This is a genomic window from Chimaeribacter arupi (assembly GCF_002858805.1).
Taxonomy (GTDB): domain Bacteria; phylum Pseudomonadota; class Gammaproteobacteria; order Enterobacterales; family Enterobacteriaceae; genus Chimaeribacter; species Chimaeribacter arupi.
The window spans coordinates 1-54992 of record NZ_PJZI01000021.1; the positions used below are offsets into that span (position 1 = coordinate 1).

At 61.6% G+C, this 54992-nt stretch carries 55 protein-coding genes, 2 other RNA genes and 1 riboswitch (1 of these 58 running past the window's edge); of the genes, 33 read left to right on the forward strand and 24 right to left on the reverse strand.

From position 1 onward, the window contains the following. Positions 1-150: 150 nt before the first annotated feature. From CYR52_RS22670 to nadA, 3 genes are all read left to right on the forward strand, one after another. A non-coding RNA gene (locus CYR52_RS22670) (RtT sRNA) lies at positions 151-282 on the forward strand. 68 nt (positions 283-350) lie between these two features. Continuing rightward, positions 351-476: non-coding RNA, RtT sRNA (locus CYR52_RS13045), on the forward strand. A gap of 145 nt (positions 477-621) precedes the next feature. Beyond that, a complete protein-coding gene (gene nadA, locus CYR52_RS13050; protein WP_101828726.1) occupies positions 622-1683 on the forward strand; it encodes a quinolinate synthase NadA in 1062 nt (353 codons plus the stop codon). Positions 1684-1718: 35 nt separating this feature from the next. On the opposite strand, the gene zitB is transcribed toward nadA, so the two are convergent. Both zitB and CYR52_RS13060 read right to left on the reverse strand, forming a co-directional pair. After that, complete coding sequence (gene zitB / locus CYR52_RS13055; protein WP_101828727.1) at positions 1719-2666, reverse strand: CDF family zinc transporter ZitB; 948 nt, start codon at positions 2664-2666, stop codon at positions 1719-1721. 203 nt (positions 2667-2869) lie between these two features. Beyond that, positions 2870-3244 (reverse strand): protein YbgS, encoded by a 375-nt coding sequence (locus CYR52_RS13060; protein ID WP_072926188.1) that lies wholly within the window; start codon positions 3242-3244, stop codon positions 2870-2872. A gap of 369 nt (positions 3245-3613) precedes the next feature. On the opposite strand from CYR52_RS13060, the gene aroG reads away from it, so the two are divergent. Next, positions 3614-4666, forward strand: coding sequence for a 3-deoxy-7-phosphoheptulonate synthase AroG (gene aroG / locus CYR52_RS13065; RefSeq protein WP_072926186.1), 1053 nt, complete (start codon positions 3614-3616; stop codon positions 4664-4666). A 106-nt stretch (positions 4667-4772) separates the two neighbouring features. Here the strand turns inward: aroG and gpmA are convergent, their stop codons facing one another. The 7 genes from gpmA to modE form a co-directional block, all read right to left on the reverse strand. Next, the gene (gene gpmA / locus CYR52_RS13070; protein ID WP_072926185.1) at positions 4773-5525 is read right to left on the reverse strand and encodes a 2,3-diphosphoglycerate-dependent phosphoglycerate mutase; all 753 of its coding nucleotides are present in this window, start codon (positions 5523-5525) and stop codon (positions 4773-4775) included. A gap of 229 nt (positions 5526-5754) precedes the next feature. Next, a complete protein-coding gene (locus CYR52_RS13075) occupies positions 5755-6087 on the reverse strand; it encodes a PsiF family protein (RefSeq protein WP_101828728.1) in 333 nt (110 codons plus the stop codon). A gap of 155 nt (positions 6088-6242) precedes the next feature. Next, positions 6243-7280 (reverse strand): galactose-1-epimerase, encoded by a 1038-nt coding sequence (gene galM / locus CYR52_RS13080; protein ID WP_072926181.1) that lies wholly within the window; start codon positions 7278-7280, stop codon positions 6243-6245. Then, positions 7274-8422, reverse strand: coding sequence for a galactokinase (galK, locus tag CYR52_RS13085; RefSeq protein WP_101828729.1), 1149 nt, complete (start codon positions 8420-8422; stop codon positions 7274-7276). Before galK ends, galM begins: the two co-directional genes overlap by 7 nt. 4 nt (positions 8423-8426) lie before the next feature. Continuing rightward, positions 8427-9470: a galactose-1-phosphate uridylyltransferase gene (gene galT, locus CYR52_RS13090; protein ID WP_072926178.1), complete on the reverse strand. Its 1044-nt coding sequence runs from the start codon at positions 9468-9470 to the stop codon at positions 8427-8429. Between the two features lie 412 nt (positions 9471-9882). After that, positions 9883-11352, reverse strand: a complete 1470-nt coding sequence (gene modF / locus CYR52_RS13095; protein ID WP_101828730.1) for a molybdate ABC transporter ATP-binding protein ModF — start codon at positions 11350-11352, stop codon at positions 9883-9885. Positions 11353-11474: 122 nt separating this feature from the next. Beyond that, positions 11475-12266 (reverse strand): molybdenum-dependent transcriptional regulator, encoded by a 792-nt coding sequence (gene modE / locus CYR52_RS13100; RefSeq protein ID WP_101828731.1) that lies wholly within the window; start codon positions 12264-12266, stop codon positions 11475-11477. Between the two features lie 169 nt (positions 12267-12435). Between modE and CYR52_RS13105 the strand changes: the two genes are divergently transcribed. The 5 genes from CYR52_RS13105 (at position 12436) to CYR52_RS13125 (ending at position 16440) form a co-directional block, all read left to right on the forward strand. Then, positions 12436-12606, forward strand: a complete 171-nt coding sequence (locus CYR52_RS13105) for an AcrZ family multidrug efflux pump-associated protein (RefSeq protein ID WP_072926173.1) — start codon at positions 12436-12438, stop codon at positions 12604-12606. A 146-nt stretch (positions 12607-12752) separates the two neighbouring features. Then, positions 12753-13565: a molybdate ABC transporter substrate-binding protein gene (gene modA, locus CYR52_RS13110; RefSeq protein WP_072926172.1), complete on the forward strand. Its 813-nt coding sequence runs from the start codon at positions 12753-12755 to the stop codon at positions 13563-13565. Continuing rightward, a complete protein-coding gene (modB, locus tag CYR52_RS13115; protein WP_072926170.1) occupies positions 13565-14254 on the forward strand; it encodes a molybdate ABC transporter permease subunit in 690 nt (229 codons plus the stop codon). The genes modA and modB overlap by 1 nt, the downstream gene beginning before the upstream one ends. Then, entirely contained in the window at positions 14254-15312 is a 1059-nt protein-coding gene (gene modC, locus CYR52_RS13120) for a molybdenum ABC transporter ATP-binding protein ModC (RefSeq protein ID WP_101828732.1), read from the forward strand. The genes modB and modC overlap by 1 nt, the downstream gene beginning before the upstream one ends. Before the next feature lie 462 nt (positions 15313-15774). Then, entirely contained in the window at positions 15775-16440 is a 666-nt protein-coding gene (locus CYR52_RS13125; RefSeq protein ID WP_101828733.1) for a DsbA family protein, read from the forward strand. Between the two features lie 48 nt (positions 16441-16488). On the opposite strand, the gene CYR52_RS13130 is transcribed toward CYR52_RS13125, so the two are convergent. After that, on the reverse strand, positions 16489-17310 hold the full coding sequence (locus CYR52_RS13130) for a pyridoxal phosphatase (protein ID WP_101828734.1): 822 nt from the start codon (positions 17308-17310) through the stop codon (positions 16489-16491). A 192-nt stretch (positions 17311-17502) separates the two neighbouring features. On the opposite strand from CYR52_RS13130, the gene pgl reads away from it, so the two are divergent. Then, a complete protein-coding gene (gene pgl, locus CYR52_RS13135; protein ID WP_101828735.1) occupies positions 17503-18519 on the forward strand; it encodes a 6-phosphogluconolactonase in 1017 nt (338 codons plus the stop codon). 64 nt (positions 18520-18583) lie between these two features. Here pgl and CYR52_RS13140 read toward each other — a convergent pair whose 3' ends face one another. The 4 genes from CYR52_RS13140 to bioA form a co-directional block, all read right to left on the reverse strand. Continuing rightward, on the reverse strand, positions 18584-19066 hold the full coding sequence (locus CYR52_RS13140; RefSeq protein ID WP_072926161.1) for a kinase inhibitor: 483 nt from the start codon (positions 19064-19066) through the stop codon (positions 18584-18586). A gap of 65 nt (positions 19067-19131) precedes the next feature. Then, positions 19132-19812 (reverse strand): type 1 glutamine amidotransferase domain-containing protein, encoded by a 681-nt coding sequence (locus tag CYR52_RS13145; RefSeq protein ID WP_072926159.1) that lies wholly within the window; start codon positions 19810-19812, stop codon positions 19132-19134. A 30-nt stretch (positions 19813-19842) separates the two neighbouring features. Further along, the gene (locus tag CYR52_RS13150) at positions 19843-20883 is read right to left on the reverse strand and encodes an NADP-dependent oxidoreductase (protein ID WP_072926157.1); all 1041 of its coding nucleotides are present in this window, start codon (positions 20881-20883) and stop codon (positions 19843-19845) included. A gap of 171 nt (positions 20884-21054) precedes the next feature. After that, on the reverse strand, positions 21055-22323 hold the full coding sequence (gene bioA, locus CYR52_RS13155; RefSeq protein WP_101828736.1) for an adenosylmethionine--8-amino-7-oxononanoate transaminase: 1269 nt from the start codon (positions 22321-22323) through the stop codon (positions 21055-21057). A 135-nt stretch (positions 22324-22458) separates the two neighbouring features. On the opposite strand from bioA, the gene bioB reads away from it, so the two are divergent. From bioB to bioD, 4 genes are read left to right on the forward strand one after another with little or no spacing between them, the layout of a single operon-like run. Further along, positions 22459-23499, forward strand: a complete 1041-nt coding sequence (bioB, locus tag CYR52_RS13160; RefSeq protein ID WP_072926153.1) for a biotin synthase BioB — start codon at positions 22459-22461, stop codon at positions 23497-23499. A 5-nt stretch (positions 23500-23504) separates the two neighbouring features. Further along, positions 23505-24656, forward strand: a complete 1152-nt coding sequence (gene bioF, locus CYR52_RS13165; protein WP_101828762.1) for an 8-amino-7-oxononanoate synthase — start codon at positions 23505-23507, stop codon at positions 24654-24656. Then, the gene (gene bioC / locus CYR52_RS13170) at positions 24640-25416 is read left to right on the forward strand and encodes a malonyl-ACP O-methyltransferase BioC (protein ID WP_241522416.1); all 777 of its coding nucleotides are present in this window, start codon (positions 24640-24642) and stop codon (positions 25414-25416) included. Before bioF ends, bioC begins: the two co-directional genes overlap by 17 nt. After that, positions 25409-26095 (forward strand): dethiobiotin synthase, encoded by a 687-nt coding sequence (gene bioD / locus CYR52_RS13175; protein WP_072926150.1) that lies wholly within the window; start codon positions 25409-25411, stop codon positions 26093-26095. Before bioC ends, bioD begins: the two co-directional genes overlap by 8 nt. On the opposite strand, the gene CYR52_RS13180 is transcribed toward bioD, so the two are convergent. Then, positions 26076-26783: an ATP-binding cassette domain-containing protein gene (locus CYR52_RS13180; protein ID WP_072926149.1), complete on the reverse strand. Its 708-nt coding sequence runs from the start codon at positions 26781-26783 to the stop codon at positions 26076-26078. The genes bioD and CYR52_RS13180 overlap by 20 nt on opposite strands. 1204 nt (positions 26784-27987) lie before the next feature. On the opposite strand from CYR52_RS13180, the gene uvrB reads away from it, so the two are divergent. Both uvrB and CYR52_RS13190 read left to right on the forward strand, forming a co-directional pair. Beyond that, entirely contained in the window at positions 27988-29994 is a 2007-nt protein-coding gene (gene uvrB, locus CYR52_RS13185; protein WP_072926147.1) for an excinuclease ABC subunit UvrB, read from the forward strand. A 63-nt stretch (positions 29995-30057) separates the two neighbouring features. Further along, complete coding sequence (locus tag CYR52_RS13190; protein WP_072926145.1) at positions 30058-30309, forward strand: VF530 family protein; 252 nt, start codon at positions 30058-30060, stop codon at positions 30307-30309. A gap of 50 nt (positions 30310-30359) precedes the next feature. On the opposite strand, the gene yvcK is transcribed toward CYR52_RS13190, so the two are convergent. Next, a complete protein-coding gene (gene yvcK / locus CYR52_RS13195; RefSeq protein WP_072926144.1) occupies positions 30360-31268 on the reverse strand; it encodes a uridine diphosphate-N-acetylglucosamine-binding protein YvcK in 909 nt (302 codons plus the stop codon). Positions 31269-31500: 232 nt separating this feature from the next. Beyond that, positions 31501-31646, forward strand: a riboswitch (molybdenum cofactor riboswitch). On the opposite strand from yvcK, the gene moaA reads away from it, so the two are divergent. The 6 genes from moaA (at position 31637) to CYR52_RS13225 (ending at position 35196) form a co-directional block, all read left to right on the forward strand. Next, positions 31637-32623, forward strand: a complete 987-nt coding sequence (moaA, locus tag CYR52_RS13200) for a GTP 3',8-cyclase MoaA (protein WP_072926871.1) — start codon at positions 31637-31639, stop codon at positions 32621-32623. It overlaps the preceding riboswitch by 10 nt. 24 nt (positions 32624-32647) lie before the next feature. Further along, positions 32648-33193, forward strand: a complete 546-nt coding sequence (gene moaB, locus CYR52_RS13205) for a molybdenum cofactor biosynthesis protein B (protein ID WP_101828738.1) — start codon at positions 32648-32650, stop codon at positions 33191-33193. 9 nt (positions 33194-33202) lie between these two features. Further along, positions 33203-33682 (forward strand): cyclic pyranopterin monophosphate synthase MoaC, encoded by a 480-nt coding sequence (moaC, locus tag CYR52_RS13210; protein ID WP_072926140.1) that lies wholly within the window; start codon positions 33203-33205, stop codon positions 33680-33682. Beyond that, positions 33679-33924: a molybdopterin synthase sulfur carrier subunit gene (moaD, locus tag CYR52_RS13215; RefSeq protein ID WP_072926138.1), complete on the forward strand. Its 246-nt coding sequence runs from the start codon at positions 33679-33681 to the stop codon at positions 33922-33924. The genes moaC and moaD overlap by 4 nt, the downstream gene beginning before the upstream one ends. A 1-nt stretch (position 33925) precedes the next feature. Further along, complete coding sequence (moaE, locus tag CYR52_RS13220) at positions 33926-34381, forward strand: molybdopterin synthase catalytic subunit MoaE (protein WP_101828739.1); 456 nt, start codon at positions 33926-33928, stop codon at positions 34379-34381. A gap of 104 nt (positions 34382-34485) precedes the next feature. After that, positions 34486-35196, forward strand: a complete 711-nt coding sequence (locus CYR52_RS13225; RefSeq protein WP_101828740.1) for a Bax inhibitor-1/YccA family protein — start codon at positions 34486-34488, stop codon at positions 35194-35196. 53 nt (positions 35197-35249) lie between these two features. Here the strand turns inward: CYR52_RS13225 and CYR52_RS13230 are convergent, their stop codons facing one another. Beyond that, positions 35250-36443 (reverse strand): multidrug efflux MFS transporter, encoded by a 1194-nt coding sequence (locus tag CYR52_RS13230; RefSeq protein WP_072926134.1) that lies wholly within the window; start codon positions 36441-36443, stop codon positions 35250-35252. 339 nt (positions 36444-36782) lie between these two features. Here CYR52_RS13230 and rhlE point away from each other — a divergent pair, with 339 nt between their 5' ends. Next, complete coding sequence (rhlE, locus tag CYR52_RS13235; protein WP_072926132.1) at positions 36783-38150, forward strand: ATP-dependent RNA helicase RhlE; 1368 nt, start codon at positions 36783-36785, stop codon at positions 38148-38150. Positions 38151-38296: 146 nt separating this feature from the next. Next, positions 38297-39229, forward strand: coding sequence for a tRNA dihydrouridine(16) synthase DusC (dusC, locus tag CYR52_RS13240; protein WP_101828741.1), 933 nt, complete (start codon positions 38297-38299; stop codon positions 39227-39229). Here the strand turns inward: dusC and CYR52_RS13245 are convergent. From CYR52_RS13245 to CYR52_RS13255, 3 genes are all read right to left on the reverse strand, one after another. Further along, positions 39201-40076, reverse strand: coding sequence for an RHS repeat protein (locus CYR52_RS13245; protein ID WP_072926129.1), 876 nt, complete (start codon positions 40074-40076; stop codon positions 39201-39203). The genes dusC and CYR52_RS13245 overlap by 29 nt on opposite strands. 76 nt (positions 40077-40152) lie before the next feature. Next, complete coding sequence (gene adhP, locus CYR52_RS13250; protein WP_072926127.1) at positions 40153-41181, reverse strand: alcohol dehydrogenase AdhP; 1029 nt, start codon at positions 41179-41181, stop codon at positions 40153-40155. A 214-nt stretch (positions 41182-41395) separates the two neighbouring features. Continuing rightward, positions 41396-42334, reverse strand: coding sequence for a LysR family transcriptional regulator (locus tag CYR52_RS13255; protein WP_101828742.1), 939 nt, complete (start codon positions 42332-42334; stop codon positions 41396-41398). 127 nt (positions 42335-42461) lie between these two features. Between CYR52_RS13255 and CYR52_RS13260 the strand changes: the two genes are divergently transcribed. After that, the gene (locus tag CYR52_RS13260; protein WP_072926124.1) at positions 42462-43061 is read left to right on the forward strand and encodes an NADPH-dependent F420 reductase; all 600 of its coding nucleotides are present in this window, start codon (positions 42462-42464) and stop codon (positions 43059-43061) included. A 184-nt stretch (positions 43062-43245) separates the two neighbouring features. Continuing rightward, complete coding sequence (pbpG, locus tag CYR52_RS13265; protein ID WP_072926122.1) at positions 43246-44184, forward strand: D-alanyl-D-alanine endopeptidase; 939 nt, start codon at positions 43246-43248, stop codon at positions 44182-44184. A 58-nt stretch (positions 44185-44242) separates the two neighbouring features. Here pbpG and CYR52_RS23160 read toward each other — a convergent pair whose 3' ends face one another. Next, a complete protein-coding gene (locus CYR52_RS23160) occupies positions 44243-44326 on the reverse strand; it encodes a small membrane protein YohP (protein WP_455423860.1) in 84 nt (27 codons plus the stop codon). A gap of 290 nt (positions 44327-44616) precedes the next feature. On the opposite strand from CYR52_RS23160, the gene CYR52_RS13270 reads away from it, so the two are divergent. The 3 genes from CYR52_RS13270 to CYR52_RS13280 all read left to right on the forward strand — a co-directional run bounded on the left by CYR52_RS13270 (position 44617) and on the right by CYR52_RS13280 (position 46201). After that, a complete protein-coding gene (locus tag CYR52_RS13270; protein ID WP_072926121.1) occupies positions 44617-44922 on the forward strand; it encodes a PTS sugar transporter subunit IIB in 306 nt (101 codons plus the stop codon). A gap of 204 nt (positions 44923-45126) precedes the next feature. Continuing rightward, on the forward strand, positions 45127-45717 hold the full coding sequence (locus tag CYR52_RS13275; protein ID WP_072926119.1) for a Yip1 family protein: 591 nt from the start codon (positions 45127-45129) through the stop codon (positions 45715-45717). A gap of 202 nt (positions 45718-45919) precedes the next feature. Further along, on the forward strand, positions 45920-46201 hold the full coding sequence (locus CYR52_RS13280) for a hypothetical protein (protein WP_072926117.1): 282 nt from the start codon (positions 45920-45922) through the stop codon (positions 46199-46201). A gap of 3 nt (positions 46202-46204) precedes the next feature. Here the strand turns inward: CYR52_RS13280 and dld are convergent, their stop codons facing one another. Together dld and CYR52_RS13290 are read right to left on the reverse strand one after the other, a co-directional pair. Next, a complete protein-coding gene (dld, locus tag CYR52_RS13285; RefSeq protein WP_101828743.1) occupies positions 46205-47911 on the reverse strand; it encodes a D-lactate dehydrogenase in 1707 nt (568 codons plus the stop codon). Between the two features lie 143 nt (positions 47912-48054). After that, complete coding sequence (locus CYR52_RS13290; protein WP_101828744.1) at positions 48055-49428, reverse strand: NAD-dependent succinate-semialdehyde dehydrogenase; 1374 nt, start codon at positions 49426-49428, stop codon at positions 48055-48057. A gap of 295 nt (positions 49429-49723) precedes the next feature. Between CYR52_RS13290 and CYR52_RS13295 the strand changes: the two genes are divergently transcribed. Next, positions 49724-50065: a DHCW motif cupin fold protein gene (locus tag CYR52_RS13295; protein WP_072926869.1), complete on the forward strand. Its 342-nt coding sequence runs from the start codon at positions 49724-49726 to the stop codon at positions 50063-50065. Positions 50066-50192: 127 nt separating this feature from the next. After that, positions 50193-51290: a D-alanine--D-alanine ligase gene (ddlA, locus tag CYR52_RS13300; protein ID WP_072926112.1), complete on the forward strand. Its 1098-nt coding sequence runs from the start codon at positions 50193-50195 to the stop codon at positions 51288-51290. Here ddlA and CYR52_RS13305 read toward each other — a convergent pair. Then, entirely contained in the window at positions 51287-52102 is an 816-nt protein-coding gene (locus tag CYR52_RS13305; protein WP_101828745.1) for a helix-turn-helix transcriptional regulator, read from the reverse strand. The two genes, ddlA and CYR52_RS13305, sit on opposite strands and share 4 nt — an antisense overlap. Before the next feature lie 270 nt (positions 52103-52372). Between CYR52_RS13305 and CYR52_RS13310 the strand changes: the two genes are divergently transcribed. Both CYR52_RS13310 and CYR52_RS13315 read left to right on the forward strand, forming a co-directional pair. Continuing rightward, positions 52373-53785 (forward strand): MFS transporter, encoded by a 1413-nt coding sequence (locus CYR52_RS13310; protein WP_101828746.1) that lies wholly within the window; start codon positions 52373-52375, stop codon positions 53783-53785. A 10-nt stretch (positions 53786-53795) separates the two neighbouring features. Continuing rightward, a protein-coding gene (locus tag CYR52_RS13315; RefSeq protein ID WP_101828747.1) for a glycoside hydrolase family 127 protein crosses the window boundary here: on the forward strand, positions 53796-54992 show its 5' portion. Its footprint extends 774 nt past the window's final position; only the first 1197 of its 1971 coding nucleotides appear in the window; the start codon lies at positions 53796-53798; the stop codon falls past the right edge of the window.

Consider the following 54992-nt stretch of genomic DNA (forward strand, 5'->3'; position numbering starts at 1 on the left):
GTTAGCTCAGTTGGTAGAGCAGTTGACTTTTAATCAATTGGTCGCAGGTTCGAATCCTGCACGACCCACCATCATTTCAAAGCATCTCGATTCTGTAATCTCCATCATCAAAAAAATCATTCAAAAAAATCTCCACCTCTGACAAATCGTTAGCTCAGTGGGTAGAGCAGTTGACTTTTAATCAATGGGTCGCAGGTTCGAGCCGAGCGAAGCGAGACGACAACGCGCAGCGTTGCCCGAAGGGCGAGGCCAGAGGCCGGGTCAATCCTGCACGACCCACCATCATCTCTCAGCACTTCAATCCTGTAAGAACAACCATCGAATTAGATTCACCATTAAATCCCTGGCAAATCGTTAGCTAGAGCAGTTGGCTTTTAATCATTGGGTCGCAGGTTCGAGCCGAGCGAAGCGAGACGACAACGCGCAGCGTTGCCCGAAGGGCGAGTCAAACCCGTATTTCCCCATTTTTACCCTTTCAAAATCACTCCCCTAAACAATTTCACCATCGTTGATGCGATTCCCAGCGACATCAGGCTTTTTATCCGCTATTTTGTTTAGCATATAAAACGCAAGCACGCAGGCGACGGTTCGCCATAGTGCGGCCTGACCTGAGAGAGTGACATGAGCGACGTGCTGGATTTACATGTGGATGTTTACCCGTTTCCGCCCAAGCCTGCCCCGTTGACCGCGGCGCAAAAGCAAGCGTATCGCGAAAAGATCAAGGCGCAGCTGAAACAGCAAAATGCCGTGCTGGTGGCGCACTATTACACCGACCCGGAAATCCAGGCCCTGGCGGAAGAGAGCGGCGGTTGCATTGCCGATTCGCTGGAGATGGCGCGTTTCGGCAGCCAGCATCCGGCCACGACGTTACTGGTTGCGGGTGTCCGGTTTATGGGGGAAACGGCTAAAATCCTTAACCCGGAAAAACGGGTGTTGATGCCGACGCTACAGGCAGAGTGCTCGCTGGACCTCGGCTGCCCCGATGACGCCTTTGCCGCCTTTTGCGATCAGCATCCCGACCGCACCGTGGTGGTCTACGCCAATACCTCTGCCGCCGTTAAAGCGCGGGCCGACTGGGTGGTGACGTCCAGCATCGCGGTAGAACTGATTGAGCACCTCGACAGCCTGGGGCAGAAGATCCTCTGGGCGCCTGACCGGCATCTGGGCAATTACGTCCGCAAGCAGACCGGGGCTGATGTGCTCTGCTGGCAGGGCGCCTGCATCGTGCATGATGAGTTTAAAACCCAGGCCCTGAGCCGGATGAAAGCGCTGCACCCTGATGCGGCGATTCTGGTGCACCCGGAATCCCCGCAGGCCGTGGTGGCAATGGCGGATGCCGTCGGCTCTACCAGCCAGCTGATTCAGGCCGCCCAGCGGCTGCCGCAGCAAAAGCTGATTGTCGCGACCGATCGCGGCATCTTCTACAAAATGCAGCAGGCCTGCCCGGAGAAAGAGTTGTTCGAAGCGCCGACCGCCGGGGAAGGCGCGAGCTGCCGCAGCTGTGCACATTGCCCATGGATGGCGATGAACGGCCTGCAGGCGCTCTCTGCCGCGCTGGAGCAGGGTGGGGCGCAGCATGAGATCCAGGTTGCCCCGGCGTTGCGTGAGCAGGCGCTGAAGCCGCTGAACCGGATGCTGGCTTTTGCCGCCGGGCTGAAAAAACCGCTGAAAAGCCCGGCGTAAGCGCCAAAAAAAGCCACCTTGCGGTGGCTTTTTTGTCAGTGATGGTGGTGATGCGCATGCGCCTGTGCGGCGGGTGCCTCGTTAATCAGGCAGTCCGGCGTGTCGCAATGCTGGTACTCCATCTGAATCGTGGCATGGCCAATGTTGTAGTGGTCCAGCAGGTAGTGCTGAATGCTGTGCAGCAGCGCATCATGGTGATGGGGCGGGATCACCTGCACATGCAGGGTCATCAGCCGTTGTTCACCAATCTGCCAGACGTGCACGTGGTGCACATTGCGCACTTCAGGAATATTGCCGCAGAGATCTTTTTGCAGTGCCGCGATATCGATCTCATGCGGCGTGCCTTCCAGCAGCTCATGGAAACTCTCTTTCAGCAGCCCCCAGGCGCTGCGCAACACCAGGCAGGAGACCAGCACCGACAGGATAGGGTCGATCGGCGTCCAGCCGGTGTAGAGAATGATCAGCGCCCCCACAATCGCCCCCACTGACCCCAGCAGATCCCCCAGCACATGCAGCGCCGCGGCCCGCACGTTGATATTGGCTTCCTCTTCGCCGCGGTGCAGCAGCCAGAATGACACCAGGTTGGCGATAAGCCCGGCCACCGCAATGACCATCATGGTGCCGCCCAGCACCGGCTGTGGCGTCAGAAAACGTTGGATCGCTTCCCAGAGGATCAGCAGCACAATCACCAGCAGGGCGGCAGCATTGACAAAGGCCGCCATCGTGGTGAGCCGCAGGTAACCGAAGGTGTGGCGCGCATTGGGTTTGCGCTGGGCGAAACGCACCGCCAGCAGCGCCATCAGCAGCGCCGCAGAGTCGGTCAGCATATGGCCGGCATCCGCCAGCAGGGCCAGTGAGCCGGAGAGCAGCCCGCCGATCACTTCCGCGACCATAAACCCGGCTGTCACCAGAAACGCCCACAGCAGGCGCTTGCTGTTGCCCGTCTCCGGGCCGGCATGAGAGTGATGATGAGAATGCGGCATACAGATTCCTATAATAAATGACGGGCTGACCTCACCGCCAACGAATGTCATGTTATAACAAAACAAAGAATATCAGAGGGTTACATAGGAAGTTAGCATAACCTAAGCGGGGCAGGTTGCAAGGGGGGAAAGAAGGGCGGTGGAAAAAAGAAAACAGGGGGCATGGCCCCCCGCAGGATACGTCACCGGCACGGTACAGCCGGTTATTTGGAGGTGGCGTCAGCCTCAGGGGACCCTGGGGTCTGGTCCGGGCAACGGCCATCTTTACAAATGGTGTCTTTATGCGCTTCATTGGCATCGGTGCTGCCGGTCGCGGTGCTGGTATCGCCGCTGCCCTGATCACCGCTGCTTTTATCGATGCTGGTATTGCCGCTGGTGTCAGTGGAGCCGGTATTAATCTGGCTGTTGTCCACGTTGGACGGCGGCAGGTTCTCTTTGGCACCTGGGCCGTCAGACTGGTTGGACATGCCGTTATTCGACGAGGAAGAGCCGCTGTCAGAAGAAGAACCAGCAGCCAGCGCTGCGCCACTACCGAAAGCCATGGTTGCGGTCAGAAAAATCACTGCGAGCTTTTTCATAACGTTTTCTCCATTTTATGATGCTGTGAGTCTGATTAAGTGAAACATCGAAGGCAGACCGCCGGGCCATCATTGGCCCTTGCACTGCGTTTTCACCATCCTGAAACACTACCGATCTGAAACACTGTGGACAGTGAGCTTTCGGCTAACGTCTTAGCCGGGCGCGCCGGGAAAACCGGGGTTGCAAGCCGGTGGCCTGCGGGGATTGCTTTGTTACATGCATACTTTAAGCCTAGATTATAATTTTCAGTTATCAATCAGACATTCGGAAAATGAGGGTGTTAAATTATGTTTACAGCCGCAGGCAGAGACGATAAATTTATCCGGATATGCCGCGTGCGCACCTCTTGAATACCGAATGGATCAGCTATGAATTATCAAAACGACGATTTACGCATTAAAGAAATTAATGAACTCCTGCCGCCGGTTGCCCTGTTAGAGAAATTTCCCGCCACTGACAAAGCGGCTGAAACGGTGTCACACGCACGCAGCGCTATCCATAAGATCCTGAAAGGTAATGACGATCGTCTGCTGGTGGTGATTGGCCCCTGCTCCATCCATGACCCGGAGGCGGCTAAAGAGTATGCCGGCCGTTTGCTGGCGTTGCGTGAAGAGTTAAAGGATTCGCTGGAAATCGTCATGCGCGTCTATTTTGAAAAACCGCGTACCACCGTGGGCTGGAAAGGGCTGATCAATGACCCGCAGATGGACGGCAGTTTTCAGATTAATGACGGCCTGCGTCTGGCACGTAAATTGTTGCTGGAGATTAACGACACCGGCCTGCCGGCAGCCGGTGAGTTCCTGGATATGATCACCCCGCAATACCTGGCAGACCTGATGAGCTGGGGGGCCATCGGCGCGCGCACCACGGAATCCCAGGTGCACCGCGAGCTGGCGTCCGGCCTCTCCTGCCCGGTGGGCTTCAAAAACGGTACCGACGGCACGATCAAAGTGGCGATTGATGCCATCAACGCCGCCGGGGCGCCGCACTGCTTCCTGTCGGTCACCAAATGGGGCCACTCCGCGATCGTTAACACCAGCGGTAATGCCGACTGCCACATCATCCTGCGCGGCGGCAAAGAGCCGAACTACAGCGCGGCACACGTCAGTGAGGTGAAAGCCGGGCTGGAGAAAGCGGGCCTGCCGCCACGCATCATGATCGACTTCAGCCACGCCAACAGCAGCAAGCAGTTCAAAAAGCAGCTGGACGTGGCGACCGATGTCAGCGGGCAGATTGCCGGGGGTGACGCAAGCATCATGGGCGTGATGATTGAGAGCCATCTGGTGGAAGGCAACCAGAGCCTGGAGAGCGGCGAACCGCTGGTCTATGGCCAGAGCGTGACGGATGCCTGCATTGGCTGGGACGACACCGACGCCGTGCTGCGCCAGTTGGCTGCCGCCGTTCAGGCGCGCCGCGGCTAAACCGCAGGCATAAAAAAACGGAGCCGAAAGGCTCCGTTTTTGTTTCTGCGTGACTGCTTTTATTTCTGCATGATTGCGGCAGAAAAATGCCTTTCGCGTCAGAAAATTATTTCGCTTTACCCTGGTTGGCCACGGCCGCGGCTTTTGCTGCGATCTCGTCAGCATTGCCCAGGTAGTAGTGTTTGATCGGCTTGAAGTTTTCGTCGAACTCATACACCAGCGGCACGCCGGTCGGGATGTTCAGCTCGAGGATTTCCTCTTCGCTCATGTTGTCCAGGTATTTCACCAGCGCACGCAGGGAGTTACCGTGGGCAGCGATGATCACACGCTCACCGCTTTCGAGGCGCGGTTTGATCTCGTCAGTCCAGTAAGGGATAACGCGATCGATGGTCAGCGCCAGGCTTTCGGTGGTCGGCAGTTCATCAGCACGCAGTTTCGCGTAGCGCGGGTCGTGGCCAGGGAAACGCTCGTCATCTTTGGTCAGTTCCGGCGGGGTCACGGCAAAGCCGCGGCGCCACTGTTTAACCTGCTCGTCGCCATATTTCTGCGCGGTTTCTGCTTTATCCAGGCCCTGCAACGCCCCATAGTGGCGCTCGTTTAGTTTCCAGGATTTCTCCACCGGCAGCCACGGCTGGTCCAGCTCATCCAGGATGTTCCACAGGGTGTGGATGGCACGTTTCAGTACCGAGGTGTAAGCAAAATCAAAATGGAAGCCTTCCTGTTTCAGCAACTGACCTGCCTGCTTGGCTTCGGTGCGGCCTTTTTCAGAAAGATCGACATCTTTCCAGCCTGTGAAGCGGTTCTCTTTGTTCCACTCACTTTCACCATGTCTCACCAGCACCAGCTTCGTTACAGCCATAGCTAAACTCCTTAATTTCCTGATTTTTAATGATAACAATTATCATTATATTGCCTGACCATCACGCCGACAATCGGATTGTGCCGCGGTCGCCCGCGTCTTTTTCCACCAACCCATTGGCGGGGACAATCTGTTGACCTACACCATAACGAAATTTAGGGCACAAAGAAAATGAAACGCGGGGTGGGGCGCGGCCGGCAGGGGCGCGTCCCGGCATTTTCAGCGGTTATCAATGCCTGGACAGGCACTGACTCATAAAGGTTTTGCGTGCATCGCCGGTGATATCCTGCTTGTCGGCGTCCTGGTTACAGGCCTGCATTTTTAACTGGTGCGGGGTGAGTTCTTTCGCTGGGTTGACCTGCGCAGGCAGGCATTGGCTCATGAATTTTTTCCGGTCTTCCCCTTTGAGCGATTGCATGGTGGCCTGCTGCTCGCAGTCGGTCATTTTTTGCTGCTCAGGGTCGCGCAGCACCGAAGAGGGCACGGCGGACGAGTGGCCGGCAGCCAGCGCATTGCCGGCAAACAGCAGGGCAAAGGCACAGCCATAGAACGCAATACGCATAAACACTCCTTGAGCGGTAAACGGGACACTGCTTTAAGCGTAGAGGGCAGAACGGGAGCAAGGCGGGATTTCAGCGGGGAGTGTGCCGGTTCTCACATTTTGTTGCTGAAAAGACACGAAAAAAAACGGGAGCAACGCTCCCGTCAGAACAGGCATTACTGCGCGAAGAACTGGTACACCGTGGTCGCGCGGTACGTTTTGCCGGGGGCGAGCCAGCAGTCAGGCTGCGGCCACTCCGGGTGGGCCGGGCTGTCAGGCAGGAATTCACTCTCCAGCGCCACACCGGCGTACGCGGCATAGCTGCCGCCGCTGCGGTTCGGCACGCCGCTCAGGTAGTTACCGCTGTAGAGCTGTAACGCCGGGGCGGTGGTGAAGACACTCAGCCTGACCTTGTCGTCCGACGACCAGAGGTGCGCGGCCGGGCAATCCAGCGCGCCGCTGGAACGGCGCAGCAGGTAGGCGTGGTCATACCCTTTCACCCGCTGCTGGTCACGGTCTTTCAGGAAATCCTGTGCCAGGGTTTTAGGCTGGCGGAAGTCCATACCGGTATTGTCCACGTCGGTCAGGCCGGCACTCGGGATGCCTTCGCTGTCGACCGGCAGGAAACGGTCAGCAAAGAGCTGCAACCGGTGGCGGCGCACATCCGTGCCTTCGCCGTCCAGGTTGAAGTAGGCGTGGTTGGTCAGGTTCACCGGGCAGGGCTGGTCCACGGTGGCGGCGTACTCAATCTCCAGCCGGTTATCGTCGGTCAGCCGGTACGTCACGGTGGCGGTGAGGTTGCCGGGGAAGCCCTGGTCGCCGTCCGGCGACTGGATCTGGTAACGCAGCTGTTTCTCATCCGCCTCCAGGCAGAGCCAGCGACGGGCATGGAAGCCTTCCGGGCCGCCGTGCAGCTGGTGTGCGCCCTGGTTGGCGGCAAGCGGGAAGGTTTTGCCGTCATGCTGCAACTGCGCATTGGCGATGCGGTTGGCGTAACGCCCCACGGTCGCGCCCAGATAGGCCTCCTGCACCGGGTAGCGATCGGTGGATGCACAGCCCAGCAGCAGTTCGCGTTCCGTACCGTCTGCCAGCGGCAGCACGGCGGAGAGCCAGGTCGCGCCCCAGTCCATAAAGGTCATGGTCATCCCCTGGGCATTGCGCAGGGTATGCAGGCGGAACGGCTGGCCGTCCGGTGCCGGGGTCTGGTTCAGCATACGCTTGCCCCCTGCATCGCACGGCAGACGTAGAAGGTCTCTTTCAGCCCGGTTTTGGCCTGATACTCACGTGCTACCGTGGCTTTGACGTCGTCCACCAGCTCGCTCGGCATCAGCGCCACCACACAGCCGCCGAAGCCGCCGCCGGTCATACGCACACCGCCGCGCTCGCCAATCACCCCTTTCACCATCTCGACCAGCGCGTCGATAGGCGGCACGGTGATCTCGAAATCGTCACGCATAGACGCATGGGATTCCGCCATCAGCTGGCCCATTTTCTTCAGGTCGCCGGCGGCCAGCGCATCTGCTGCGGCCAGCGTGCGGTTGTTCTCGGTGATCACGTGGCGTGCGCGCCGTGATACCACCGGGTCAAGCTCGTCGGCAATCGGGAAGAAGATGTCCGGGTTAACGTCACGCAGGGCTTTGACGCCGAAGAAGCGCGCGGCCACTTCGCACTGTTCGCGGCGGGTGTTGTATTCGCTGCCTACCAGCCCGCGTTTGACGTTGGAGTTGATGATCACCACCGAGACGTTGTCCGGCATCGGCACGGCGCGGGTCTCCAGCGAGCGGCAGTCGATCAGCAGCGCGTGATCCTGCTTGCCGAGCGCGGAGATCAGTTGGTCCATGATGCCGCAGTTGCAGCCGACGAACTGGTTTTCCGCCTCCTGGCCGTTCAGCGCCAGGGCCACGCCATCCAGCGGCAGGTTATACAGCGCCTGCATCGCCTGGCCGACCGCCACTTCCAGTGAGGCGGAGGAGCTCAGGCCCGCGCCCTGCGGCACATTGCCGCTGATCACCAGGTCAGCCCCGCCAAAACCGGGGCTGCGCTGATGCAGGTGTTTCACCACCCCGCGCACATAGTTGGCCCACGGCAGGTCGTCACTGCTGAGGATCGGTGCGTCGAGGGAGAACTGGTCCTGCTGGTTGTCATAATCCACCGCCACCACGCGGATCTGGTGATCGTCACGTTTGGCGCAGCTGATCACCGTTTCATAGTCGATGGCGCACGGCAGCACGAAGCCGTCGTTATAGTCGGTATGCTCACCGATCAGGTTGACGCGGCCGGGGGCCTTGACGGTCAGCGCCGCCGGGTAACCGAACGTCTGCTCGAAAATCTGTTGGGTTGTGGTGTTAAGGCTCATGGAATCACTCCGCGTCACGGTAATGGATGTCACTGACGGCACGCAGACGCTCAGCGGCCTGTTCAGCGGTCAGGTCACGCTGGGTTTCTGCCAGCATCTCGTACCCGACCATAAATTTGCGCACTGATGCAGAGCGCAACAGCGGCGGATAGAAGTGGGCGTGCAGCTGCCAGTGCGCGTGGTCGCCGTCGGTAAACGGCGCGCCGTGCCAGCCCATCGAGTAGGGGAAGGAGCACTGGAACAGGTTGTCATAACGGCTGGTGAGTTTTTTCAGCGCCAGCGCCAGATCGCGCCGCTGGTCGTCCGTGAGGTCAGTCAGGCGCAGCACGGCGGCTTTCGGCAACAGCAGGGTTTCGAACGGCCACGCCGCCCAGTAGGGCACCACCGCCAGCCAGTGTTGTGTCTCAACCACCGTGCGGCTGCCGTCGGCCAGCTCACGCTGCACATAATCCACCAGCATCGGGGAGCCGTACTGTTGCAGGTAATCACGCTGCAACCGGTCTTCGCGCTCCGCCTCATTCGGCAGGAAGCTGTTGGCCCACACCTGGCCGTGCGGGTGCGGGTTGGAACAGCCCATCGCCGCGCCTTTGTTCTCAAACACCTGCACCCACGGGTAGGTTTTGCCCAGCTCAGCACTCTGTTCCTGCCAGGTTTTCACCACCGCCTCCAGCGCCTCCAGCGAAAGCTGCGGCAGGGTTTTGCTGTGGTCAGGCGAGAAGCAGATCACCCGGCTGGTGCCGCGTGCGCCCTGGCAGCGCATCAGCGGGTCTTCACTCTCCGGCGCGGCCGGGGTGTCCGGCATCAGCGCGGCAAAGTCATTGGTGAACACATAGGTGTCCGGGTAATCCGGGTTCACATCGCCGGTGACGCGGGTGTTGCCGGGGCAGAGGAAACAATCGGGATCATGGCTCGGTAACGTTTCCAGCGCCGGGGATTCCTGCTGGCCTTGCCACGGGCGTTTGGCACGGTGTGGGGAGACCAGGATCCATTGATCGGTCAGCGGGTTGTAACGGCGATGCGGATGATCAACCGGGTTAAAAATCGACATAACGTAAACCTTCCTTAATCCGAACGGCCCTGAGGGTCGCCATCAGGGCATCTGGCCCAGGGGCATAACAGGGAACAGCAACAGGGAGCACCGCCTGCCGGCGCACGAGCTGTAATCGCTTCCACTTCCAGCCATCACGGCTCGCGCTTTTCTGTCGCAAAATCTGCTGAAAGATAGCATGGGCGCGCGCAGGAAAAGGTGATCCAGGCTTTAAAAATGGAATCGCTTACACCGGAAAGCCTAGCATAAGCCCCGGTGAAAAAGCAGCAGGTGTTTGGCTGAAAAAGCGTGGGGCGGGCATCAGGCGTTAAGCGACGTGATGGGCGGAACAGCATGGCTGCCGTGAAGTGTAATCGCTTCCACTTGGCGGGCAGCCTGAACAGGGCAACGGGGCAGGCATGCCCCTTATGCGTCAGAGTGGCTCAATCGGGTAGCGGTAGCTGCCGCCGTCCGGCACAAAACTGAGCCGGTGGGTAATGCACTGCGGCGCGTCTTCCGCGTGGTGTGACACAAACAGCAGTTGCGTATCCCCTTCGCCAATCAGCACATCGATCCAGCGGCGTACCAGCTGGCGGTTCAGCGGGTCCAGCCCCTGTAACGGCTCGTCGAGGATCAGCAGTGCCGGGTGTTTCACCAGCGCGCGGGCAATCAGCGCCAGCCGCTGTTGCCCCCAGGAGAGGCTGTGGAACGGCGCCTCGGCCGCTGCGCCGTCCAGGCCGAGCAGCGCCAGCCATTGCTGGGTCAGCTGTTGCTGGCGGTCGGACGCCGCCTGATAGATGCCGATGGAGTCAAAGAAGCCGGAGAGGATCACCGTACGCACGCTGGCGCTGACGCGATACTCCAGATGCAGGCTGCTGCTGACGTAGCCGATATGCTTTTTGATGTCCCAGATGGTTTCCCCGCTGCCGCGCCGGCGGCCGAACAGCGTTAAGTCGTTGCTGTAGCCCTGCGGGTGGTCGCCGGTGACGAGGCTCAGCAGCGTGGATTTGCCCGCCCCGTTCGGCCCGACAATCTGCCAGTGCTCGCCGGGGTTCACCTGCCAGTCGAGGCCGTTGAGGATCGGGCGGTCGTTATAGGACACCACGCCGTGGCGCAGCACAATCCGCGGCTGATCCGGCGGCAGGGTGGGGCGGCGCTGCGGCTCCTCGGTCTCCGGCAGGGCCAGCCCCGCCAGCTGCTCACTGTGCGCCAGTTGCGCCACCAGCGCCTGAGACATCACCTCTGCGCGGGGGCCGGTGGTGGTGAGGTGGCAGTCGGCCAATACCCCGACCTGCGCGATAAACGCCGGGATCTCATCAAAGCGGTTCAGCACCAGCACCAGCGTAATGCCCTGTTGCGACAGCGTACCGAGCAGCGCAGCCAGCTGGCCGCGTGACGTCACATCCAGCCCGTCAAACGGCTCGTCAAGGATCAGCAGGTCCGGGGCGGCCATCAGGGCCTGGCACAGCAACGTTTTGCGTGTTTCGCCGGTAGAGAGGTATTTGAAGCGGCGGCCCAGCAGCGGCGTAATGCCGAATTGTGCCGCCAGCGCCGCACAGCGCGCCGGGTCGCGGTGGTTTTCCTGAATGATGTCGGCGGTGGTGCGGCCGGTGTCATCCTCATCGGCGCTCAGCAGGTCAGTGTTGTTACGCTGCCACTCTTCGCTCACCAGCTTTTGCAGCTGTTCGAAGGAGAGGCGGGCAACCCGGGTGAAGTCGCTGTGGCGGGAGCCGGCCAGTTGCACCAGCTCCCCGGCCAGCGCGCGGGCCAGCGCCGATTTGCCGCTGCCGTTGGCCCCGACAAACGCCCAGCTCTCCCCGGCGTTCAGGCGCAGATCCGGCAGGTGAAGGGTGCGGGTATCGCTCAGGCGGAACAGGCCTTGCGTAATCTGCAATGACGACATGGTGGTATCCCTTTTTGTGCAACCAGTTTGGGTTAGGGATAAGCGGCTGTCCGGGTGAAGTCAATTGACAAATCTGCAAACTGTTAACGCTGAAAATGCAACTATCTGATAAATAAAAGCAATCAGCACAGCGTGGCAATAATCACCTGATCCGGTTGCACCTGCGCGGCCACCGCCAGGCCCGGTGCCAGCGCCAGCGCGGCAACCTGCACGTTCGGCACCGTGGCGCACAGCGTCTCCTCACCGGCAAAGGTCAGCAGCACTTCGCTGTTCTCCTGGCCGGGATTGAGGCTGCTGACCACGCACGCAAACTGGTTGCTGCCGGCCGGGGCGGGCGCCCCGGCTGCCGCCAGCGTTACCCACGGCGCTTTGATCAGCGCCAGCACCTCTTTGCCCGGCTGCAACTGCAACCGGTCGGCGCTCTGCTCCGTCAAGGCCGCCAGCAACCGGGTCTGCCCGTCCGCCAGCAGCAACTGCACCTGTTGCTGCACATGCTGGTGGCCGCGATCGACCACGGTGGCGAAAAACTGGTTACGGGCGCTGGTCTGCAACGAGACACGCGCCACCGCCGCCAGCAGGCTGTCGAGCGGCAGGGCGTCATCGTTGAGCACATCAAACGCTTTTTGCTGAATCTGGGTCAGCAGGTCATAGAGTTGGATCAGCCGCCGGCCGTAACGCGTCAGCGTGGCCCCGCCGCCGCCTTTGCCGCCGGTGGCGCGCTCCACCAGCGTTTGTTCGCCCAGCTGGTTCATCTCATTGATCGCATCCCAGGCGCTCTTGTAGCTGATGCCCGCCAGTTTCGCCCCCTGGCTGATGGAGCCGGTGGCCTGCACCTGCTTCAGCAGGGCGATGCGGCGCGGGTCGGCAAACAGGTGTTGGTCAAGTTTCAGGGTCAGCAAAATGTCAGCGTGCATGTCGTCATCCAGCAGCGGAAGAGGAAAAAAGGATTGTCGCTGATTGAAGGCAGTGAGGCAAACCGCGGCGGTTGGTGAATTGCTAACGCCCCGGCGCGCAATCATTGCTATTATCGGTGCATGACGCGCGCGGCATGTGCCGCATAACGCACAGCTAAGTGAGGCGAAAATGTTGGAATTGTTAGAGAGTCTGGTATTTGCCATCGTGATGGTGCCGGTGGTGATGGCGATTATCCTCGGCCTGATTTATGGCCTGGGGTCGGTGTTCAACGTCTTCTCGAAGATCGGGCATCCTAAAGAGAGCCGCAACGGCAACACACAGGCCGGCGCCCGCCACTAACGCCCCGTATGACCCCGCCCGGCCCTTGTGCCGGGCTTTTTTATGCCGCCCATCAAGTTCTGTTTTTTGCGGCCGATAAACCGAATGACAAGGTTTGTCACGACGTTATATCCTTTGCTATATAACGTAACCCGGAGACTGTCCTGATGCCCTTGCTGACCAAAAAAAGCCTGCTTACCCTGACACTGCTCTCTGCCCTGACTTCCCAGGCGCAGGCGGCGGAGAAAATCACCGTGTTTGCTGCCGCGTCGCTGACCAACGCGTTGCAGGATATCGCGCTGGATTACCAGAAAACCCACCCGGTGGAGATCGTCTCCTCGTACGCCTCCTCGTCAGTGCTGGCGCGGCAGATTGAGCAGGGCGCCCCGGCGGATCTCTTTATCTCAGCTGACCAGCAATGGATGGATTACGCGGCGGCGAAACAGCAGATCATCCCCTCAAGCCGTTACACCCTGCTGGGCAATGATCTGGTGCTGATTGCCCCGGCGAAAGCCGGTGCCGCGAAGGTCACGCTGAATAAGCAGACCAACTGGACATCACTGCTGGCGGGGGAACGGCTGGCCGTGGGTGACCCGGACCACGTCCCGGCGGGGATATATGCCAAAGAGGCGTTGCAGTCGCTCGGGGCCTGGGCGGCGCTGGAGCCGAAACTGGCGCGTGCCAATAATGTGCGCGCGGCGATGGCGCTGGTGGAGCGCGGCGAAGCGCCTTACGGCATCGTCTACGGTTCTGACGCGGTGGTCAGTGATAAAGTAAAGGTCGCGGGCACCTTCCCGGCCGACAGCCACAAGCCGGTGGAATACCCGATGGCAATGGTGAAAGATCACCAGACAGCCGCGGTCAGCGCCTTCTATGATTATCTGAAAGGGCCGCAGGCGGCGGCAGTCTTCACACATTATGGTTTCACCCCAACACAAGGCGGGCTTGCGCCCACCCAGAACGGATCGACTTCACACTGATGATCATAAGCGCGTATGAGTGGCAGGCGGTGCTGCTGAGTTTACAGGTGGCGGGCGTGGCGGTGCTGTGCAGCCTGCCGTTCGGCATCCTGATGGCCTGGGTGCTGGTGCGCTGCCGTTTTCCCGGCAAAGCCCTGCTCGACAGCCTGATCCACCTGCCGCTGGTACTGCCGCCGGTGGTCATCGGCTATTTGCTGCTGATTGGCCTGGGGCGACGCGGGCTGATTGGCGGCTGGCTGTATGACACCTTCGGCATCAGCTTCAGTTTCAGCTGGCGCGGCGCGGCGCTGGCCTCGGCGGTGGTCGCGTTCCCGCTGATGGTGCGCGCCATCCGGCTGGCGCTGGAAGCCATCGACCTGCGCCTGGAGCAGGCGGCGCGCACGCTGGGCGCGTCACCCTGGCGGGTCTTTTTCACCCTGACCTTGCCGCTGTCGCTGCCGGGCATCATTGTCGGCGCGGTGCTGGCCTTCGCCCGTTCGCTGGGTGAGTTCGGCGCGACCATCACCTTCGTCTCCAATATTCCGGGGGAGACCCGCACCCTGCCGCTGGCGATGTACACCCTGATTGAAACGCCGGGCGCAGAAGCGGCGGCGGCGCGGCTTTGTGTGATTGCGATTGTGCTGTCACTGGGCGCGCTGCTGCTCTCGGAGTGGCTGGCGCGCTGGAGCCAACGGCGGTTGGGGGCCTGATGCTGGAACTCGATATAACGCAACAGCTCGGCGATCTGGCGTTGTCGGTGCAGGCCACGCTGCCTGCGCAGGGGATCACCGCCATCTTTGGCCTTTCCGGCGCGGGCAAAACCTCGCTGATCAATGTGATTGGCGGCCTGACGCGGCCCGATAGCGGCCACATCCGGCTTAACGGCCGCGTGCTGGTGGACACCGCCGCCAACCAGTGGCTGCCGCCGGAAAAACGCCGCATCGGTTACGTGTTCCAGGATGCGCGGCTGTTCCCGCACTACCGGGTTCGCGGCAACCTGACCTACGGTATGCCGCCCGCCCAGCGCGGGCAGTTCGACACGGTGGTGGCGCTGCTCGGTATTGAGCCGCTGCTGGATCGGCACCCGAATACCCTGTCCGGCGGTGAAAAGCAGCGGGTGGCGATTGGCCGGGCGCTGCTGACCGGGCCGGAGATGCTGCTGATGGATGAGCCGCTGGCTTCCCTGGATCTGCCGCGAAAACGTGAGCTGATGCCCTATCTGGAGCGGCTGGTGCGGGACGTCAAATTGCCGGTGCTCTACGTCACCCACAGCATGGATGAACTGCTGCGGCTGGCGCAGAACGTGCTGATGCTCGATCAGGGGCAGGTGCGCGCCGTCGGGCCGCTGGAGGAGGTGTGGGCCAGCAGCGCGCTGCGGCCGTGGCTGCCGAAAGAGGAGCAGAGCAGCGTGCTGCCGGTCACGGTGCTGGAGCACCACCCGCGTTACGCGATGAGCGCCCTGAGCCTCGGCGACCAGCACCTGTGGGTCAACCGGGTTGAGGCGGCGGCAGAGTCGCCGCTGCGCATCCGCATCCAAGCCGCTGATGTCTCGCTGGCGCTGCAACCGCCCACCGGCAGCAGCATCCGCAATATCCTGCGCGCCAAAGTGCTGGAGTGCCTGGAGGTCAGCGATCAGGTTGAAGTCAAACTGGCGGTGGGCGATCAGGTGCTCTGGGCGCGCATCTCCCCCTGGGCGCGGGACGAGTTGCTGATTAAGCCCGGTATGTGGCTCTACGCGCAGATCAAAAGCGTGTCGATTTCTGGTTAGGGCATCGGCGGGGGGCTGACGTCGCCCACCGGCTGCCCCCGTTTCTTGCCGTGATTCCCCGCCTGTTGCCCTGTCGCGCAGCAGGGCAGGAATAGGGGGTTATTTTCTTTATTATCAAAAATAACGCCCCAATAAATAAAGCGCGTGAGGGTGATAAACCCTGGCGGTCAATTAATACCTGCCTATTATATATTTCCAATGACCAATAAAATACGTGAATGAATTAAAGATTATAATAATAATGTTTAGCGATATTAATTTTACACTATTAGGAATAGTGCTGTATGCTCAGCGCCCGATATGACCTGGGGTGCGCCGGGTTATTATTTCCGGCGGCGGCTGTCTGTTCAGGTTTATATTTATGGCTGTTTTACCGCGACAGCCAGCCCCATTAATTTTTATACGTTGTTGATACCCGCAGGGCCGGCGATGGCCGGGCCTGCTCCCGGATGAGAGTAAGCAATGATAAACAAAAAGAATATTCTTTATTTTCTGGCGTATACCCTGCTGGTGATCGGCATTTCTTCTTGGTGTACCACGATGTGGATTGAGAAATTCGTGCTGAGTGGCGGCCAACAGGAAATGCTGGTTGATAAGGGGGAAGAGGGGGCGGCTAACTCACCGGTACGTGACGAGAATGCCATTATTGAAGTCTTCTCTTATGCCTGCCACTTTTGCCAGCAGTCATCAAATGACGTGCAAGCCCTTGAAGCGAACATGCCTGCAGGTAAAAAAGTGGTCTATTTACATATTAATGATGGGTCAGGCAACTGGCTTTCCGGTTCAGCCCGTGTTTTCGCCACACTTAATGTCATGGGTATTGAAAAACAACACCGGGCGGCACTCTATGATGCGGTGATTAATCAGCAATTAAATACCTCTGATATACAGCAATTTAATGCATGGTTAACCAAAAACGGGATTAATGTTGAAACCTATCGCCAGGCCGAAGCCTCAGCGGAGGTGGCCGACGCGCTCGATTATATGAAAGCAGTCACCGCCTATTATAAAATCAATGGCACCCCCGCCTTTATTATCGGAAAACGGTGGGTGGCTTACCAGGACAGCGAATTTGGTGAGTTTTCTAAAAAAATGATTGGGCTGCTCGCCTCGCAAGATAAACCATAAGGCGGCCACAGGTGGAAATGCTCCCCGCCCATCAGGGCGGGGAAACGGTTACTGCAAAATCTCTTTGGTGATCACGTCCGCAATGCCCGGCTCCTCATTGGTGCCAATCACGCGGGCGGCGCGCTCTTTGATGTAGTCATCCGCGTTGCCCATCGCCACGCCCAGCCCGGCGGTTTCCAGCATCGAGAGATCGTTATAGTTATCACCAAACGCCAGCACATCCTTCATGGTCATGCCCTGCGCCTCCACCCACTCCTGCAGGCGTTTGCCTTTGCTGTTGCCGCCTTTGGCGACGTCCACCTGGTCGTGCCATGACCATTCACACGCCAGCCCCAGCCGCTCCTCAACCTCCACGGTAAAGGCTTTCAGCGCTTTCAGGTCAGGGTGGGTGGTGGCAAATTTCCAAATAGCCTCTGCTTCCTGTGCTGCCTCACGCAGGCTGTTGACCTGCAAAATGGTGGGGCGCTGCGCTTCCGGCAGGGTCTCCGCCCATGCCAGTGAACGCAGCACATGATCGGTCGGGCGCTCATACAGCATCGCATTGTCCACATACAACATGCCGTGAATCTTAGAGTGATCCAGCATGGTGATCACCTCCTGCGCCAGCTCTTCCTGTAGTGGGTCAGACGCCAGCACCTTTTTGTTCTGGTAGTCATACAGGTAGGTGCCGTTACAGCAGATGGCCGGGGTATCGAGCTTCAGCGCCTGGTAGAACGGGTGGATGGCGACATGGTGGCGGCCGGTCACTACCAGCACCTTCACGCCCTGTTCACGGGCGGCCTGAATGGCCTTCAAAGATTCCGGGAGGATACGTTTTTGACGGTCAAGCAGTGTGCCGTCGAGATCGAGCGCAATTACGCGATAGGTCATAGCGGGTCTCTTTATCGAAAGTGAATAAAAGTCAGCCTGTTCAGAAGATAGTACACGCGAACGCCGGATGGGGAAAACGCACACGGCACTTTGCGGCAGCGGGCTGAATGGTTATGGTAGAGGATTACCGACCCCGTACATTGACTTACGCCACCCATGCTGCTGTTTTCGGCAGCTGTAAAAGGAGAGACCATGAAGCAAGTCGTCTATGTCGCCAGCCCGGACAGCCAGCAGATCCACGCCTGGCAACTCGCCGGTGACGGCACGCTCACCCTGCTGCAAACCGTTGACGTACCCGGCCAGGTACAGCCGATGGTATTGCGCCCGGACAACCGTTTCCTGTACGTCGGCGTGCGCCCGGCGTTCGGCGTGGTGAGCTACCGTATCGCCGATGACGGTAAACTGGAGCAGGCCGGTATGGCCCCGCTGCCGGGCGGCCCCACCCATCTGGAGACGGATTTGCAGGGGCGCTTCCTGTTTGCTGCCTCCTACAGCGGCAACTGCGTCAGCATCAGCCCGATAGGCCATGACGGCGTGGTGCAGGCCGCCAGCCAGACGCTGGAAAACCTGCAGGCCCCGCACTCCGCCAACATCTCACCGGACAACCAGTTGCTGCTGATCCCTTGCCTGAAAGAGGACCGCATCCGCCTGTTCGATCTGGCGCAGGACGGCACCGCCACCCCGCACCAGCCGGAAGCGCTTTCCGCAGCGGAAGGGGCCGGGCCGCGCCACATGGCGTTCCACCCGAACCACCGCGTGGTGTACTGCGTAAACGAGCTGAACAGCAGCGTTGACGTCTACCAGCAGGACGGGCAGGGCGGTTACCGCCAGGTGCAGTCCCTCAACGCGATGCCGGACGATTTTGCCGACACCCGCTGGGCGGCGGACATCCACATCACGCCGGACGGCCGTTTCCTCTACACCACTGACCGCACCGCCAGCCTGCTGAGCGTGTTCCAGGTGTCGGAAGACGGCAGCGTGCTGACGCTGGCAGGCCACCACCCGACGGAAACCCAGCCGCGCGGCTTCAACATTGACCACAGCGGCCAGTACGTGATCACCGCCGGGCAGAAATCCGCCGGCATTGAAGTGGCGAAAATCGATCAGGCGACCGGCGCGCTGAGCACGCTGGCCCGTTACGACGTCGGCCAGGGCCCGATGTGGGTCACCATCCTGGATCTCGACAAACAATATTCGTCGATTGAGTAAGGCCTCTTTGCCGCATAAAAAAGCCGGCCCCCAGGGGCCGGCTTTTTACATGGGTGCAGGCACCTCAGTTAAACGTGACCGTTAAACTCGCCTTGCCGAGGCTGTGGTGGTGCAGGTTGAAGCCGAGCATCGCGCCGCTGGTGTTCTCGTCCACCTCCAGGTGGTCAACGTCCAGCGCGTGCACGGTGAACTGGTAGCGGTGGGTTTCGGTTTTCGGCGGCGCAGCGCCGCCGTAGCCGGCTTTGCCGAAGTCGGTGCGGGTCTGCGCCGCGCCTTCAGGCAGGCCGCCTTTGCCGGAACCGGCCCCGGTCGCCAGTTCACGCACGTCGGCCGGGATGTTGGCGACGCCCCAGTGCCACCAGCCGGAGCCGGTCGGGGCATCCGGATCGTAGACCGTAATGGCGAAACTTTTGGTGCCTTCCGGCACGCCGTCCCAGGCCAGGTGCGGGGAGAGGTTCTCACCGCTGTAGCCCATGCCGTTAAAGACCTGCTGCTGCGGCATTTTGTCGCCGTCTTTCAGATCGTTACTGCGTAATGTAAATGCCATATCGTCCCCTGAATCAAGGTGGTAAAAAGCGGCAACCGGTGCCGCCCCAGGCAGGGATCTCTACCCTATACGTCCAGCTTTTTCAATAACATCTGTGCAGTGGCCGCCGAGGAGCCGGGGTTCTGGCCGGTCACCAGATGGCCATCGTCGATCACGTAGCTTTTCCAGTCCGCCTCTTTGCTGTACTCACCGCCCATGCGTTTCAGCTCATCTTCCACCAGGTACGGCACGATTTTGGTCAGGCCCACCGCGTCCTCTTCACTGTTGCTGAAGCCGGTGACGCGCTTGTCCTGCACCAGCGGGGTGCCGTCCGGTTTTTCGGCGTTACGCAGCACAATCGGCGCATGGCAGACTGCCGCCACCGGTTTCCCGGCCGCGTAGAGGGTGTTGATGATCATGATCGATTTACGGTCATCCACCAGATCCCACAGCGGGCCGTGGCCGCCGGGGTAGAACACGGCGTCATACTCATTGGCATTGACAGCGTCCAGAGTCAGGGTATTCGCCAGCACCTGCTGCGCGCTGTCATCCTTGCGGAAGCGCTCAGTGTGTGCGGTCTGGGCGTCCGGCTCATCGCTTTTCGGGTCGAGCGGCGGCTGGCCGCCTTTGGGCGACGCCACGGTGACCTCTGCGCCCGCATCGATAAATTCATAATAGGGTGCGGCGAACTCCTCCAGCCAGAAGCCGGTTTTTTTGCCGGTATCACCCAACTGGTCGTGCGACGTCATAACCATCAGAATTTTCATTTTTCCTCCTCACGTAAGGTGGCGGCAGGTTTACGCATCATCCCCGACGCGCACCACCACTTTGCCGAAGTTTTTGCCTTCCAGCAGGCCAATCAGCGCCTGCGGGGCGTTCTCCAGCCCGTCCGTGATATCTTCACGGAAATTAATTTTGCCCGCGTTGAACCACTCGCCCATCTGCGCGGCGAACTCCGGGTAACGGTGGCCGTAATCATCAAAAATGATGAAGCCTTGCATCCGCAGGCGTTTGCGCAGGATAAGCCCCGTCAGTTGCGGCAGGCGGTCCGGGCCGTCCGGCAGGCCGGTGGCGTTATAGTGGGCTACCACGCCGCACACCGGGATGCGCGCCTTGCTGTTGAGCAGCGGCATCACCGCGTCAAAGACCTTGCCGCCGACATTCTCATAATAGACGTCAATGCCGTCCGGGCAGGCGGCCGCCAGTTGCGCCTCAAAATCGTCGGCCCGGTGGTCGATGCAGGCGTCAAAACCGAACTGTTCCAGGGCGTAACGGCACTTCTCTTCGCCGCCGGCGATGCCGATGGCACGGCAGCCTTTGAGTTTGGCGATCTGCCCGACCATTGAGCCGACCGGCCCGGTGGCCGCGGCCACCACCACGGTTTCGCCCGGCTGCGGGTTGCCGATGTCCAGCAGCCCCATGTAGGCGGTGAAGCCCGGCATCCCGAGCACGCCCAGCGCCAGCGACGGATGATCCGCGATGTGGTCAGCCAGCTTCTGCACCTTGTCGCCCGGCATTACGCTGTAATCCTGCCAGCCGGTGGTGCCGAGCACCCAGTCGCCCTCCTGGAAATCCGGGTGGCGCGACGTGACCACCTTCGAGACGGCGCCGCCGGTCATCACCTCACCGATTTCCACCGGCGCGGCGTAAGACGGGGCATCGCTCATGCGGCCGCGCATATACGGGTCAAGCGAGAGGTAGACCGTGCGCAGCAGCAGCTCACCCTCTGCCGCCTCGGGGATCGGGTGCTGTTCCAGACGGAAATTATCGGCGGTGGGCGCGCCATGCGGGCGTGATGCCAGTACCAGTTGACGGTTTACGCTGTTGCTTTGACTCATCACTCACTCCTGTTCACGGAAAAAGGAACACCATCCCTAAGTATAGGCATGAGTTCTTAGGATTTTATGCGGTGACCAGGGCACAGGGTGGGGAAACGCGCCGGAAGCAGCGCGGGGCGGGGTAGAACGCAGGGCAAAAAAAGGGGAAGCGCAGTGGCTTCCCTCAGGCCGTCAGGCCAGTGCGGAGGCGATGGCGCGGGTCAGGCGCGTCAGCTGTTCCGGGGTGATGATGTAAGGCGGCATCAGGTAAATCAGCTTGCCGAACGGCCGGATCCAGACGCCCTGTTCCACAAAGTGGCGTTGCAGCCGCGCCATGTCGACCGGCGTATGCAGCTCCACCACGCCGATTGCCCCCAGCACCCGCACCGCGGCGACCGCCGGGTGCCCGGCCAGCGGCGTCAGTTCCGCCCTGAGCTGGGTTTCAATCGCCGCGACCTGCGCCTGCCAGCGGTTCTCCGCCAGCAGTGCCAGGCTCGCCCCGGCCACCGCGCAGGCCAGTGGGTTGCCCATAAACGTCGGGCCATGCATAAAGCAGCCCGCCGCGCCGTTGCTGATGGTCTCCGCCACCTGGCGGGTGGTCAGTGTGGCCGAGAGCGTCATATAGCCGCCGGTCAGCGCCTTGCCGAGGCAGAGGATATCCGGCGTGATCCCGGCATGTTCGCAGGCAAACAGTTTGCCGGTGCGGCCAAAGCCGGTGGCGATCTCATCGGCAATCAGCAGGATGCCGTGCTGGTCACACAATGCCCGCACCGCCTTCAGGTAGTCAGGGTGGTAGATGCGCATCCCGCCTGCGCCTTGCACCACCGGCTCCAGGATCACGGCGGCGATCTCCGTGGCGTGCTGCGTCAGCAACTGCTCAAACGGCGCGATGTCCGCGGCGTCCCACGCCTCCTCAAACCCACACTGCGGCGCGTCGGCGAACAGGTGATGCGGCAGGTAGCCCTGATACAAACTGTGCATCGAGTTTTCCGGGTCGCACACCGCCATCGCGCCGAAGGTGTCACCGTGGTAACCGCGTTTCAGCGTCAGCACCCGCTGGCGCCGTTCGCCGCGTGCCTGCCAGTATTGCATCGCCATCTTCAGCGCCACTTCCACTGCCACGGAACCGGAGTCCGCCAGGAACACGCACTCCAGCGCCGCCGGCGTCATCGCCACCAGCTGGCGGCAGAGCGCCACGGCGGCCGGGTGGGTAATGCCGCCGAACATCACATGGGCCATCTGGCCTAGCTGCGCCGTGGCCGCCGCGTTCAGGGCCGGGTGGTTGTAGCCGTGGATGGCCGCCCACCAGGAGGACATGCCGTCCACCAGCGTCCGGCCATCGGCCAGCGTCAGTTCCACACCCTGCGCGGACACCACCGGGTAGCAGGGCAGCGGGGTCGTCATGGAGGTGTAAGGGTGCCAGATATGGCGTTGGTCAAAAGCAAGATCGTCGTGCGTCATCAAACAGTTCCGGCTGAAGCGGTAAACCACAAAGTCTACATAAGGTTTACCGTAAACTAAAGTGATCTGTTTTTGGTTGACAGCATGATGCCGTTATTTACACTGTGCCCACAACACCGATAAGGAGATGCCGCCGTGGCACAACGTATTCACTGGACGCCGGAAACCACCCAGGCGCTGTTTGAGAAGCCTTTTTTAGAGCTGATGTTTGAAGCGCAACAGATCCACCGCCAGCATTTTGACCCGCGTCAGGTGCAGGTCAGCACCTTGTTGTCGATCAAAACCGGTGCCTGCCCGGAAGACTGCAAATACTGCCCGCAAAGTTCGCGCTACAAAACCGGGCTGGAAGCAGAGCGGCTGATGCAGGTTGACCAGGTACTGGAGTCGGCACGCCAGGCGAAAGCGGCCGGCTCGACCCGCTTCTGCATGGGCGCGGCGTGGAAAAACCCGCATGACCGCGACATGCCCTACCTGGAGCAGATGGTGCAGGGCGTGAAGGCGATGGGCATGGAAACCTGCATGACCCTCGGCACCCTGAACAGCGAACAGGCGCAGCGGCTGGCGCACGCGGGGCTGGACTTCTACAACCATAACCTCGACACCTCGCCGGAGTTTTACGGCAGTATCATCACCACCCGCAGCTACCAGGAGCGGCTGGACACGCTGGAAGAAGTGCGCGGCGCGGGCATCAAAGTCTGTTCCGGCGGTATCGTCGGGCTGGGTGAAAGCGTGCGCGACCGCGCCGGGCTGCTGATGCAGCTGGCCAACCTGCCGACCCCGCCGGAGAGCGTGCCGATCAACATGCTGGTGAAGGTCAAGGGCACGCCGCTGGCGGACAATGACGATGTCGACCCGTTTGACTTTATCCGCACCATCGCGGTGGCGCGCATCATGATGCCGACCTCCTACGTGCGGCTGTCGGCCGGGCGTGAGCAGATGAGCGAACAGACGCAGGCGATGTGCTTTATGGCCGGGGCCAACTCCATCTTCTACGGCTGCAAACTGCTGACCACGCCGAACCCGGCGGAAGACAAAGATCTCATCCTGTTCCGCAAACTGGGGCTGAACCCGCAGGCCACCGGCGTGGAGCACGGCGACAACCAGCAGCAACAGGCGCTGGCGGCGCAACTGCTCACCGCTGACAACGACCAGTTCTACAATGCGGCAGCCCGCTGAGCATGATGGGCTGGCAACAACGCATCACGGCCGCGCTGGCTGAACAGCACGCGGCCGCAGCCTATCGCCGCCGTGTGCCGAACCGGGGCGGCAACGGCCGCTGCCTGGTGCAGGGCGGGCAGGCTTACCTCAACTTTTCCGGCAATGATTATTTGGGCCTCAGCCACCATCCGGCGGTGATCGCCGCCTGGCAACAGGGCGCGGCGGACTACGGCGTCGGTTCCGGCGGTTCCGGCCATGTCACCGGCTACAGCGAGGTGCACCAGCGCTTTGAGCAGCGGCTGGCTGAGTGGCAGGGCTACCCGCGTGCGCTGCTGTTTATCTCCGGCTTTGCTGCCAATCAGGCGGTGCTGGCGGCGCTGTTGCAGGCCGACGACCGGGTGCTGGCGGACAAACTCAGCCACGCCTCGTTGCTGGAGGCGTCGTTGCAGGCACCGTCCGGGCTGCGCCGTTTTGCCCATAATGACGCCGCCGCCCTGGCGCGCCTGCTGGAGAAGCCGGTCCCCGGCAACACGCTGGTGGTGACCGAAGGGGTCTTCAGCATGGACGGCGACGCCGCGCCGCTGAAGGCGCTGGCGGCAGAGGCAGCGGCGCACAATGCCTGGCTGCTGGTGGACGACGCCCACGGCATCGGCGTGGTCGGGGAGCAGGGCGCAGGCAGTTGCCGGCAGCAAAACGTGCGGCCGGAACTGCTGGTGCTGACGTTCGGCAAGGCGTTCGGCGTCAGCGGGGCGGCGGTATTGTGCGATGACGCCACCGCCGAATTCCTGCTGCAACGGGCGCGCCACCTGATCTACAGCACCGCGATGCCTGCGGCGCAGGTCTGCGCGCTGGATGCGGCGCTGACGGCGCTGATTGACGGCGATGCGCGGCGTGAGCAGTTGCATCAGCATATCCGCCGCTTCCGCGACGGCGTGGCGGGGCTGCCGTTACAGCTGGCTGATTCGGCGACCGCCATCCAGCCGCTGATCGTCGGTGACAACCAGGCGGCGCTGGATCTGGCGGCGCGGCTGCGTGAGCGCGGCATCTGGGTGAGCGCCATCCGCCCGCCCACCGTGCCGCCCGGCAGCGCCCGTTTACGCCTGACCCTGACCGCCGCTCACCGGCCGGATGATATCGAGACCCTTCTGGAGGCACTGCATGCTGTCTGTGGCTGACCACCCCACAACCGTGGATAAACGCGCCGTGGCGGCGGCCTTCAGCCGCGCGGCGCACCATTATGATGAGGCTGCCGCGTTGCAGCGCCGGGTCGGCGAACGGCTGATGGCGCTGGCGGCCGTGCCGGCCGGGGCCACGGTGCTGGATGCCGGGTGCGGCACCGGCCATTTCAGCCGCCGCTGGCGCGACGCCGGGCACCCGGTGGTGGCGCTGGATCTGGCGGAAGGCATGGTGCAGCAGGCGCAGGCACTGGCCTCGGCGGATCGCTACCTGACCGGTGACATCGAGGCGCTGCCGCTGCCGGACGCCGCCGTGGATGCGGTGTTCAGCAGCCTGGTGGTGCAGTGGTGCGACGCGCTGCCCCAGGTGCTGGCGGAGCTGACCCGTGTCACCCGCCCCGGCGGGGTGATCATGTTCTCCACACTGGCGGCCGGATCGCTGTCGGAGCTGTCGGAAGCCTGGCAGCAGATCGACGGGCACGGCCATGTAAACCGTTTCCTGACCAAAGAGCAGATCGCCGCGGCCTGTGCGCCCTACCGGCATGAGCTGGGCTTCGGCCATGAGCGGGAGCGGTTTGCCGATGTGCGGGCGCTGATGCGTTCGCTGAAAGGCATCGGCGCGACCCACCTGCATCAGGGGCGGGCGCCGGGGCTGACCGGCCGCCGCAGGCTGGACAGGCTGGAACAGGTGTTCCCGCGCCGGGATGGGCAATGCCCGCTGAGTTACCACGTGGCTTATGGAGTGATTTACCGTGATTAAACGCTATTTTGTCACCGGCACCGACACCGAGGTCGGCAAAACCGTGGCCAGCAGCGCCTTGTTGCAGGCTGCGGCGCGCGCCGGTTACCAGACCGCCGGTTACAAGCCGGTGGCGTCCGGCAGTGAGGAAACCGCCGACGGCCTGCGCAACAGTGACGCGCTGGCGTTGCAGCAGCACAGCACGCTGGCCCTGCGTTATGAGGAGGTGAACCCGTACACCTTTGCGGAACCGACCTCGCCGCACATCGTCAGCCGGGACGAAGGGCGGCCGATTGACCCCATCGTGCTCTCTGCCGGGTTACGCGCCCTCGGGGCGCGGGCGGACTGGGTGCTGGTGGAAGGGGCGGGCGGCTGGTTCACCCCGCTGGGGGAGGCGTTCAGCTTTGCCGACTGGGTGGTACAGGAGCAATTGCCGGTGATTCTGGTGGTGGGGGTGAAGCTCGGCTGCATCAACCATGCGCTGCTCACCGCCGCCGCGGTACAGGCGGCCGGGCTGCCGCTGGCGGGCTGGGTCGCCAATGATGTGCAACCGCCGGGGCGGCGGCACGGTGAGTACCTCGCCACGCTGCAACGGCTGCTGCCCGCGCCGATGCTGGGCGAAATCCCTTATCTGGACGATCTCAGCCAGCCGCTCGGCGCGTACCTCGATCTGGCCCGCATCACATCAGATAATGGCTGATTAGCCGGTCATCCAGCTGATCCAGCGTGCCTTCCGCCACGTTGCGCCCGCGGTCCAGCAGGCAGAAGCGGTCAGCAACGCGGCGGATAAACGCTAACTGGTGCTCCACCAGCAGCACCGTGATGCCGAGGTCGCGGTTCAGGCGGTGGATCAGGTTGCCCATCTCCGCCACCCTGTCCGGCGGGCTGCCGTCGGTCGGCTCATCCAGGATCAACAGTTCCGGCTCCGGCACCAGCGCCCGCGCAATCGCCAGCTGTTGTTGCTGGAACGGGCTTAACTCCCCGGCGCGGCGGCTGCCCATATCATGCAGCGCCGGGAACAGCTCAAACACCTGCGCCGGGATCCGGCGGTGCGGGTGCTGCGCCGCCATCATCGCCACATGCAGATTCTCCTCCACGCTCAACTGTGAAAAAATGGGCCGCCCTTGCGGCACATAGCTGATGCCGAGCGCCGCGCGGTTCTCCACCGGCTGTTGCAGCAGGTTTTGCGGCGGCCGGTCGCCGGTCTGCCAGGTCATTGAGCCGCTCCTGACCGGCAGGTGCCCCATGATGCAGTTCACCAGCGTTGTTTTGCCGACCCCCGCCCGCCCCAGCAAACAGGTGCATTCGCCGCGCGGCAACTCCAGATTAACGTCCCATAAGGTGTGGGTCGGTCCATAGAACTGGTTGACTGCTTTTACGCTTAACATCAGGCACTCTCCCGATACGCGATGGTTCATGGTGTGGTTGCCCCGGCCGACGAGCCGCCGGGGCAGTGCAGAGACAGCACCTGCGGCGTGCACGATGCCCGTTAACGCAGCGGGCGGGCGGGCCAGGCTGCGGCAGGACAAGGCCCGCTGATTGACGCCATCGCCAGCAGATTCTGCGGCCGGTATGCGGGATGGCACCCAGGCAAAAGCGCAGGTAAACGGTGTTACGGCAGTGATTAATCATGAAAAATGTTGGCCGGCCGGGACAAAACAAGTCGCCTGCGCACGCTTTCAGTGAAATCCCGCCGCGCCCTGAAACAGGGAAAAACTGCCCGCGCCGTTACCATTAAGCAATCCGCAGGCCAACTTATCATGGGCAGGGAAAAAGAATAACGTTACACGGTTGTTAACGGTTTGCGACTAAAAAAACATCCCCTGACCGGTAAGCGCAGTTAACCATTAGCATGCCGGGGGAGGCGGGTCTGCACCTTGCCGGTGCCTGCGGGGTGATGCTGGTGCACTCTTAACCGGTGCCGCAGTGCCTGGCCTCACCGCCTGAGCTAAAAACGGCGTTCTGCGGTTTGGCAAGAGGGCGCATTAGTCTTTATCAGCATAAATAGCCAGGCAAACCGGGATAAAATTAACTAAAAAAAGCCCATTAATCCTCATCGGGCCGGTAAAGCGCCTTTTTTGCCAACTCCCGCCGCACATGGCGCTGTGTGAGTTATCCACTATTCCTGTGGATAACCTTGTGCATGAGCGTGCGAAAAGTGGCTGTAAGCAAGGCGGGGCGCGGCTTGCGCCCAGATTGGCGCGAAAGCCCGCTTTTTACAAAAGTGCTTTTTTATCAGTAAATTAGTAAAAAACAAGTCAGAAAAAAAAGGGGGTGATGATTTTGTTGCGAGGTTGTCTCATTTTTCTCACCAGGTTAATTTGCGACGCGTTCTGGGGATAAAAGTCAACCTGTGATAAAAATATCATTTTTTGGTCATATAATGCCGGGCTGCCCAAAGGCAGAAAGGCGTTGCACAACCAACGTGCCGAAAAAGCGTACTTGAACCTGGAATTATATCCAGTAGAATAGGGCTGGCAAAAATCGCTCCGGCTTCCATACTTAGTAGCCGTGTAACCCCTTTCCGCGTCGCGGGCTGGGTCAGGTTTTCTCGCGGCGGCCAGCCGCGTCTCTCCAACAGGTAGCCTATCAATGAGTAAAGTGTTCAAACTGCGTTCCGATTTCAAGCCGTCCGGGGATCAGCCCGAGGCGATCCGCCGTCTGGAAGAGGGGCTGGAGAACGGGCTGGCGCACCAGACACTGCTGGGGGTGACCGGCTCCGGCAAAACCTTTACCGTGGCCAACGTCATCGCTGACCTCAACCGGCCGACCATGGTGCTGGCACCCAACAAGACGCTGGCGGCCCAGCTGTATGGCGAGATGAAGGAGTTCTTCCCGGAGAACGCCGTGGAGTATTTCGTCTCCTACTACGACTACTACCAGCCGGAAGCCTACGTGCCCAGCTCCGACACCTTCATCGAGAAAGATGCGGCGGTGAACGAGCACATCGAACAGATGCGCCTTTCCGCCACCAAGGCGCTGCTGGAGCGGCGTGATGTGGTGGTGGTGGCCTCCGTCTCCGCCATTTACGGCCTGGGTGACCCGGACGCTTACCTGAAAATGATGCTGCACCTGACGCGCGGCATGTTAATCGACCAGCGCTCGATCCTGCGCCGTCTGGCGGAGCTGCAATACGCCCGCAATGACCAGGCGTTCCAGCGCGGCACCTTCCGCGTGCGCGGCGAGGTGATCGACATCTTCCCGGCGGAGTCAGACGATCTGGCGCTGCGGGTGGAGCTGTTTGATGAGGAAGTGGAGCGGCTGTCGCTGTTTGACCCGCTCACCGGCCACCTGGAGCAGGATGTGCAGCGCTTCACCATCTACCCGAAAACCCACTACGTCACGCCGCGCGAGCGCATCCTTGAGGCGATGGAGGGCATCAAGCTGGAGCTGGCCGACCGCCGCAAATCGCTGCTGGAGAACAACAAGCTGCTCGAGGAGCAGCGCATTACCCAGCGTACCCAGTTTGACCTGGAGATGATGAACGAGCTGGGCTACTGCTCCGGCATCGAGAACTATTCGCGCTACCTCTCCGGCCGTGCGCCGGGCGAGGCCCCGCCGACGCTGTTTGACTATTTGCCGGCGGACGGCCTGCTGGTGATTGACGAATCCCACGTCACCATCCCGCAGATTGGCGGCATGTACCGCGGCGACCGCGCACGCAAAGAGACGCTGGTGGAGTACGGCTTCCGGTTGCCGTCCGCGCTGGACAACCGGCCGATGCGCTTTGAGGAGTTCGAGGCGCTGGCCCCGCAGACCATTTACGTCTCCGCCACGCCGGGCAACTATGAGCTGGAGAAATCGGGCGGCGAGGTGATTGACCAGGTGGTGCGGCCGACCGGCCTGCTTGACCCGCTGATCGAAGTGCGCCCGGTAGGCACCCAGGTGGATGACCTGCTGTCGGAAATCCGCAAACGCGTGGCGATCAACGAGCGGGTGCTGGTCACCACGCTGACCAAGCGTATGGCTGAGGATCTCACCGAATACCTGGAGGAGCACGGCGAGCGGGTGCGTTACCTGCACTCAGACATCGACACCGTGGAGCGCGTCGAGATTATCCGCGACCTGCGGCTGGGCGAGTTTGATGTGCTGGTGGGCATCAACCTGTTACGTGAGGGGCTGGACATGCCGGAGGTGTCGCTGGTGGCGATCCTGGACGCGGACAAAGAGGGCTTCCTGCGCTCTGAGCGCTCGCTGATCCAGACCATCGGCCGTGCTGCGCGTAACCTCAACGGCAAGGCGATCCTCTACGGGGACAAGATCACCAACTCGATGGCGCGCGCCATTGAAGAGACGGAGCGCCGCCGCGCCAAACAGCAGGCGTACAACGAGGAGCACGGCATCACGCCGCAGGGCCTCAACAAACGCATTGCCGACATCCTGCAACTTGGCCAGCCAACCTCGCGCACCAAGCAGAGCAAACGCGCGGCCGAAGCCAAAGCGACTTACGAGGCGCTGTCGCCGAAGGCGCTGGACAACAAAATCCGCGAGCTGGAAGCGAAAATGTATGTCCATGCGCAGAACCTGGAGTTCGAGGAAGCGGCCAGCGTACGTGATGAGATCCATCAGTTGCGCGAGCAGTTCATCGCTGCCTCCTGATGGTTTGCCGGGGCGCACAAACCTGTTAAGGTGTGCGCCCCCGATTTCAGAGGCGACACGGCGATGACGCAAAACAAGGCTTCCCACACCCCGAAAGATCCCCTGCACGGCATCACGCTGGAGCAATTGCTGACGGCGCTGGTGGCGCACTACGGCTGGCCGGGCCTCGCCCAACGCATCAGCATCAACTGCTTCAAAAGCGACCCCAGCATCAAATCCAGCCTGAAATTCCTGCGCCGTACCCCGTGGGCGCGGCAGAAAGTCGAAGAACTCTACATTGACACCCAGCACGGCAATCCCTGGAAGCAGCCCTGAAAAAAAACCGCCTGATGGCGGTTTTTTGTTGTCACTGACGGTGTAACGGATTATTTCATCCGTTGCAGCGCGCTTTCCAGCGCCAGCCGCAGTAATTCGCGGTCGTGGCGATAGGGAATGTCGCTGGCTTCCAGCGGCTGCTGGACGATCAGCCGGTCAGTGATGCCGCCGGTGTCCACCCGCGGCCCGGCAATGATTGCCTGGATCGCTTTGCGGCCGATGCGCTGCTCCATCAGCGCCAGTTTGTCCGGCAGCGAAAGCGACGCCGCCGCCACGCTCAGCTCACGCCCCAGGTTGCCGATGTAAATAATCGGCGCGGCGCTGCGGCGCAGGGCGGTGGCCAGCTCATCCAGCAGCAGCAGCGGCATCAGGCTGGTGAGGAAGCTGCCCGGCCCGATCAGGATGATGTCCGCGTGGGTGATGGCGTCGATCGCCTCCGCGGTGGCGCGCACCGGCGGCGACAGCATCAGCTGTTGCGGCATGTGCTGCAACTGGTCTACGTCCACTTCGCCGTACACAGGGTTGCCTTCGTGGTCGAGCGCCACCAGGTCCACCGGATGCTCTGACATCGGGATCAACTGTGCTTCCACCTTCAGCAGGCTGCGCACCAGGTTGATCGCCTCCAGCGGCCGCACGCTGAGGTTATCCAGCGCTTTCAGCATCAGGTTGCCGAGGTTATGCCCGGCCAGCTCCCCATTGCCGTTGAAGCGGTATTCGAACATCGCCGAGGCGACGCTGGGTTCGGTGATCAGCTGGTTCAGGCAGTTGCGCATATCCCCCCAGGCGATGCCGCCCTCAGAGCGGCGGATGCGGCCGGTGGAGCCGCCGTTGTCGGTGGTGGTGACGATGCCGGTCAGCCGGGAGCCGAGCGAGGAGAGGGCGGACATCACCCGGCCCAGGCCGTGGCCTCCGCCGAGGGCGACCACTCTGTCCAGATCGGCCAATGTTCTGTTGCGCATACTGCTCCTTACCAAGGGAAATCGTGGGCCGTGCAGAAAGGCCCGGCGTGACGGCGGCGATTTTACCTGATTTTTTTACCGGCTGTTACTCACGGATACAAAGCAAGCGGTTGCGCGCCAAAATACGTTATATATCAAGATATATAGCGAAAATGCGGATTGGCGCCGGCGCGGATTTAGCGCTAAGATTTCCCTCTCAACAGGGTCTTCACCGCCCGCCACAGGCGACCGGTGGATGATCAAACTCCTAGCCTTTGCGCCTAAGTCATTACCTTCACACAAATGATATGGCGCCCTGGCCGTGGCGTAAGCCACCAGGGTGCGAGGCAGAAATGCCTGCATCTCCCGTATTTGGAAAGGTGTTACTGGTGCCCCAACTTACCGATGCTTTTGCGCGCAAGTTCTATTACCTGCGCCTGTCAATTACTGACGTGTGCAACTTCCGTTGCACCTATTGCTTACCGGATGGCTATAAATCCACCGGTCATGCCAAAAAAAGTTTTCTCTCGCTGGATGAGATCCGCCGCGTGACCCGTGCCTTTGCTGAACTGGGCACGGAAAAAGTGCGCCTGACCGGCGGGGAGCCGAGCCTGCGCCGTGACTTCTGCGAGATCATCGCCGCCGTGCGCGAGAACCCGCAGATCCGCACGCTGGCGACCACCACCAACGGCTACCGCATGGCGCGTGACGTCGCGGCCTGGCGTGATGCCGGGCTGACGGCGATTAACGTCAGTGTGGACAGCCTCGACGCCCGCCAGTTCCACGCCATTACCGGGCAGGACAAATTCCGCCAGGTGATGGAAGGGATCGACGCCGCCTTTGAGGCCGGGTACGAGAAGGTGAAGGTCAACGCGGTGCTGATGCGCGACGTCAACCATAAGCAGTTGCCGGCCTTCCTTAACTGGATCAAAGACCGCCCGATCCAGCTGCGCTTTATTGAGCTGATGGAAACCGGCGACGGCAGCGACCTGTTCCGCAAACACCACGTCTCCGGCGAGGTGATCCAGCGCCAGCTGATGCAACAGGGCTGGCAGCTACAGCTGCGCGGCCGCAGTGACGGCCCGGCGCTGGTGTTCCGCCACCCCGATTATCAGGGCGAGATTGGCCTGATCATGCCGTACGCGAAAGACTTCTGCGCCAGCTGCAACCGCCTGCGCGTCTCCGCCATCGGCAACCTGCACCTCTGCCTGTTCGGCGAGCAGGGCGTGCCGCTGCGCGATTTGCTGGCAGATGACCGCGACCACGAGGCGCTGCTGGACCGCATCCAGGGCGGGCTGCACCGTAAAAAGCAGACCCACTTCCTGCATGAAGGCAATACCGGCATCACGCAGAACCTTTCATTTATCGGCGGCTGATGCGCTGCCTGTTAAGGAGCTTCCATGAGCAAACCCCGTGGTGATTTCGTCTCTGCCCAGCTGGCGGTGCTGACCGTCTCCGATTCCCGCACCGAGGCGGATGACACCTCCGGCGACTACCTGCGCGAGGCGGCACACGAGGCCGGGCACAAGGTGGTGGTGAGCCGGATCGTCAAAGACAACCTTTACCAGATCCGCGCCATTGTCTCGGCGTGGATTGCTGACCCGGATGTGCAGGCCATCCTGATTAACGGCGGCACCGGCTTCTCGGCGCACAACACCACGCCGGAGGCGCTGCGGCCGCTGTTTGACCGCGAAATCGAAGGCTTTGGCGAGCTGTTCCGCATGGCCTCCTATGAGGAGATCGGCACCTCGACCATCCAGTCGCGCGCCATTGGCGGCATCGCCAACCAGACGGTGATTTTCGCCATGCCCGGCTCCACCCGCGCCTGCCGCACCGCCTGGGAGCGCATCATCGCCGAGCAACTCGATGCCCGCCACGGCCCCTGTAACTTTATCCCGCACCTCAAGCCGCTGCCGCAGCCTGACGCGCCGGATGCCACTGAGTAAGAGAACGTTATGTCCCAACTGACCCACATCAACGCCGCCGGGGAAGCCCACATGGTGGACGTCTCCGCCAAGGCTGATACCGTGCGTGAGGCGCGCGCCGAAGCCTTTGTTGAGATGCTGCCCGCTACGCTTGCGATGATTATCGACGGCAGCCACCACAAAGGTGACGTGTTCGCCACCGCCCGCCTCGCCGGGATCCAGGCCGCCAAAAAAACCTGGGATCTGATCCCGCTCTGCCACCCGCTGCTGCTGACCAAGGTCGAAGTGCAGCTTGAGGCGCAGCCGGAACATCACCGGGTGAGGATTGAGTCACGCTGCCGCCTGAGCGGCAAGACCGGCGTGGAGATGGAGGCGCTGACGGCCGCCTCCGTGGCCGCCTTGACCATCTATGACATGTGCAAGGCGGTACAGAAAGACATGGTGATTGGCCCGGTGCGCCTGCTGGAAAAAAGCGGCGGCAAATCCGGTGATTTCAGGGCGGACGTATGATTGAGATCCTGTTTTTCGCGCAGGTGCGCGAGCTGACCGGCACCGCGTCCCTGACGCTGCCGGCGGAGTTTAACGACGTTGACGCGCTGCGCCGGGCGCTGTGCGCACGCGGCGACCGCTGGGCGCTGGCGCTGGAAGCCGGCAACCTGCTGGCAGCGGTGAACCAGTCGCTGGTGGCGATGGACCACCCGTTACAGGCGGGGGATGAGGTCGCGTTCTTCCCGCCGGTCACCGGGGGCTGAGATGGACAATACCCGCATCCGCGTCGGCGCTGAGCATTTCAGCGTCGGCGATGAGTACCGCTGGCTGGCCGCGTGCGATGACGACGGCGCGGTCGTCACCTTCACCGGCAAAGTGCGCAACCATAACCTCGGCAACGATGTCAGCACCCTGACGCTGGAGCACTACCCCGGCATGACGGAGAAAGCGCTGGCGGAGATCGTCGCTGAGGCGCGCAGCCGCTGGGCGCTGCAACGCATTTCCGTTATCCACCGCATCGGCGCGATGTACCCCGGCGATGAGATCGTGTTTGTCGGCGTGACGGCGGCGCACCGCGGCATGGCGTTTGACGCGGCAGAATTCATCATGGATTACCTGAAAACCCGCGCGCCGTTCTGGAAGCGTGAAGCCACGCCGGAAGGCGACCGCTGGGTCGACGCGCGTGACAGCGACCATCAGGCCGCCCGCCGCTGGGACTGACGGGATCGGTTAACAGGCCGTTGCCCCGGCTGTGGTAGACTATACTTTTGAGGGGGCTGCCGGTTGCAGCCTGATTTTTCTGTCACTTACGCAAAAGGTTTCACATGGACAGATATCCGCGTTCCAATAATTCCGCTATTCAGGGTGTCGGCACCGGCATTCAAACCTACATGGCCCAGGTTTATGGCTGGATGACCTGCGGCCTGCTGCTGACGGCGTTTGTCTCCTGGTATGCCGCCAATACCCCGGCGGTGATGCAGGCGATTTTTTCCAGCCAGATCACCTTTTTTGGGCTGATCATTGCCCAGCTGGCCGTGGTGTTTGTGCTCTCCGGGCTGGTTAACCGCCTGAGCGGCGCGGCGGCCACGGCGCTGTTTATGCTCTATTCGGTGCTGACTGGCCTCACCATGTCGAGCATCTTTGTGCTCTACACCTACTCCTCGATTGCCAGCACCTTTGTGGTCACCGGCGGGATGTTCGGGGCGATGAGCCTGTTTGGTTACACCACCAAGCGTGACCTGAGCGGCATGGGCAGTATGCTGTTTATGGCGCTGATCGGCATCGTGCTGGCCTCCCTGGTCAACATCTGGCTGAAAAGCACCGCGTTGATGTGGGCGGTGACCTACATCGGCGTCATCGTGTTTGTCGGCCTGACCGCCTACGACACCCAGAAACTGAAAAACATCGGTGAACAGCTTGACCCGGCGGATCGCGACGGCTTCCGCAAGTATTCGATTGTCGGCGCGCTGACGCTCTACCTCGACTTCATCAACCTGTTCCTGATGCTGCTGCGCATCTTCGGCAACCGCCGCTAAGCGCACACCAGACAAAAAAACCGGGCCATGCCCGGTTTTTTTCTGCCTGCGGTTCAGCGCCGCTTAGGCACCCGTTTGACGTTCAGCCAGAGCTGCGCGGTATTGATGATGATGATCACGGCGGTGGCGATAAACACCCAGCGGAAACCGGCCAGCGCCGAGATGCCGGAGCCAATCAGCGGCCCGGCAACGTTGCCGAGGTACATAAACGACTGGTTATAGCCGAAGATGCGGCCGGTGACCTGCTCGCTGCTGTGCTTCATCAGCAGCGTCTGCACCGCGGGCAGCAACGCGCCGTCGGCGAAGCCGAGCAGGAAACGCAACACCGCCAACTGCACCGGCGTGGTGACCCAGGACATCATGAAAAACAGCAGCGTGGCGCACAGCAGCGCCGCCAGCAAAATCCGCTCGGTGCCGATGCGGTCACCCAGCCGCCCGAGCCGGGGCGCAGCCAGCAGCGCCGAGACGCCGGGCACTGCGGCGATCACCCCGCTGATAAAGGCGATGTTGTCACTGGCCGGGGTCAGCGCTTTGATAAACAGTGCCAGAATCGGGCCGATCGAGCCGTTCGCCAGCTGGATGGTCAGGGTGGTGCAGAACAGGCTGATGATAAGCGCCGGGTAGGGCAGGGACGCGAACACCGCTTTGCCGCTGAGTTTGTCCGCTTTGCTGACCACCACCACCCGCTCCTTGATCAGGAACAGCGTCACCAGGAAACTGAGGAACAGCATCCCGGCGGTCATGAAAAACACGATGCGCAGCCCGACGTGGTCAGCCATAAAACCGCCCAGCAGCGGGCCTAAAATCACCCCGGAGATCTGGCCGGTCGAGAGCGTGCCGAGCGCCCAGCCGCTTTTGTCTCGCGGCACCTGAGAAGCCACCAGCGCCATCGCATTCGGGATATAGCCGGAGGTCAGCCCCATTAAGGTGCGCAGAATAAACAGTTGCCAGACGTTGGTGGCAAACCCCTGCAACATCATCACAATCGCCATGCCGAGCGAGGCGCGCAGCAGCATCAGCTTGCGCCCTTTGCGGTCAGCCAGGCTGCCCCACATCGGTGCCACAATCGCCGACACCAGAAAGGTGCCGCTGAACACCAGCCCTGACCAGAGGCTCAGCGCCTCGTGGTCATGCACGCCAAGCTGCTCAATATAGAGCGGCAGAAACGGCAGGATCTGGCTCATCGCCAGCCCGGTAAAGAAGCAGCCTAACCAGACTGAAAATAAATTAACCTTCCAGGTTTCCATCGATCCTGAACCGCCTTCTTGCAGGGACACAGAGTTCAAGGGTAGCAGGCGGGTCAACGGCCGACACAGCAGAAAAGCGTAGGATTTTATGTCATTGACGGGAAAGGCCCATGCCAGCCTGTAAAAAAGCCGGGCCGTGACGCGATTTTTTTTACCATAATGTGACCGGCCGCATAATATTTCACGTATCGCAGGGGTTATCTGCTACACTTTGCGCAACTGGCGCACTCGCAGTTTGTGCCGAATCCTCGTGGTGATGCCCCATCTTGCCTCGTCTACTATCTCCCCGGAAACTGCACCAACCTTGTTGGTAACGGGAGATCTGGAGCTTTATTCTTTATGTCATTTGATTCTCTCGGTTTACATGCCGATATTCTGCGTGCGGTAGAAGAACAGGGTTACCGTGAGCCGACGCCTATCCAGCGTCAGGCGATCCCGGTAGTGCTTGAAGGCCGTGACCTGATGGCCAGCGCCCAGACCGGCACCGGCAAAACCGCCGGGTTTACCCTGCCGTTGCTGCACCTGCTGAACAGCACCCCGCACCAGAGCAAAGGCCGCCGTCCGGTCCGCGCCCTGATCCTGACGCCGACCCGTGAACTGGCGGCGCAGATTGGCGAGAACGTCGACGCCTACAGCAAACACCTGCGCCTGCGCTCGCTGGTGGTCTTCGGCGGGGTGAGCATCAACCCGCAGATGATGAAACTGCGCGGCGGCGTCGATGTGCTGATCGCCACCCCCGGCCGCCTGCTCGACCTGGAACACCAGAACGCGGTAGACCTGTCGCAGGTTGAAATCCTGGTGCTGGACGAAGCGGACCGGATGCTCGACATGGGCTTCATCCATGACATCCGCCGTGTGCTGGCCAAACTGCCGGCCAAACGCCAGAACCTGCTGTTCTCCGCGACCTTCTCTGATGAGATCAAAGCGCTGGCGAACAAGCTGCTGCACAACCCGGCGTCGGTGGAAGTGGCCCGCCGCAACACTGCTTCTGAGCAGGTGGCGCAGAGCGTCCACTTCGTGGACAAGAAGCGCAAACGGGAACTGCTGTCGCAGATGATCGGCACCGGTGACTGGCAGCAGGTGCTGGTGTTTAACCGCACCAAGCACGGCGCCAACCACCTGGCGGAACAGCTGAACAAAGACGGCATCACTGCCGCCGCCATCCACGGCAACAAGAGCCAGGGTGCGCGTACCCGTGCACTGGCGGACTTCAAAGACGGCCGCATCCGCGTGCTGGTGGCGACCGACATCGCGGCGCGCGGGCTGGACATCGACCAGTTGCCGCACGTGGTGAACTATGAGCTGCCGAACGTGCCGGAAGATTACGTGCACCGCATCGGCCGTACCGGCCGTGCCGAAGCCACCGGTGAGGCGATCTCGCTGGTCTGCATCGATGAGCACAAACTGCTGCGTGACATCGAGCGCCTGCTGAAGAAAGAGATCCCGCGCATTGCGCTGCCGGGCTATGACCCGGACCCGACCATCAAGGCGGAGCCGATCATCAACGGCCGCCAGGGTGGCGGACGCGGGCAGGGCGGCGGTCGCGGCAACGGCGGCAATGGCGGCGGCCAGCGCAGCGGTGCCCCGCGCACCGGCGAAAGCCGCAACGGCCAGCCGCGCCAGCGCCAGGAGCACAGCGACGGCCAGCGCCGTCCGAGCCGCCCAAGCCAGCCGCGCCGTTCACGCCCGGCCGGCAAAGCGGACTGACCGTTTGCTTGCTGAAAAAGCGCTCACCAGAAAAGCTGCCTGCGGGCAGCTTTTTTTTTGCCTGTGGCCTTTGCGGCCGCGAGACGATTGCCCCGGACAGGGCATCGCCCGTATCATGTCGCACTCTTTTTCTGAGGTATCCGGCAATGCGTGTATTACTCGCCCCGATGGAGGGCGTCCTCGACTCACTGGTGCGGCAACTGCTCAGCGAGGTCAACGATTACGATCTCTGCATCACCGAGTTCCTGCGGGTGGTGGACCAGCTGCTGCCGGCCAAATCCTTCCTGCGCCTCTGCCCGGAGCTGGAGCACAACAGCCGCACGCCTTCCGGCACCCTGGTGCGGGTGCAGCTTTTGGGCCAGCACCCGCAATGGCTGGCGGAGAACGCCGCGCGCGCGGTGGAGCTGGGGTCGTATGGCGTGGATCTCAACTGCGGCTGCCCGTCGAAGCTGGTGAACGGCAGCGGCGGCGGGGCGACGCTGCTGAAAGACCCGGAGCTTATCTACCGCGGTGCCAAAGCGATGCGGGAGGCGGTACCGGCGGCGCTGCCGGTCACGGTGAAAATCCGGCTGGGCTGGGATTCCGGCAGCCGCAGCCTGGAGATTGCCGACGCGGTGCAGCAGGCCGGGGCCACTGAGCTGGCGGTGCATGGCCGCACCAAAGAGGATGGCTACAAAGCAGAGCGCATCAACTGGGCGGCGATTGGCGAGATCCGGCAGCGCCTCACCATCCCGGTGATCGCCAACGGTGAAATCTGGGATTATGAAAGCGCGCAGGCGTGCATGACGGCCACCGGCTGTGACGCGGTGATGCTGGGGCGCGGCGCGCTCAACGTGCCGAACCTCAGCCGGGTAGTGAAGTACAATGAACCGCGCATGGCGTGGCCGGACGTGGTCACCTTGCTGCAAAAATATGTGCGGCTGGAGAAGCAGGGCGACACCGGCCTCTACCATGTGGCGCGCATCAAACAGTGGCTCGGCTACCTGCGCAAAGAGTATGACGAGGCCACGGCGCTGTTTACGGAAATCCGTACCCTGACGTCGTCTGCCGCTATTGCACAGGTAATTGACCGCCAGTAACCGGCGGCTCGTCCCAGTAACGGTACTGGTAAGCCGTGCCGAGGTTGCGCGTCAGGCGCATTGACGGCAGCAACTCCGTTTCAAAGGTGTCACTCAGCGTACAGTTGCCGGCCTCGTCCCAGGACTGGCAGCGTTCCACACGGCTGGTCTGGCTGAACGGCGACGAGGAGAACGTCACCGAGCCGCTTTCGCGCCCCTGCGGGTCATAGCGGTAGGTGCTGCGGTCGCCGTCGGTGGCGGTGGCGCTGAGCAGCCAGCCCTGCGGCGTGTAGCGGTAGCGCGTCTCCTGGTTGCTGAGCGCATCGGTGCCGCGCGTGACGCTGCGCACCACCCGCAACTGGGCATCATAATCGTAGGTACCGGTGGTAAAGCCGCGCCGGTCATTGATGGTGAACAGATCGGTGGAGGCGGTGATGTTGCCGCGCTTGCCGGTGGTGTAGTAGAGGGTGCCGCGCTTGCGGTTGACCAGCGTCTGGTTTGCCTCTTTCAGCACCGAAATCCTGACCTCATAATCGGTTATCCAGCCTGCCTCCACCCGCAGGGTGCGGCTGACCATCTCCAGCCGGAGGTTATTCTCGGTTTTCTGGTATTTGAACACGGCTTCGCTGAGGCGGCCGCAACGGTCGATATTGCCGCTGAGGTGCACCTGCTGGTTGACGTCTTTGCCGAGTGAGCCGGAAACAAACTGCCGGATGTCGCCGCGGGCGCTGCCGCCGAGTAAAATCTGGATATTGCTCTCATTGACCTGGCGGTTCTTCACCGCGCAGGGAAGGGGAGCGGCCGTTGCGCTGCCAATGGCCCCGGCCGCCAGAACGATCCCTGTTAATGCTTTCAGCACTGTGCCCATTGTCTTTCCGTTGTTGAGAGAGGACGTCCTTCTATCGTAGCGGATAGGCCGGGCAGCGTCAGCCGCCTTTCACGCCTTACAGCGCCATATCAATCACGATACGCCCTTCGATCTTCCCGGCGTGCATCCTGGCAAAAATGTCATTGATATTCTCAAGCGGCTCGGTGGCAATGGTGGCCTGCACCTTGCCTTCACCGGCAAAGTTGAGCGCCTCCTGGAGATCGAGCCGCGTGCCGACGATCGAGCCGCGCACCGTGGTGCCGTCCAGCACCATGTCAAAAATCGACAGCTCGAAGTTGCCCGGCGGCAGCCCGTTCAGCGCAATGGTGCCGCCGCGGCGCGTCATGCCGATCGCCTGCTGGAACGCGATCGGCGAAACGGCCGTCACCAGCGCCCCGTGCGCACCGCCGATCTCTTTTTTCAGGAAAGCGGCCGGGTCCTGCTGGCGGGCGTTCACCGTCACGGTGGCACCGAGGCGCGTCGCCAGCGCCAGCTTGCCGTCATCCACGTCCACCGCCGCCACGTTCATGCCCATCGCTTTGGCATACTGCACCGCCAGGTGGCCCAGCCCGCCGATGCCGGAAATCACCACCCATTGGCCGGGCTTGGTTTCGGTCATCTTCAGCCCTTTATACACCGTGACCCCGGCGCAAAGGATCGGCGCAATCTCGTTGAAGCTGACGTTATCCGGCAGGATGCCGACGTAATTGGCATCGGCCAGCGTGTATTCGGCAAAGCTGCCGTTGACCGAGTACCCGGCATTCTGCTGCTTCTCACACAGGGTTTCCCAGCCGCCGAGGCAGTGCTCGCAGTGGCCGCAGGCGGAGTAGAGCCACGGCACGCCGACGCGGTCGCCCTCTTTCAGGTGGGTGACGCCCGCCCCAACGCGGACCACATGGCCGACGCCCTCATGGCCGGGAATAAACGGCGGGTTGGGCTTCACCGGCCAGTCACCCTGCACCGCATGGAGGTCAGTGTGGCAGACGCCGGTGGCGGCGATTTTCACCAGGATCTGGCCGGGGCCGACGTCAGGGACCGGCACATCTTCTATCTGGAGGGGTTGGTTGAATTCGTGTAACACAGCGGCTTTCATTGTCATCGCCATAAAAACTCCTTGGAAGGCATGCAGCCACCGGAACGGGCTGCACTCTGCCTGTTAAGCGTAGGCGATGGGGCGGGCTGCCGGGAAAATGCACCGGGTGCGCACTGTCACACCTGCGTGACAGACGTGCCACACGCCGCGCCGGACGGGGCGCAGCGTCTGGCAGGCCGGGCAGGGAATTCAGATTAACCTGACACAGTACAGGGATTAGGCCGCGTTAACGGGCCTGCGGCAGCCGGGCATTAAAGTGCGTGGCGTAGTCGCGCTCACGGAAAGCCTCTACCAGATAATCGACAAACACCCGGGTTTTGGCGGGCAGCAGGGTGCGGTTGGCGTAATACACCGAGATGGGGCCGAGGTCGGCATACCAGTCCGGCAGCAGCCGCACCAGCGCGCCGGACGCCAGCCAGGGCAGGGCGTCCGGCAGGGTGATCAGCGCCACGCCCAGCCCCTGCAGCGCGGCCTGCCGCATCGCCAGCGGATCGTTGACCACCAGCGATTCCCGCAGCATCGCGGCCTGCTCCTCACCCGCCGCATTGCGCAACACCCAGCGGCGCAAACGGCCGGTATTGGCGGAACGCAGCAGGATGCCGTCAAACGCCGCCAGATCGTCCGGCGTGGCGGGCAGGGAACGCCCGGCCAGCACTGCCGGGGCCGCCACCGCGATACAGTGCGCCGGGGCCAGTGACCGTGCCACCAGCCCCGGCGTCAGGGCGAAACCGCCGCCGATCGCCACATCAATCCCTTCGGCGATCAGGTCTGAGGCGCGGTTTTCAAAATGGCACTCGGGGCGCACCGCCGGATAGCGCGCGATAAATGCCGGCAGCAGCGGAAGCAGGTAGTCGGTGCCGAACACCAGCGACATGCTGATTTTCAGCACGCCGGCCGGTTCGCCCTGTTGCGTGGTCTGGGCTGCAATCGCGGCCTGCAACCCCTCCAGATGGCTGCCAACGGCTTGCCGGAAACGTTCGCCCGCCTCGGTCAGCGTCAGCTTGCGGGTGCTGCGCAGGAACAGCCGCTGCCCCAGGTTGCGCTCCAGCATCGCCACATTGCGGCTGACCGCCGCCGGGGTCAGCCCCAGCCGCCGCGCCGCCGCAGAAAAACTGCCGCCCTCGGCACTGCGCATAAAAGACTCAATGTTGGCCAGCGTTTCCATCCCGTCACCTTCAAGCAATCGTTGAAAATAATAGCCATCACTATGGGCTAATCATCAGGGAATCGGAAGCGTAGTCTTAAGCCATACCGACATCCCACGTAACGTGTTAACCCATAAGGAACAGATCATGACAATCGGCATTATTGGTGCAGGTGCTATCGGCAGTGCAATCGCCCGCGCATTGGCGCGCCACCACATCCCGGCGATGATCGCCAACAGCCGCGGCCCGGAAACGCTGGCCGCGCTGGTGGAAGAGATTGGCCCGACGCTGACGGCCGCTACCCGTGAACAGGCGGCGCAGGCGGACATGGTATTTCTGGCGGTGAACTGGGCGACGCTGCCGCAGGCGCTGGCCGGGCTGCCGGCCTGGCAGAACCGCATCGTGATTGATGCCAACAACGCGGTGGAGGTGCCGTCATTCCGCGCCGTGCCGCTGGGCGGGCGGACATCCAGCGAGGTGGTGAGCGATCACCTGCCGGGCGCGCGGCTGGTTAAAGCCTTTAACCACCTCAGCGCCCCGTTACTGAGTGAGCCGCCGGAGAGCCACGGCGGGCAGCGGGTGCTGTTTTACGCCGGGGATGATGCCGATGCGAAACAGCAGGTGGCGGCACTGATGGCGCAACTGGGGTTCGCGGGGCTGGACCTCGGGGCGCTGGCCGCAGGCGGGGCGCTGTTCCAGTTCCCCGGCGGCCCGCTGGCGGTACACCATCTGGTGAAACAGGGCTGACAGGGCGGGGCCAGGCAACCGGCCCCTTTTCACCTCGGCGCGCTTTCACGGCAGGCTGCCACTTGCACTTTGTCACAAATAGTCCTGCATTATCCAAGTGCTAACGGTATTCACGTCACTTATAATTCGCCGGCAATCTGGCGGGCAGTGTCCGATAATCCTGGCAAGTGACAGAGTATTTCATGTGAAAATCCCTTTTTTGGTTTTAAGCCTGCTCGCGGTCAGCGTGGGCGCAGTGGCAGCACCGGCCTCCACGGCCGGCAGCAATGCGGCAATCGCCGGTAAACTCACGCCGCTGGAGATCGCCTCCGGCAGTGCGATGGTGGTGGATATGCAGTCCCATCAGGTGATCTACTCCCGCAACCCGGATGAGGTCGTCCCGATTGCGTCCATCACCAAACTGATGACCGCGATGGTCACGCTGGACGCCCACCTGCCGCTGGATGAGGTGATCGCGGTGGACATCCACAATACGCCGGAGATGCGCGGCGTGTTCTCACGGGTGAAAATCGGCAGTGAAACCAGCCGCCGGCTGATGTTGCAGATGGCGCTGATGTCGTCGGAAAACCGGGCCGCCGCGACGCTGGCGCACCACTATCCGGGCGGCTATGACGCGTTTATCCGCGCGATGAACGCCAAGGCGCGCGCGCTGGGCATGACCCACACCCACTATGTGGAGCCGACCGGGCTGTCGGTGAAAAACGTCTCCACCGCCCGTGACCTGACCAAACTGTTGCAGGCGACCCGGCTCTACCCGCTGATAAGCCAGCTCAGCACGCAGGAACAGGCGCAGGTCAGCTTTACCCACCCGCGTTACAGCCTGCCGTTCCGCAACACCAACCACCTGCTGAGCAACGGCAGCTGGAACATCCAGCTGACCAAAACCGGCTTTACCAATCAGGCCGGGCATTGCCTGGCGATGCGCACCACCATTAACCACCGGCCGGTGACGTTAGTGGTGCTGGATGCGTTCGGGAAGTATACCCACTTTGCGGATGCCAACCGGCTGCGCAGCTGGATGGAAACCGGGCGCGCCGCGCCGGTGCCGCAGGTGGCGAAAAATTACAGAAGGGAAAAAGATCAACGGCTTGACCACCCAACGGTGGCACAGGCGATCGAGTAACCGCCCGGAAGGGGTACCCTGTCCGGCCAGGCAGCCGGACAGGGCAACGCGGGGCCGGTCAGAACAACATCTTAAAGACGCCGGTCAGGGTCAGCAGGCCAACAATAAAGATAATCGCAATAATCCATAAAATAATTTTCATAGGTTTCTCCTGACTTCATATGCACCTTACAACGCCGTGACGTTGTTTTCCCAAAACGGCCGCGCGCTCTCCCTCGCATCCCGTCCCGCCCGGTAAACCGGTGCGGTATCAGTAAGTATAGACACTTTCCCCTTTTCTGCCGGAAAACGCCTGCATACCCGACTGAAAAGCATGACGTTTATCGCAACCCGAAGTTTTAGTCCGCCTGTGGGCGGCCGGTGTCTTGTATTCACTCCCGCCTGGGTTATGGTTGGGTAACGAATCTGAATGGACACACCAAGGAGTGACTGATGAAAAAGATCGTGCTGTGTTGTGCCGCCGGAATGTCGACCAGTATGCTGGTCCAGCGGATGCGTCAGGAAGCGGAGAAGCGTCAGATTGAGGTGGATATTGAGGCGGTGCCGGTGTCGGATTTCGAGCTGGTGGTCAAAGACGCGGATGTCATCCTGCTCGGGCCGCAGGTGAAGTTCCAGCTGAAACGGTTGCAGGAAGCGGCCGCGCCGCTGGGCAAACCGGTGGATGTGATTGATATGATGGATTACGGCACCATGCGCGGTGACAAGGTGCTGGACAAAGCGCTTTCGTTGATTGCATAAAGCCTGCCGCGCAGCCCGCTGCGCGGTCTTTCCTCCTTTCCCCTGCCTTTCTGTTGCGCTGCCCGCCTTTCTGCATAAGAGGACCTGTATAAAATCTGACCGGCACTATACTTGAGCTGAAGAGGGTCGTGCACACTCAGGTCAGCCTGGGCGCGCCTCAGCCGGTTCGTCTGTTGCGGCCACAGGCGGACACTGGAGGTAGCTATGATCAATCACGTCTGGGGGCTGTTCGCCCATCCCGAACCGGAAATGCAACAGATTAAGCGTGAGCATGAGTCGGTTCCCCATCTCTATATGCACCATGTCATGTTGATGGCCGCCATCCCGGTGGTCTGTTCGTTTATTGGTACGACGCAGATTGGCTGGAGCTTCGGCGGCGACGAATACCTGCGGGTACAGCCCGCAACGGCGCTGGGCATCGCGGTGGCGTTCTACCTGCTGATGCTGGGTGCGGTGGCGGTGATGGGGCGGGTGATCCACCTGCTGGCCAGCCGCTACCCCGGACGCCCGTCGCGCAATGACTGCATTGTGTTTGCCGGCTACGTGGCCACGCCGATGTTTTTAAGCGGGGTGGTGGCGCTCTACCCGATGGTCTGGCTCTGCTTGTTTGTCGGCGCGCTGGCACTGGCCTACAGCGGCTATCTGCTGGCGGTCGGGATGCCCGCCTTCCTCGGCATTAACCGGCAGGAGGGGATGCTGGTGTTCGGCTCCACGCTCGGCATCGGTGTGCTGGTGCTGGAATTGCTGCTGGCGCTGGCGGTAATGATGTGGGGGTACGGCGCGCATTTCTTCTGACATTTCCGGCTTAGTTGGCAGCGGCATCCGGCCACAAAAACCCCGCTGCGCCCTGAGGTAACTTCAGGCGCAGCGGGGTTTTTTTCTTTTTTTTCCTGTCTGTTCCACATTGAACGCACGCTTTAGCGCGCACCCCGCCGCCGCATTTGTTACAGTGACTTTCCCGAGAGAAAAAGAGGAACGGGCCGAAGCCCGTCAGAGTATGCAGCTGAAAGTGTTATTTACCGTGGTGTCGTGGATGGTCACCCTGATTGGTGTGTTACTGGCAGCGGATGCCGTCTGGTTTGCCCCACACGGGGCCTTTGAGCATTTTAACGGCTATGTGGCGTTGGGCATCCTGGCCGTCACCAATTTCACCACGCTGCTGCTGCACCTGGCGATGCTGACGATGGCCCCGGCGCGGCGCGGGTTCAAACTGCTGGTGGGCGTGCAGTGCGCCGGCCTGGTGCTGACGGCCGGGGTGGCCGGGGCGTTTTTCCTCTGACCTTCACGCCCGCCAGTATTTCTGCTTCGGCGTCTTGCCGATGCCGGGGTTAAAGCTGTTGGTCGGGTCAATCTCCCGGTAAAACGCCTTCAGCGCCGGCTTGGCCGGGTAGAGGTGGCCGACATTGTGTTCCGCCGGGTATTCCGCCCCTTTGGCATTCAGCCCGGCCAGCATCTGCGCTTTAAGGGCGTGCGTATCCACGCCTTTTTTCACGATGTAATCCTGGTGGAACACATGGCACATAAAGTGGCCGTAATAGAGTTTCGCCACCAGTTGTTGCTCAATCTCCGGCGGCAGGGTTTCAAACCAGTCCGTCTCGTTGCGGCGCAGGGCAATATCCAGCGCCAGAATATCCTCGACCTCCTCCTGGTGCACCGCATGGTAACGCACCGCCGCCCCGGCGGCGGCGAAACGGTGCAGGAACGCCTTGCGCCCTTCCTCTTCGGTGCAGGCAAAAAAATCGCCTTCCGCCTGCTGGAAGAAGTGGGTCAAAAACGCCTGCGCTTCGGCCACGCCGTCACCGGACATCTTCAGCAGCAGGTGGTGCGCATAACGGTCGCGGTAATCGGTGAGGCGGGCCGGCAGGTGGCCCGGCAGCAAACGGCTCATGCACTGCATTACCCGGTCACTCATATTGCGCGGCAGCAGCGGCACCTTGTTCAGCCGCGCATCCAGCTTGCCTTTGGTCAGGAACAGGTCAGGGATACGGTCGGTGCCGAGCCGGTCAATCATCAGGAAGGTGTCTTTGCCGTAGATCTCGGCGATGTTGAAACAGTCGCGGTGCAGATACTCCCCGGCCACCGGCAGCGCCGTAAAGTGGCGCAGGATATGGCGGCGGATCGCCGTCAGCACGCCGGTGTCATTGGTGCCGATGTAGAACACCTGCTGCTGCGGCTCCTGCGGGAAGGTGTCGAGACGTACCGCGAACACCGCCAGCTTACCGGCGCAACCGCTGGCCTCATGCAGGCGGCGTGGGTCGGCGTTGAAGCGTGACGGGGTGTCGGCGTCCACGTCCCGCACCCGGTCAACGTACTCGTGGTCAGAGGCGGCGCGCGGCGTCTGTTCAATCTCATACGGGCTGTAACTGCCTTTTTCCAGCCGCGTCAGAATCTCTTCCGGCATCTCGCCGAGATCGATGCCGAGATGGTTCACCAGCTGCAACTGGCCGTCGGCATCCACCTGCGCATAGAGCGCCAGTTCGGTGTAGGCCGGGCCGCGTTTAATCAGCGACCCGCCGGAATTGTTGCAGATGCCGCCCATCACCGACGCCCCGATGCAGGAGGAGCCGATCACCGAATGCGGCTCGCGGCCATGCGGTTTCAGGATTTTTTCCAGCTGGTGCAGGGTACTGCCGGGGAACGCAATCACCTGCTCGGCGTTGTTGATCAGTTGCAGCTTGTCGAGCTTGCGGGTGCTGATGATCACCACCTCGCGGTCATAATCGTGGCCGCTGGGCGTTGATCCTTCCGTCAGGCCGGTGTTGGCTGCCTGCATAATCACAATCTTGTTGGCGGCCACGCAGGCCTGAAGCACGCGCCACTGCTGCAACAGCGTCTGCGGCAACACCACCGCCAGGGCATGGCCGCCGCCGGAGCGGTAGCCGTGGCGGTAACGTTCGGTGCTGCGCGCATCGGTCAGCAGGTTGTGGCTGCCGACAATCTCCTGAAGGCGCGTCAGGAACACGCGGTTGACGCTGGCGGGCTGGGTCATACTCTCTCCCTGTGCTTATGAATTATTCACTTGATGAATAAACCTAATCCTAACCTGGGGTGTGGTCAATAAAACGGCGGCGGGAATCATGCGGTAAATACCGGCCGCCAGGGCGGCGGCCGGCAGGGCAGGGGGCTGGCGCGTTATTTCGCGACCACCACCAGCTTCTGGTTCACAAACTCTTTGATGCCGAGGTCAGACAGCTCACGGCCATAACCGGAACGCTTGACGCCGCCGAACGGCAGCTCCGGCGCGGTATCGGTCAGGGAGTTGATATAGACCATGCCGGTTTCAATGCGTGACGCCAGCTTTTTGCCGCGCGCGATGTCCTGCGTGAACAGTGCGCCGCCGAGGCCGTAGTTGGAGTCGTTGGCCAGTTTCACCAGCTCGTCGTCATCTTTTACCACGTACACCTGCGCCACCGGGCCGAAGAACTCCTGGAAGTAGGCCGGGTTATCCCGTTTGACGTTGGTCAGGATGGTCGGCAGGTAGAAGTTGCCGGGGTTGTTTTCCAGTTTCTTGCCGCCCAGGTGCAGCGTTGCGCCGGCTTTCACCGCGTCATCCACCTGTTTTTCCAGGTCTTTCAGCGCCTGCGCGGAAGAGAGCGGGCCGAGGGTGGTTTCCGGGTCAAGCGGGTCGCCCAGTTTTGCCGCTTTCATCTGCTCGGTGAAGCCTTGCAGGAAGCGGTCAGCCACTTTCTCATGCACAATAAAACGTTTGGCCCCGGTACAGACCTGCCCGCAGTTATTCAGGCGCGCATAGGTGGCGGCTTTGATCGCTTTGTCGAGGTCGCAGTCATCCAGCACCGCAAAGATGTCGTTGCCGCCCAGCTCCAGCGTGGATTTCTTCAGCTTACCGGCGGCGCGCGCCGCCACGATGCTGCCCGCTTTTTCCGAGCCGGTCAGCGCCACGCCCTGCACCCGGTCATCATCAATCAGGTTGCCGACCTGGTCGGTGGAGATAAACAGGTTGGTGTACGCCCCTTCCGGCGCGCCCGCTTCGTGAACTAATTGTTCGAACACTTCCGCACAGTGCGGCACGATGCTGGCATGTTTCATCAGGATGCTGTTCCCGGCGGCCAGGTTGGGCGCCAGCACGCGCATCAGCTGGTAGTAAGGGAAGTTCCACGGCTCCACGGCCACCAGCACGCCAATCGGGGCGTTTTCAACCCAGGCTTCGCCCAGGTCGGTCGGGTAGCGCGTCGGTTTCAGGAATTCTTCGGCGTGCTCAGCATAGTATTTGGCAATGGCGGCACAGAGCTTCACTTCGCCCCGGCTCTGCTCAATCAGCTTGCCCATCTCTTCACTGGCGATCTTCGCCAGCTCGTCCACCCGCGCAGAGATAAGCTCTGACAGCTTATGCAGCACCTGCAGGCGCGGCTGGATGTCGCCCTGCGCCCAGTCCGATTTATAGAGTTCATGGGCAGTGGCCAGCGCCTGCTGCACCTGGCTGTCGTCGTGGGTCGGGTACTCTTTGATGAGTTTATTATTGAAAGGATTAACGGTTTGATAAGGCATATCGTGCTCCTTGGTGACGGCGAATTGTCGTGTTAAACCAATAACACGCCGTGAAAAGGGGCCGCCGGTGACAGCGGCAAACGTCTTTAAGCATAGTTGAAAAAATCGCGTTTCTGCCGTACAGACATGTTTTGCAACAGAGCAGCAGGTTATCCGGCGCAGCAGGGCCGTGACCGCCTGACCTGCCGCGTTTTTTTTTTTGCCTGATTTACTTAACTTTTCACTTTTCGCCGCTGTTCAAGGCCACCGCCGGTTCCGTATGCTGGAACGCCTGACACTGGCACAAGGCACCCGCATGAAACTCTCTGCCATTCCTTTCGGCATTACTGACTGGTCAACTCTTGAGGCCACCGAACACCCCGGCGAACAGGGCATGGCCTGGTGGCGCACCCGGCATTTCGGCGACGAGGCGAACCCCGTCCGCGTGCGGATGGTGGAGTACTCCCCCGGTTACCTGGCCGACCACTGGTGTAAAAAAGGCCATATCCTGCTCTGCCTGGCCGGGAAACTCGAGAGCCGCCTCGACGACGGCCGCACCTTTGTGCTGACGCCCGGCGTCAGTTATCAGGTGGCGGACGACCATGAGGCGCACCAGTCCTTTACTGCCGAAGGCGCGACCCTGTTTATTGTCGATTGATCGTGATTGTCGACTGACGGTTATTATCAGCTGGCGGCAGTTTTACGCACGCCGCGTCTTTACAGCCGCCCCCCGGCCGCGCCATTATTTCGCGTCAATTCTTCCCTGACCTCATTAAGGAACCGGCGTGGCGAAAATTCGGGTAGGCGTTATTTTTGGCGGCAAATCAGCAGAGCATGAAGTGTCGCTGCAATCGGCAAAAAACATCGTGGACGCGATGGACAAAGAGCGGTTTGAGGTCACGCTGCTCGGCATCGACAAACAGGGGCAGTGGCACGTCAGCGACGCCGCCCATTACCTGCAACACGCCGACGACCCGGCGCGCATCGCCCTTAACCCGTCGCAGCGCAATGTGGCGTTGATCCCCGGCCAACAGCAGCATCAGCTGATCGAGAGCCGGGATGCCAGTGCGCTGGCGCAGCTCGATGTGATCTTCCCGATTGTGCACGGCACGCTGGGCGAAGATGGTTCGCTGCAAGGGCTGTTGCGGATGGCGAACATCCCGTTTGTCGGCGCCGGGGTGCTGGGTTCGGCGCTGAGCATGGACAAAGACGTCACCAAACGGCTGCTGCGTGACGCCGGGCTGGCGGTGGCACCCTTTGTCACGCTGACGCGGCGCAATGCCGCGCAGCACGATTTTGCCCGCGTCAGTGAGAAACTGGGGCTGCCGCTGTTTATCAAACCCGCCAACCAGGGCTCGTCGGTGGGCGTCAGCAAGGTACGCAGCGCGCAGGAGTATGACACGGCGCTGGCGCTGGCCTTCCGCTATGACCATAAAGTGCTGGTGGAGTCCGCCATCGCCGGCCGGGAGATTGAGTGCGCGGTGCTGGGCAACGACCACCCGCAGGCCAGCGTGTGCGGCGAAGTGATTTTGCAGGATGAGTTCTACGCCTATGACACCAAATACATCAATGCCCAGGGGGCGACGGTGGCGATCCCGGCCGATCTGCCGCCGGACGTCAACGATCGTATCCGCGCCATCGCGGTGCGGGCGTTTCAGGTGCTGGAGTGCAGCGGCATGGCGCGGGTGGATGTGTTCCTGACCAACGACGGTGAGGTGATTATCAACGAGATCAACACGCTGCCCGGCTTCACCAACATCAGCATGTACCCGAAACTCTGGGAAGCCAGCGGCCTGGCCTACCGTGACCTCATCACCCAACTGATTGAGCTGGCGCTGGAACGCCACCAGGCAGACAACCGGCTGCAAAGCTCGGTACGCTAATCGGAGTTGATGTGCTCTTTGCAGTAGAGCCGCCGGTAGGCCAGCGGCGACATCCCTTTCAGTTTGCGGAATACCCGCCGGAAATAGCCGGGGTCATCAAACCCGGCGCGGCGGGCCACGGTGGCGATCTGGTGCTGCTCCTCCCGTAATAACGCCTCCGCACAACGGATGCGCTGCTGGTGGATCGCCTCCGTCAACGTCTGGTGAAAGGTGGCGCGGAACACCCGGCCGAGGTAGTCCGGGTTGCAGTGCAACTGCTGCGCCAGGGCAGAGGCCGCCAGCGGCCGGTGGAACTGGGTTTTGATGATCTGCCGCGCCTGCCAGGCCAGCGCGGCGCTGCCTGCGGTGGCCTCCGGCGGGCTGGCGGCTGCGGCGGCGACCTGCTGTAACAGCAATAATAAAATCAGCGGCAGGGCCGCGGTATTTTCCCGCGCCTGTTCGCTGAGAAATAACCGGAACAGGGCTGCCACCTCGTCACGTTGCTGAATTTTTACCTGCTGCGGCACCGGGAATAATTGGCTGTTTACCGGTGGCGTTTCTGTTGGAAATACCTCAAAGTGCAGCCAGTAAAATATCAGGTCGGGCGGGAAGGGGCCTATTCCGCTGTGCTGACGCCCCGGCCATAATAAAAGGCTGCTCCCTGCCGGAATATAAAACGCCTGCGTCTCTTCCCGCAATGCCAATTGCCCGCGCTCAACATAGATTAATTCAAAGGAATCAAGCCTGCGGGTGGGATGTGTCCCGATACCGCGCGAGATAAAGCGCCCGGCATTCTGCACCCGCACCGGCAGGGTAAACATCAGGTTCAGCATTTTTATCAGCCTATTCAAGAAGATTACTGCTCAGTCTGGCAGCCGGTGAGCGCGCCTGCCGGAGAAAGATCGCGCAGTTTGACCCTCTTCACACTTTTCCCTTACAGGTCGGGATCCTCCCGTTTTTATACGGCTGCCGCACCTTGTTGGCTTATTTCGGCTGTGCGAGATTATTCCGGTCGCGGTAAATAACGCCAAACGCCGTGATAAACCGATAATAAAAAAGAACTGCTGTCCCTACAAAAAACCTCTGCTAACGAGGGTACCCTGATGTCAACAACACTTCATGATGTGGAATTGACCGGCCAGCCCGTGGCTGCCGGAGCGAAACTCAGCGTGCGGGAGAAAATAGGTTACGGGCTGGGGGATGCCGGCGGCACGATAATTACCGCGCTGATCGGCAATTTCCTGACTTTTTTCTATACCGATATTTTTGGCCTGACACCGGCCGTGGTCGGCACGGTGTTTGTGCTGCTGCGGGTGGTGGATGCCGTCAGCGACCCGCTGATGGGCATTTTTGTTGACCGCACCCGCAGCCGCTGGGGGCGCTTCCGCCCGTGGCAGCTGTGGGTTGCGCTGCCGATCGGCATCGCCGGCATGTTGACCTTCACCGTGCCGGAGCTGGGCGAATCCGGCAAAATCGCCTGGGCGTTCGGCACTTACCTGCTGCTGTCGCTCTGTTACACCGCCATTAACGTCCCCTATTGCGCGCTGATCAACACCATGACCACCGACCACCGCGAGGTGATGGCCTGCCAGAGCTGGCGCTTTGTGCTGTGCGGCGTGGCGGGCTTTATGGTGTCGGTGGGGCTGCCGTGGCTGGTCACCGCCACCGGGCAGGGCGTGGCGGCACAAGGCTACCAGCGCGGCGTGGCGCTGCTGTGCGTCTGCGCGGTGGTGATGTTCCTCTGGTGCTTCTTCACGGTGCGTGAGCGCATCCCGCTGAATGTGATGGGGCAATTTACCCTGCGCGAACACCTGCGCGGCCTGCGCCGCAATGACCAGTTGCTGCTGATGCTGGCGATGTCCTTCCTGCTGATGACGGTGTTCAACACCCGCGGCGGCGGCTATATGTATTTCATCACTTATGTGCTGCACGGCAGCGCCGCCTACACCTCGCTGTTTTTCGCGGTGGTGACCTTCTCGCTGATCCTCGGCGCCCTGCTGGTGAACCCGGTGACGAAACGCGTTTCGGCGTCCGCGGCCTACACCTGGAGCAACCTGCTGCTCGGCGTTTACTCCCTGGGCCTGTGGTTTGTGCCTTCCGTCAACCAGGAATTGTGGCTGGCGCTGATCCTGATGAACTGCACGGTGCTCGGTTTTACCCTGCCGCTGCACTTCTCGCTGATGGCCTACGCTGATGACTACGGCTACTGGAAGAACGGCATCCGCTCATCCGGCATGAATTTCGCCTTCAACCTGTTCTTTATCAAGCTGGCGTGGGCCGCCGGGGCCGGGATTGTCAGCCTGGTGTTTGTGCTGGTGGCCTATAAATCCGGCGCGGCCAACCAGACACCCGCCTCGCTGGCCGGGATCACCGCGTTGCAGACGCTGGCCCCCGGCATCACCCACCTGCTGCTGGCCGCAGTGAGCTGCCGCTACAAGATTGACAACGCATTGCTGGCCACCATGGCGCAGGATTTCTCGCGCCACCCGTCACCGGCCGCGATAACGAAGACCTGAGGGAGAGACGATGCAGAAAATCACTGAACCCACTTATGAATTACCGCTGGCGAATGTCGATATTCATGACGACTTCTGGCTGGCCTACCAGCAGCTGATCCGCGACGTCGTGATCCCTTACCAGTGGGCGGCGCTGAACGATCAGGTGGAGGAGGCGGAACCGAGCCATGCCATTGAAAATTTCCGCATCGCCGCCGGGCAGCGTGACGGCGAATTTTACGGCATGGTGTTCCAGGACAGCGACGTCGCCAAGTGGCTTGAGGCGGTAGGCTATTTGCTCAACAAACAGCCGGATGCCGCGCTGGAACAGACCGCCGATGAGGTCATTGAGTTAGTGGCAGCAGTGCAGCAACCGGACGGCTACCTCAACACCTATTTCACGGTGAAAGACCCGGCCGGGCGCTGGACCAATCTGGCGGAGTGCCACGAACTTTACTGCGCCGGGCACCTGATTGAGGCGGCGGTGGCCTATTACCACGGCACCGGCAAACGCCGGTTGCTCGATGTGGCCTGCAAACTGGCCGATCACATCGACAGCGTTTTCGGCACGGCGGCGGGCCAGCTGCCCGGCTACCCCGGCCACCCGGAGATTGAGCTGGCGCTGGCCCGGCTGTACGAGGTCACCCAGGCGCCGCGCTATCTGGCGCTGGCCGGGTACTTTGTGGCCCAGCGCGGCACCCGGCCGCACTTCTATGATGAGGAGTATGCCCGGCGCGGCTTTACCTCCTACTGGCAGACGCACGGCCCGGCGTGGATGGTGAAAGACAAAGCCTACAGCCAGGCGCACCAGCCGCTGGCAGAGCAGCAGGTGGCGGTGGGCCACGCGGTACGCTTCGTCTACCTGATGACCGGCGTCGCCCACCTGGCGCAGCTCAGCAACGACGCAGGCCAGCGGGTGATCTGCCGCCGCCTGTGGGACAACATGGCGCAAAAGCAGCTCTACATCACCGGGGCGATCGGCGCGCAGAGCAGCGGCGAGGCGTTCAGTTCTGATTACGATCTGCCGCCGGACACTGCCTACAACGAAACCTGCGCCTCGATTGGCCTGATGATGTTTGCCCGCCGGATGCTGCACCTGGAGGCGGACCGGCGCTACGCCGACGTGATGGAGCGGGCGCTCTACAACACCGTGCTGGCGGGCATGGCGCTGGACGGCAAACACTTTTTCTACGTCAACCCGCTGGAGGTGCAGCCGCAGAGCTGCCGC

Excerpts from the sequence above, each read along its gene's own strand:
- CYR52_RS13245 (WP_072926129.1), bottom strand. The coding sequence starts at position 40,076 with ATGGGCACAGTGCTGAAAGCATTAACAGGGATCGTTCTGGCGGCCGGG.
- CYR52_RS13270 (WP_072926121.1), top strand. The coding sequence starts at position 44,617 with ATGAAAAAGATCGTGCTGTGTTGTGCCGCCGGAATGTCGACCAGTATG.
- rhlE (WP_072926132.1), top strand. The coding sequence starts at position 36,783 with ATGTCATTTGATTCTCTCGGTTTACATGCCGATATTCTGCGTGCGGTA.
- modB (WP_072926170.1), top strand. The coding sequence starts at position 13,565 with ATGATCATAAGCGCGTATGAGTGGCAGGCGGTGCTGCTGAGTTTACAG.
- CYR52_RS13225 (WP_101828740.1), top strand. The coding sequence starts at position 34,486 with ATGGACAGATATCCGCGTTCCAATAATTCCGCTATTCAGGGTGTCGGC.
- moaB (WP_101828738.1), top strand. The coding sequence starts at position 32,648 with ATGAGCAAACCCCGTGGTGATTTCGTCTCTGCCCAGCTGGCGGTGCTG.
- CYR52_RS13280 (WP_072926117.1), top strand. The coding sequence starts at position 45,920 with ATGCAGCTGAAAGTGTTATTTACCGTGGTGTCGTGGATGGTCACCCTG.
- modE (WP_101828731.1), bottom strand. The coding sequence starts at position 12,266 with ATGCACGCTGACATTTTGCTGACCCTGAAACTTGACCAACACCTGTTT.
- bioC (WP_241522416.1), top strand. The coding sequence starts at position 24,640 with ATGCTGTCTGTGGCTGACCACCCCACAACCGTGGATAAACGCGCCGTG.
- CYR52_RS13180 (WP_072926149.1), bottom strand. The coding sequence starts at position 26,783 with ATGTTAAGCGTAAAAGCAGTCAACCAGTTCTATGGACCGACCCACACC.
- modF (WP_101828730.1), bottom strand. The coding sequence starts at position 11,352 with ATGTCGTCATTGCAGATTACGCAAGGCCTGTTCCGCCTGAGCGATACC.
- CYR52_RS13060 (WP_072926188.1), bottom strand. The coding sequence starts at position 3,244 with ATGAAAAAGCTCGCAGTGATTTTTCTGACCGCAACCATGGCTTTCGGT.
- galK (WP_101828729.1), bottom strand. The coding sequence starts at position 8,422 with ATGAGCCTTAACACCACAACCCAACAGATTTTCGAGCAGACGTTCGGT.
- moaC (WP_072926140.1), top strand. The coding sequence starts at position 33,203 with ATGTCCCAACTGACCCACATCAACGCCGCCGGGGAAGCCCACATGGTG.
- modA (WP_072926172.1), top strand. The coding sequence starts at position 12,753 with ATGCCCTTGCTGACCAAAAAAAGCCTGCTTACCCTGACACTGCTCTCT.
- dusC (WP_101828741.1), top strand. The coding sequence starts at position 38,297 with ATGCGTGTATTACTCGCCCCGATGGAGGGCGTCCTCGACTCACTGGTG.
- bioA (WP_101828736.1), bottom strand. The coding sequence starts at position 22,323 with ATGACGCACGACGATCTTGCTTTTGACCAACGCCATATCTGGCACCCT.
- CYR52_RS13140 (WP_072926161.1), bottom strand. The coding sequence starts at position 19,066 with ATGGCATTTACATTACGCAGTAACGATCTGAAAGACGGCGACAAAATG.
- gpmA (WP_072926185.1), bottom strand. The coding sequence starts at position 5,525 with ATGGCTGTAACGAAGCTGGTGCTGGTGAGACATGGTGAAAGTGAGTGG.
- CYR52_RS13310 (WP_101828746.1), top strand. The coding sequence starts at position 52,373 with ATGTCAACAACACTTCATGATGTGGAATTGACCGGCCAGCCCGTGGCT.
- CYR52_RS23160 (WP_455423860.1), bottom strand. The coding sequence starts at position 44,326 with ATGAAAATTATTTTATGGATTATTGCGATTATCTTTATTGTTGGCCTG.
- CYR52_RS13075 (WP_101828728.1), bottom strand. The coding sequence starts at position 6,087 with ATGCGTATTGCGTTCTATGGCTGTGCCTTTGCCCTGCTGTTTGCCGGC.
- dld (WP_101828743.1), bottom strand. The coding sequence starts at position 47,911 with ATGACCCAGCCCGCCAGCGTCAACCGCGTGTTCCTGACGCGCCTTCAG.
- nadA (WP_101828726.1), top strand. The coding sequence starts at position 622 with ATGAGCGACGTGCTGGATTTACATGTGGATGTTTACCCGTTTCCGCCC.
- CYR52_RS13305 (WP_101828745.1), bottom strand. The coding sequence starts at position 52,102 with ATGCTGAACCTGATGTTTACCCTGCCGGTGCGGGTGCAGAATGCCGGG.
- CYR52_RS13275 (WP_072926119.1), top strand. The coding sequence starts at position 45,127 with ATGATCAATCACGTCTGGGGGCTGTTCGCCCATCCCGAACCGGAAATG.
- pgl (WP_101828735.1), top strand. The coding sequence starts at position 17,503 with ATGAAGCAAGTCGTCTATGTCGCCAGCCCGGACAGCCAGCAGATCCAC.
- CYR52_RS13260 (WP_072926124.1), top strand. The coding sequence starts at position 42,462 with ATGACAATCGGCATTATTGGTGCAGGTGCTATCGGCAGTGCAATCGCC.
- moaE (WP_101828739.1), top strand. The coding sequence starts at position 33,926 with ATGGACAATACCCGCATCCGCGTCGGCGCTGAGCATTTCAGCGTCGGC.
- CYR52_RS13130 (WP_101828734.1), bottom strand. The coding sequence starts at position 17,310 with ATGACCTATCGCGTAATTGCGCTCGATCTCGACGGCACACTGCTTGAC.
- yvcK (WP_072926144.1), bottom strand. The coding sequence starts at position 31,268 with ATGCGCAACAGAACATTGGCCGATCTGGACAGAGTGGTCGCCCTCGGC.
- uvrB (WP_072926147.1), top strand. The coding sequence starts at position 27,988 with ATGAGTAAAGTGTTCAAACTGCGTTCCGATTTCAAGCCGTCCGGGGAT.
- galT (WP_072926178.1), bottom strand. The coding sequence starts at position 9,470 with ATGTCGATTTTTAACCCGGTTGATCATCCGCATCGCCGTTACAACCCG.
- zitB (WP_101828727.1), bottom strand. The coding sequence starts at position 2,666 with ATGCCGCATTCTCATCATCACTCTCATGCCGGCCCGGAGACGGGCAAC.
- moaD (WP_072926138.1), top strand. The coding sequence starts at position 33,679 with ATGATTGAGATCCTGTTTTTCGCGCAGGTGCGCGAGCTGACCGGCACC.
- adhP (WP_072926127.1), bottom strand. The coding sequence starts at position 41,181 with ATGGCGATGACAATGAAAGCCGCTGTGTTACACGAATTCAACCAACCC.
- CYR52_RS13105 (WP_072926173.1), top strand. The coding sequence starts at position 12,436 with ATGTTGGAATTGTTAGAGAGTCTGGTATTTGCCATCGTGATGGTGCCG.
- CYR52_RS13255 (WP_101828742.1), bottom strand. The coding sequence starts at position 42,334 with ATGGAAACGCTGGCCAACATTGAGTCTTTTATGCGCAGTGCCGAGGGC.
- CYR52_RS13145 (WP_072926159.1), bottom strand. The coding sequence starts at position 19,812 with ATGAAAATTCTGATGGTTATGACGTCGCACGACCAGTTGGGTGATACC.
- CYR52_RS13125 (WP_101828733.1), top strand. The coding sequence starts at position 15,775 with ATGATAAACAAAAAGAATATTCTTTATTTTCTGGCGTATACCCTGCTG.
- bioF (WP_101828762.1), top strand. The coding sequence starts at position 23,505 with ATGGGCTGGCAACAACGCATCACGGCCGCGCTGGCTGAACAGCACGCG.
- aroG (WP_072926186.1), top strand. The coding sequence starts at position 3,614 with ATGAATTATCAAAACGACGATTTACGCATTAAAGAAATTAATGAACTC.
- modC (WP_101828732.1), top strand. The coding sequence starts at position 14,254 with ATGCTGGAACTCGATATAACGCAACAGCTCGGCGATCTGGCGTTGTCG.
- CYR52_RS13230 (WP_072926134.1), bottom strand. The coding sequence starts at position 36,443 with ATGGAAACCTGGAAGGTTAATTTATTTTCAGTCTGGTTAGGCTGCTTC.
- CYR52_RS13295 (WP_072926869.1), top strand. The coding sequence starts at position 49,724 with ATGAAACTCTCTGCCATTCCTTTCGGCATTACTGACTGGTCAACTCTT.
- CYR52_RS13150 (WP_072926157.1), bottom strand. The coding sequence starts at position 20,883 with ATGAGTCAAAGCAACAGCGTAAACCGTCAACTGGTACTGGCATCACGC.
- galM (WP_072926181.1), bottom strand. The coding sequence starts at position 7,280 with ATGCTGAACCAGACCCCGGCACCGGACGGCCAGCCGTTCCGCCTGCAT.
- CYR52_RS13290 (WP_101828744.1), bottom strand. The coding sequence starts at position 49,428 with ATGCCTTATCAAACCGTTAATCCTTTCAATAATAAACTCATCAAAGAG.
- CYR52_RS13190 (WP_072926145.1), top strand. The coding sequence starts at position 30,058 with ATGACGCAAAACAAGGCTTCCCACACCCCGAAAGATCCCCTGCACGGC.